Origin of the sequence: Paenibacillus sp. FSL R5-0766 (genome assembly GCF_037971845.1) — a bacterium.
In the GTDB taxonomy this organism is placed as follows: Bacteria; Bacillota; Bacilli; order Paenibacillales; family Paenibacillaceae; genus Paenibacillus.
The window spans coordinates 6,574,190-6,631,860 of record NZ_CP150227.1 but is presented as its reverse complement, the minus strand read 5'-3'; the positions used below and the strand labels follow the sequence as shown (position 1 = coordinate 6,631,860).

The 57,671-nt window shown below is 49.0% G+C and carries 52 protein-coding genes (2 of these 52 running past the window's edge); 41 read left to right on the top strand and 11 right to left on the bottom strand.

Features of this window, described 5'->3' with window-relative positions; genetic code table 11:
- Positions 1-2,358: the 3' portion of a DUF5704 domain-containing protein gene (locus tag MKY66_RS28660; RefSeq protein WP_339806533.1), read on the top strand. It extends 1,020 nt beyond the left edge of the window; 2,358 of the gene's 3,378 nt are visible here — the last part of the coding sequence; its start codon lies off the left edge, out of view; the stop codon is at positions 2,356-2,358.
- Between the two features lie 98 nt (positions 2,359-2,456).
- Here the strand turns inward: MKY66_RS28660 and MKY66_RS28655 are convergent, their stop codons facing one another.
- Both MKY66_RS28655 and MKY66_RS28650 read right to left on the bottom strand, forming a co-directional pair.
- Positions 2,457-3,035 carry an NAD(P)H-dependent oxidoreductase gene (locus MKY66_RS28655; RefSeq protein ID WP_076216817.1) on the bottom strand — a complete coding sequence of 193 codons (579 nt, stop codon included), beginning with the start codon at positions 3,033-3,035 and terminating at the stop codon, positions 2,457-2,459.
- Positions 3,036-3,346: 311 nt separating this feature from the next.
- Positions 3,347-3,937 (bottom strand): TetR/AcrR family transcriptional regulator, encoded by a 591-nt coding sequence (locus MKY66_RS28650; RefSeq protein ID WP_076216826.1) that lies wholly within the window; start codon positions 3,935-3,937, stop codon positions 3,347-3,349.
- A 172-nt stretch (positions 3,938-4,109) separates the two neighbouring features.
- On the opposite strand from MKY66_RS28650, the gene MKY66_RS28645 reads away from it, so the two are divergent.
- The 12 genes from MKY66_RS28645 (at position 4,110) to MKY66_RS28590 (ending at position 14,374) form a co-directional block, all read left to right on the top strand.
- On the top strand, positions 4,110-5,081 hold the full coding sequence (locus MKY66_RS28645; protein ID WP_179088594.1) for an aminoglycoside phosphotransferase family protein: 972 nt from the start codon (positions 4,110-4,112) through the stop codon (positions 5,079-5,081).
- An 18-nt stretch (positions 5,082-5,099) separates the two neighbouring features.
- Complete coding sequence (locus tag MKY66_RS28640; protein WP_076216815.1) at positions 5,100-6,098, top strand: glycosyltransferase; 999 nt, start codon at positions 5,100-5,102, stop codon at positions 6,096-6,098.
- A gap of 53 nt (positions 6,099-6,151) precedes the next feature.
- Positions 6,152-6,436, top strand: a complete 285-nt coding sequence (locus MKY66_RS28635) for a hypothetical protein (protein WP_076216814.1) — start codon at positions 6,152-6,154, stop codon at positions 6,434-6,436.
- 111 nt (positions 6,437-6,547) lie between these two features.
- Positions 6,548-6,709, top strand: a complete 162-nt coding sequence (locus MKY66_RS28630; RefSeq protein WP_017691697.1) for a hypothetical protein — start codon at positions 6,548-6,550, stop codon at positions 6,707-6,709.
- A gap of 98 nt (positions 6,710-6,807) precedes the next feature.
- Positions 6,808-8,889, top strand: coding sequence for an ABC-F family ATP-binding cassette domain-containing protein (locus tag MKY66_RS28625; protein WP_076216813.1), 2,082 nt, complete (start codon positions 6,808-6,810; stop codon positions 8,887-8,889).
- Positions 8,890-9,163: 274 nt separating this feature from the next.
- Positions 9,164-9,631: a hypothetical protein gene (locus MKY66_RS28620; protein ID WP_083657402.1), complete on the top strand. Its 468-nt coding sequence runs from the start codon at positions 9,164-9,166 to the stop codon at positions 9,629-9,631.
- Entirely contained in the window at positions 9,631-9,915 is a 285-nt protein-coding gene (locus tag MKY66_RS28615; protein WP_076216812.1) for a hypothetical protein, read from the top strand. The genes MKY66_RS28620 and MKY66_RS28615 overlap by 1 nt, the downstream gene beginning before the upstream one ends.
- A 4-nt stretch (positions 9,916-9,919) precedes the next feature.
- Positions 9,920-11,320, top strand: coding sequence for a glutathionylspermidine synthase family protein (locus MKY66_RS28610; RefSeq protein WP_076216811.1), 1,401 nt, complete (start codon positions 9,920-9,922; stop codon positions 11,318-11,320).
- Positions 11,302-11,706 (top strand): DUF350 domain-containing protein, encoded by a 405-nt coding sequence (locus tag MKY66_RS28605; protein WP_076216810.1) that lies wholly within the window; start codon positions 11,302-11,304, stop codon positions 11,704-11,706. The genes MKY66_RS28610 and MKY66_RS28605 overlap by 19 nt, the downstream gene beginning before the upstream one ends.
- 245 nt (positions 11,707-11,951) lie before the next feature.
- A complete protein-coding gene (locus MKY66_RS28600) occupies positions 11,952-12,899 on the top strand; it encodes a nucleoside hydrolase (protein WP_036671600.1) in 948 nt (315 codons plus the stop codon).
- Positions 12,900-13,060: 161 nt separating this feature from the next.
- A complete protein-coding gene (locus tag MKY66_RS28595) occupies positions 13,061-13,390 on the top strand; it encodes a PadR family transcriptional regulator (RefSeq protein ID WP_017691704.1) in 330 nt (109 codons plus the stop codon).
- 6 nt (positions 13,391-13,396) lie between these two features.
- Positions 13,397-14,374 (top strand): permease prefix domain 1-containing protein, encoded by a 978-nt coding sequence (locus tag MKY66_RS28590; protein ID WP_076216809.1) that lies wholly within the window; start codon positions 13,397-13,399, stop codon positions 14,372-14,374.
- 69 nt (positions 14,375-14,443) lie between these two features.
- Here MKY66_RS28590 and MKY66_RS28585 read toward each other — a convergent pair whose 3' ends face one another.
- Positions 14,444-14,971 carry a heme-degrading domain-containing protein gene (locus tag MKY66_RS28585; protein ID WP_083657401.1) on the bottom strand — a complete coding sequence of 176 codons (528 nt, stop codon included), beginning with the start codon at positions 14,969-14,971 and terminating at the stop codon, positions 14,444-14,446.
- Between the two features lie 178 nt (positions 14,972-15,149).
- Between MKY66_RS28585 and lspA the strand changes: the two genes are divergently transcribed.
- From lspA to MKY66_RS28510, 15 genes are all read left to right on the top strand, one after another.
- The gene (gene lspA, locus MKY66_RS28580; RefSeq protein WP_076216808.1) at positions 15,150-15,641 is read left to right on the top strand and encodes a signal peptidase II; all 492 of its coding nucleotides are present in this window, start codon (positions 15,150-15,152) and stop codon (positions 15,639-15,641) included.
- A gap of 483 nt (positions 15,642-16,124) precedes the next feature.
- The gene (locus tag MKY66_RS28575) at positions 16,125-17,363 is read left to right on the top strand and encodes an extracellular solute-binding protein (RefSeq protein ID WP_256704376.1); all 1,239 of its coding nucleotides are present in this window, start codon (positions 16,125-16,127) and stop codon (positions 17,361-17,363) included.
- A gap of 24 nt (positions 17,364-17,387) precedes the next feature.
- The gene (locus tag MKY66_RS28570) at positions 17,388-18,254 is read left to right on the top strand and encodes a sugar ABC transporter permease (RefSeq protein WP_036606633.1); all 867 of its coding nucleotides are present in this window, start codon (positions 17,388-17,390) and stop codon (positions 18,252-18,254) included.
- Positions 18,254-19,081, top strand: coding sequence for a carbohydrate ABC transporter permease (locus MKY66_RS28565; protein WP_036606635.1), 828 nt, complete (start codon positions 18,254-18,256; stop codon positions 19,079-19,081). Before MKY66_RS28570 ends, MKY66_RS28565 begins: the two co-directional genes overlap by 1 nt.
- Before the next feature lie 339 nt (positions 19,082-19,420).
- Positions 19,421-21,184: a sensor histidine kinase gene (locus MKY66_RS28560; RefSeq protein ID WP_083657400.1), complete on the top strand. Its 1,764-nt coding sequence runs from the start codon at positions 19,421-19,423 to the stop codon at positions 21,182-21,184.
- Positions 21,174-21,968, top strand: coding sequence for a response regulator (locus tag MKY66_RS28555; protein WP_076216806.1), 795 nt, complete (start codon positions 21,174-21,176; stop codon positions 21,966-21,968). The genes MKY66_RS28560 and MKY66_RS28555 overlap by 11 nt, the downstream gene beginning before the upstream one ends.
- Positions 21,969-22,082: 114 nt before the next feature.
- Entirely contained in the window at positions 22,083-23,402 is a 1,320-nt protein-coding gene (locus MKY66_RS28550; protein ID WP_076216805.1) for an extracellular solute-binding protein, read from the top strand.
- Positions 23,403-23,432: 30 nt separating this feature from the next.
- On the top strand, positions 23,433-24,314 hold the full coding sequence (locus MKY66_RS28545; protein WP_036606643.1) for a sugar ABC transporter permease: 882 nt from the start codon (positions 23,433-23,435) through the stop codon (positions 24,312-24,314).
- 216 nt (positions 24,315-24,530) lie between these two features.
- A complete protein-coding gene (locus tag MKY66_RS28540) occupies positions 24,531-25,394 on the top strand; it encodes a carbohydrate ABC transporter permease (RefSeq protein ID WP_047841074.1) in 864 nt (287 codons plus the stop codon).
- A gap of 236 nt (positions 25,395-25,630) precedes the next feature.
- Positions 25,631-27,040 carry an MATE family efflux transporter gene (locus tag MKY66_RS28535; protein ID WP_076216804.1) on the top strand — a complete coding sequence of 470 codons (1,410 nt, stop codon included), beginning with the start codon at positions 25,631-25,633 and terminating at the stop codon, positions 27,038-27,040.
- Positions 27,041-27,234: 194 nt separating this feature from the next.
- Positions 27,235-28,113 carry an AraC family transcriptional regulator gene (locus tag MKY66_RS28530; RefSeq protein ID WP_076216823.1) on the top strand — a complete coding sequence of 293 codons (879 nt, stop codon included), beginning with the start codon at positions 27,235-27,237 and terminating at the stop codon, positions 28,111-28,113.
- An 85-nt stretch (positions 28,114-28,198) separates the two neighbouring features.
- Positions 28,199-29,050, top strand: a complete 852-nt coding sequence (locus MKY66_RS28525) for an Rpn family recombination-promoting nuclease/putative transposase (protein ID WP_076216803.1) — start codon at positions 28,199-28,201, stop codon at positions 29,048-29,050.
- 213 nt (positions 29,051-29,263) lie between these two features.
- Positions 29,264-29,974 (top strand): response regulator transcription factor, encoded by a 711-nt coding sequence (locus MKY66_RS28520; RefSeq protein WP_076216802.1) that lies wholly within the window; start codon positions 29,264-29,266, stop codon positions 29,972-29,974.
- Positions 29,971-31,476, top strand: coding sequence for a HAMP domain-containing sensor histidine kinase (locus MKY66_RS28515; RefSeq protein ID WP_076216801.1), 1,506 nt, complete (start codon positions 29,971-29,973; stop codon positions 31,474-31,476). The genes MKY66_RS28520 and MKY66_RS28515 overlap by 4 nt, the downstream gene beginning before the upstream one ends.
- A 60-nt stretch (positions 31,477-31,536) precedes the next feature.
- On the top strand, positions 31,537-32,643 hold the full coding sequence (locus MKY66_RS28510; protein WP_076216800.1) for a hypothetical protein: 1,107 nt from the start codon (positions 31,537-31,539) through the stop codon (positions 32,641-32,643).
- 51 nt (positions 32,644-32,694) lie between these two features.
- On the opposite strand, the gene MKY66_RS28505 is transcribed toward MKY66_RS28510, so the two are convergent.
- On the bottom strand, positions 32,695-35,700 hold the full coding sequence (locus tag MKY66_RS28505) for a tail fiber protein (RefSeq protein WP_076216799.1): 3,006 nt from the start codon (positions 35,698-35,700) through the stop codon (positions 32,695-32,697).
- A gap of 411 nt (positions 35,701-36,111) precedes the next feature.
- On the opposite strand from MKY66_RS28505, the gene MKY66_RS28500 reads away from it, so the two are divergent.
- The 8 genes from MKY66_RS28500 (at position 36,112) to MKY66_RS28465 (ending at position 44,110) form a co-directional block, all read left to right on the top strand.
- Positions 36,112-36,999: a rhodanese-related sulfurtransferase gene (locus MKY66_RS28500; RefSeq protein WP_076216798.1), complete on the top strand. Its 888-nt coding sequence runs from the start codon at positions 36,112-36,114 to the stop codon at positions 36,997-36,999.
- 12 nt (positions 37,000-37,011) lie between these two features.
- The gene (locus MKY66_RS28495) at positions 37,012-37,659 is read left to right on the top strand and encodes a winged helix-turn-helix transcriptional regulator (RefSeq protein WP_081745846.1); all 648 of its coding nucleotides are present in this window, start codon (positions 37,012-37,014) and stop codon (positions 37,657-37,659) included.
- 161 nt (positions 37,660-37,820) lie between these two features.
- Positions 37,821-38,105, top strand: a complete 285-nt coding sequence (locus MKY66_RS28490) for an Rpn family recombination-promoting nuclease/putative transposase (protein ID WP_256704375.1) — start codon at positions 37,821-37,823, stop codon at positions 38,103-38,105.
- A 326-nt stretch (positions 38,106-38,431) separates the two neighbouring features.
- Positions 38,432-39,481 carry an ABC transporter substrate-binding protein gene (locus MKY66_RS28485; protein WP_047840843.1) on the top strand — a complete coding sequence of 350 codons (1,050 nt, stop codon included), beginning with the start codon at positions 38,432-38,434 and terminating at the stop codon, positions 39,479-39,481.
- A 125-nt stretch (positions 39,482-39,606) separates the two neighbouring features.
- The gene (locus MKY66_RS28480; protein WP_036606658.1) at positions 39,607-40,527 is read left to right on the top strand and encodes an ABC transporter permease; all 921 of its coding nucleotides are present in this window, start codon (positions 39,607-39,609) and stop codon (positions 40,525-40,527) included.
- A gap of 2 nt (positions 40,528-40,529) precedes the next feature.
- Positions 40,530-41,324, top strand: coding sequence for an ATP-binding cassette domain-containing protein (locus tag MKY66_RS28475; protein WP_036606660.1), 795 nt, complete (start codon positions 40,530-40,532; stop codon positions 41,322-41,324).
- Positions 41,325-41,515: 191 nt separating this feature from the next.
- On the top strand, positions 41,516-42,694 hold the full coding sequence (locus MKY66_RS28470) for a winged helix-turn-helix domain-containing protein (protein ID WP_076216796.1): 1,179 nt from the start codon (positions 41,516-41,518) through the stop codon (positions 42,692-42,694).
- Positions 42,695-42,763: 69 nt separating this feature from the next.
- Complete coding sequence (locus MKY66_RS28465) at positions 42,764-44,110, top strand: MFS transporter (protein WP_083657398.1); 1,347 nt, start codon at positions 42,764-42,766, stop codon at positions 44,108-44,110.
- Positions 44,111-44,226: 116 nt separating this feature from the next.
- On the opposite strand, the gene MKY66_RS28460 is transcribed toward MKY66_RS28465, so the two are convergent.
- Together MKY66_RS28460 and MKY66_RS28455 are read right to left on the bottom strand one after the other, a co-directional pair.
- Entirely contained in the window at positions 44,227-44,808 is a 582-nt protein-coding gene (locus tag MKY66_RS28460; protein WP_076216795.1) for a hypothetical protein, read from the bottom strand.
- A 30-nt stretch (positions 44,809-44,838) separates the two neighbouring features.
- Positions 44,839-45,372, bottom strand: a complete 534-nt coding sequence (locus tag MKY66_RS28455) for a hypothetical protein (RefSeq protein ID WP_076216794.1) — start codon at positions 45,370-45,372, stop codon at positions 44,839-44,841.
- A 198-nt stretch (positions 45,373-45,570) separates the two neighbouring features.
- Here MKY66_RS28455 and MKY66_RS28450 point away from each other — a divergent pair, with 198 nt between their 5' ends.
- The 5 genes from MKY66_RS28450 to MKY66_RS28430 all read left to right on the top strand — a co-directional run bounded on the left by MKY66_RS28450 (position 45,571) and on the right by MKY66_RS28430 (position 53,809).
- On the top strand, positions 45,571-46,068 hold the full coding sequence (locus tag MKY66_RS28450; RefSeq protein ID WP_076216793.1) for a DUF6385 domain-containing protein: 498 nt from the start codon (positions 45,571-45,573) through the stop codon (positions 46,066-46,068).
- 45 nt (positions 46,069-46,113) lie between these two features.
- Complete coding sequence (locus MKY66_RS28445; protein ID WP_179088593.1) at positions 46,114-47,394, top strand: DUF6385 domain-containing protein; 1,281 nt, start codon at positions 46,114-46,116, stop codon at positions 47,392-47,394.
- Between the two features lie 105 nt (positions 47,395-47,499).
- Positions 47,500-49,755 carry a glycosyltransferase gene (locus MKY66_RS28440; protein WP_339806516.1) on the top strand — a complete coding sequence of 752 codons (2,256 nt, stop codon included), beginning with the start codon at positions 47,500-47,502 and terminating at the stop codon, positions 49,753-49,755.
- Positions 49,712-51,682, top strand: a complete 1,971-nt coding sequence (locus MKY66_RS28435) for a glycosyltransferase (RefSeq protein WP_179088592.1) — start codon at positions 49,712-49,714, stop codon at positions 51,680-51,682. The genes MKY66_RS28440 and MKY66_RS28435 overlap by 44 nt, the downstream gene beginning before the upstream one ends.
- A gap of 111 nt (positions 51,683-51,793) precedes the next feature.
- Entirely contained in the window at positions 51,794-53,809 is a 2,016-nt protein-coding gene (locus tag MKY66_RS28430) for a glycosyltransferase family 2 protein (RefSeq protein ID WP_179088591.1), read from the top strand.
- A 76-nt stretch (positions 53,810-53,885) separates the two neighbouring features.
- On the opposite strand, the gene MKY66_RS28425 is transcribed toward MKY66_RS28430, so the two are convergent.
- The 5 genes in view from MKY66_RS28425 to MKY66_RS28405 are tightly spaced (at most 6 nt apart) and all read right to left on the bottom strand, a layout consistent with a single transcriptional unit that may run on beyond the window.
- The gene (locus MKY66_RS28425; RefSeq protein ID WP_076216789.1) at positions 53,886-54,095 is read right to left on the bottom strand and encodes a hypothetical protein; all 210 of its coding nucleotides are present in this window, start codon (positions 54,093-54,095) and stop codon (positions 53,886-53,888) included.
- A gap of 6 nt (positions 54,096-54,101) precedes the next feature.
- The gene (locus tag MKY66_RS28420) at positions 54,102-54,773 is read right to left on the bottom strand and encodes a class I SAM-dependent methyltransferase (RefSeq protein ID WP_076216788.1); all 672 of its coding nucleotides are present in this window, start codon (positions 54,771-54,773) and stop codon (positions 54,102-54,104) included.
- On the bottom strand, positions 54,770-56,311 hold the full coding sequence (locus tag MKY66_RS28415; RefSeq protein ID WP_256704374.1) for a glycosyltransferase: 1,542 nt from the start codon (positions 56,309-56,311) through the stop codon (positions 54,770-54,772). Before MKY66_RS28415 ends, MKY66_RS28420 begins: the two co-directional genes overlap by 4 nt.
- A gap of 1 nt (position 56,312) precedes the next feature.
- Positions 56,313-57,308 carry a glycosyltransferase gene (locus MKY66_RS28410; RefSeq protein WP_256704373.1) on the bottom strand — a complete coding sequence of 332 codons (996 nt, stop codon included), beginning with the start codon at positions 57,306-57,308 and terminating at the stop codon, positions 56,313-56,315.
- Positions 57,305-57,671, bottom strand: partial view of a hypothetical protein gene (locus MKY66_RS28405; RefSeq protein WP_076216787.1) — the 3' end only. The gene runs 926 nt beyond the window's last position; 367 of the gene's 1,293 nt are visible here — the last part of the coding sequence; its start codon lies beyond the right edge, outside the window; it ends in the stop codon at positions 57,305-57,307. The genes MKY66_RS28410 and MKY66_RS28405 overlap by 4 nt, the downstream gene beginning before the upstream one ends.

The following is a 57,671-nucleotide window of genomic DNA, read 5'->3' as shown; positions in this document are numbered from 1 at the left end:
GACCCAGCTGTGACAGCTGTAATTAAGGCTGATCAGCGAGGTAGTGAACCGTTCGACGTGCTGAAAGGCATTCCGACATCGGAAAGTCTGTACGGGAATGTCTTTAGCCGAGATTACCAGTTCGAAAATAAATTCATACAGATGACAGGAACGTGTACATATACCGTCGAGGTGGAACAGACATGGACCTTAACTTGGACCGAAGAGGAGACTACAACGGGTGAGGATGAGGAATCTGAGACCGTTCGGACACCGATGAGGGATACCGAAGTGGTGCCCAGCTCATACACTGTGATCCGACCGTATGCGTATTGGACGATTAACAAACTTAGTGTCTACAACATCGAGGAAGCGACATTAGAAAACTATGCTTTTTACGGGGAGCAGATTACAATTACTCCTTCTGGATACACCCCGCCCGAGTTTCAGGCGGATACAACGGGAGACTTCTACCCGGCACCACCGCCTGACAAGCAGCAAGGGCCTGCTCGAAGCAAGGATGGCGGAACGAGCAGGCCGTCTCCAGATTCGGAGAATCTGCAGGATGTAGCGGAAGCTGCTGTTCCTGATGTGCAGGTTGAAAATGATTTTCTAGTGTTCCAGGGCCAGACCATCATGGATAAACAGCGTACGGACAGGGAAGGACCACAGCCTGGTCAAATTCCTGCACCGGTGGAAATCGGGAAAGATGTATTGTACAGTCCGTACAACTACATTCCGACCGAGAAGACAAATAAGAAAGATCAACCCAGCACAGGTCAGATCCGTTATGTTCTGGCCGATGGAAGTATTGATGCCGAAGAAGAAGAACTGGAGTACGAAATCTACGGGATTAACACAGTCACTGTTCATACGCCAGTCGTGAACTATTCCCTTGTTTCAGACGATCAACCTTATAATCAGAAAACGATACCGAATATGGAGCGATCTGCCCTTATTTTGGAGCGGCCGTTCACAGTCCGTATCCCCACGAGCGGACAGCATTTGGATGTCAACTCGTATCCGGGATATGGGGATCGGGATTATGCCAAATATTATCGAATCAAACAGGTGCGGTTTCCGTTTGACGTGTACAGTGCCGACCGGACACAGTTTTACCCGCGGAGTACGTGGATTGATATTCCGGTGTACGTGCTCGATACCACCTTTTATCTGCCTGTATGGGTAGACGAAGGAGATTACCAGGTGGAGTTCCGCAATATTGCAGAGAATGCACCTGCCGACTTTGAATCGATGTCCAGGAGCAATGCTCAACCCGATGCCAATACAGATCTAACCTATCATCTGGCCAGCGACGAAGTGTCCGTGGAGGTCATTGGGAGGTTATACGACTTTGAAATCACGGACATTGCAGACTACAACTGGGAGCTTGTTTTCCGGCGGTTTAAGGGTAGTATTGCCACAACCTGGATCAGTTATTGGACGGGAACGCAGGGCATCGACGGTGACAAGCGAGGGAACAAACCGCAGTTCACCGTACCGATTCGCCCAGGCAGTCATCCGCTGCAAGGGTATCAGAATGTGGCTGTGAAGACGGGATATCACTTTAAGTTTGATTTCAAAACCAAGGGCAATATGTTCGGGCCCAGAGACGGCATTCGCCTGACTCCGACCTTTGATTTTGTCAGCAAAGACGGGAAAACACGCGTTCCGGTAGATCTGTATTACTCGACGAACCAGCGAAGTTTTATTCGTATTGGTTCAGCAAAGGATCAAGTCAAGCGGTTTGTCATTCTCAATGATCGGTTACGTCAAGTACCTTCGGAACAGCTACGAGATACGGCGACCTACAAATATAATCGCTATGGCGAAATTCATCCAGGGATGATGAGTGAACGGACGTATCAGGAGTATTATCGGGATAAATTTACGAAGATGAAAACCCCTGTAGGCGGATACAGTCTATTGCTGATGCCAGAGCAACTGCGTACGTTTATCGGACCCAAAACGAATATTCCGACGAACGCAAGTGCGGATGTGCTTCGTGCGAATGCAGCTATTCAGCAGTGGTATGGAGAGTATAGTCTACCTGCCGAGCCTTACGTGGTTCAAGCAGGAACCAATCTGGCCGAGTATGGGCGTACCCATGGTGGTTTGGATGCAAAGTCACCGATCTTCCTGAAAAATGGTTATATCGTGGTCAACTTTAACTTGGAGTCCATCCAGGAAGGGAATCTGAAGGCTCCGCATCTGCAATATATCCATGCACCGCTGATGAACCAATGGTTGCTGGAAGGATTTCAGCGTCAAGTCGAAGATAGCTACGGCAACTCGTTCACTTTAAGGGACGGAGACGTGGTGTTCTACAATGCCGATCGTTCCAGCCGAGATGATTTCAGTGCACAGGTGCCGCACTAAGTAGTAGGAAGAGTACAATAACAAGAAGGCGATTCTTACTTTGGTAAGTATCGCCTTCTTGTTATTTAACCAAATTAACGTTGCAAAAAACTATCCAGTTACCCCATCTTCCGCCCAAGCTGCTCAATCTTATCAAGCCAATTCTTTCTCTGTTCATCTGACTTTTTACCAACTTGATCTACAGGTGTTATCCGCACAGGTTTGATGCCAGTCAGTGCAAATGTGGAGATCTTCATCATTTTATGTGCGGGCTCACCCTGGAACCATTTGAAATACCAGCTTGGGCCATCCATGGTAGTGATCATACGGGCGGTGCGGCCTTTGAGCAGTTGATCCGGGAATGGTTTTCCTTTCTGATACTTGAAGGCGTAACCTGGCATAAAGATTCGGTCAACGAAACCTTTTAGCAGGGCAGGTGGTCCTCCCCACCAGATTGGGAATACCCATACAAGATGCTCAGCCCACTTAATCGCTTCTTGGGCCTCCAGCAAATCTGGTTCAAGTGGAAGTTTATTACGATATCCTCCCTCCAGATTCATGTTGAACGCCAACTCGTTCAGGGTGATCATGCGGACGTCGGCACCCGCCTGCACCGCACCTTTACGGTAAGCTTCGGCTAGTGCGCCGTTGTAACTGGGGGAGACGGGATTGCCTTGAATAATTAATATTTTTTTCATGGAAGATGACACGTCCTGACTATTTTAGTTAATGAACACTAACCTCATGTGCAAAAAGAAAAGGTCACGTGTGACCCGGTAATCCATTCGTATATCCTAATGGTATGCTGACGATTCTCTTTTAGAAGTTGTTCAAAAGTCCGCTTTTGATTACAAATCATGCCTAGCGGCATCATCAGCATCGAAGATGGGATTCAGCTGAAATAAGCGGAAACTTACGAAGGTTGTTTCCTTTCGGAAACAATGTAGTTGCTCACGTCGTTTTCCCTACGCTCCGCTAATCCATTTCTAGCTTCATCCCATCTCCATTGTTACTCCTGGGGTACCTGTCCTAACATCGATGCAAGTCTGTGAACCGTTTCCCCCGTATAAGGTACCAACAGCTCCGGTAGTTCACCTTGCATACTGGAGACCGCCATACGTGTAATTGCACCGATCACCAGCACGGCTGTAAGCCGTGAATCCTGCTGAGGCAGTTCACCCCTCATCATTCCCTGATCGATCAGATCCATTAACGCATCCAACGGCTGACGGTAATCCTCGCTGCTTCCAGCTTCAATGAATATTTCATGATTCTGTGAAATCAACAGCAGTCCGTAGGGATCTTCATCATGCAGATGGAGAACCTCGGTAACCAGTTGCTTGAAGCGTTCCAACACGGGACCTTCCCGGCGAACATACCCGTCAATCAGTGCAGTATAGTCGACACAGTATTGGGTGAAGGCTTCCAGGGCAACGGCATCTTTGTTTTTAAAATGTTTGTAGATCGCCGCGTCGGTTACTCCGGCGGCATCACCGATCTCTTTGACGGATATGCCGTCAACGCCTTTGGTTGCGAACAAGCGCATCGCCGCTTGTAGGATATCTTTCTTTTTGCTATCCACATGAGATTTGTTTTTCATGATTATATAGTAAGTGATTACTAACCAAAATGCAACAGGCACTTTTGAAACTCTGAATTGAGACACTGAATAAGCGCTTACGACGAAAGCTTGCAGGCTTGTGAGCGGCAACGTATGATGAATAGAAATCATAATCGGAGCGGTAGCGAGAACGAAATGGATGGTGGGTAGCGTGAATGAAGAGTTGGATGCATACAGCTGGGTGACGCCCGAAGGAATGCTGAATGTTCAATATATAACAAGCCGCGAACAATTGTATAAAGGAATGAACGGAAGATATGTGGAGCGATTCACTGTTTCTTCCGGTGAAAGTTATATTTTCAAACCACTGACGAATCCTGCGCAGCATGGACGGGAACGATGGATGTACGAGCGTGTGATGTCTGGTCTACCTCCAATCTATCCGCAACTCATTGCAGCGTCGGATCTTACCATTGCTCCAGCAAAGAGCTGGATGATCTACGAGGATCTGGGGCAACTGGTGCATGATTCGCAAGAAGCGACGATGCTCGGTGTAGCGGTACAGATGGCGGCTTGGCATGCGCTACCTGTTACGAATTGGAGCGAACTGCCTCGCGTGGGGCAGAAACCGTCCATTCGCACAATGTTGGATGAGTTGCAAATGCATAGGCAATCTACCGATGAACTGTTATCCAGATTGGATATGCAGCTATCCGCATCCGTTTGGGACAAGATCACTAGATTGATCCTCACGGCAGAGGAAGAACTACCAACCGTTTTGTGTCACGGAGACCTGCATCCAGGTAACATGGCTGAGGTGGACGGCAGACTGGTCATCTTGGATTGGGAGCATGCCCATCTGAATACACCGCTGTGGGATATAGTTCACCTAGTTGATCTCTCGCATCCGCTGTTTCCCAGAACGGTTACGCCTGCATTGCGAGAGCGGGTCATGGATGTTTATTTGGACAAACTGGGGAGCCTGGGCATGCAGATTGAACGGGTTTCTTTTGCAGGATGGTACTATGCCTATGCTATTGTATTCTCACTCTGGATGCTGCGTTTGATTGATGGTGACCTGAGAAGTGAGGAATGTGTGTGGCCGAAGAAACAGTTGCGTAACCAGTGGTATGAGACGGCAGCGACGCTGGAACAGTGCATGAAGCACATGGGTGAGGAATAGAAATGAGGGGTGAGAAGCTTGCGTAAAGTCGGACTTGTTATGCGTAAAATTCAATTCACGGAAGCACAGGGGCCACGCGTATTTGCGGATCGGCTGAAGCAGATTGGTCTGGAGCTGGGCGTGGATATTGTGTTCATCTCGCCGGAACGTCATGTCAGCGGATACGACTGGTTGCCGGGTTATGAGCATGAGAAAGGTGACCTGGTGAACTACGATATCGTGCTGGATCAGATTCATAGTCAAAATATAGAGCATGTTATCTACACCGTATCCGGGTTTACGTTTTTGAAGATGTTCTTACCGAAGAGTGTATTGTTCCCGCACAGTTTCCCCGATCCCGCGCTGACGGGATATGAGATGATGAAGCCATTTTATACGATGGTGGATAAAGCAATTGTACAGACCGAGTTTTTGAAAACAGAACTGGGCCGCAATTTCGGTGTACATGACGTGAACGTCATTCCGATTGGCTTTAGTGAAGAGCTGGCGCACCGGCACTATGACCCGAGCCAGGTCGTGCATAATCGGGTGCTCTGGATCGGTAGGGATGAAGCGAACCGTCGACCGGATCTAGTTTTGGAATATGCTCGGCAGAACCCGGACAAGGAAATATATATGGTGTTTGGCGGTGTACGCTATAAGGAAACCATGAAGAAGTACGACATTCCTCCCAACGTGAAGCTTAAGTTTGCGCTCACGCAGGATGAGATATTTACGTTGATGAACTCATCCAAGGTGTATTGGAACTGTTCGGCCTTTGATACGTTTGCGATGCCTCTGACGGAAGCGATGGCGATGGGCAAAATGGTTGTGAAACCGGAGCATGCCTGCTACGGGCACATTCGATCCACGCATGCCTTTGCAGGCAACGAGGATAACTGGTTTGAACTGGTGAACATGGCTGCGGCTGCGCCGCGCAGTGTGTCAGAAGACAACCGGGAGTATGCGTTTGGTGCTTTTTCGCGCACGAAGATGAAAGAAGGGTACCGGAACTTTTTCTCGGATTGGTTGAAGTAACGTAAGGTATGTAACAAAGGGCTTAATCCATCCAGCAACAGGAGGGGAACCTTATGGAAGTACTGATCTTGTGGACATTGGGAATGTGGGCGGTGCAGCTGCTGATTGAATGGCTTATCTACCGGTTGCAAGGACGACGAATGACGTGGGTACAATATATATTGCCATGTGTGGCCTTGCTTGGCGGTGCCGTTGTAATCATGATCAGCATCGATATTGGCGGGTGGAACGGCATCGGATATGCCCTGCTCGGCGCATCACTGGGTACCTCGGGAATGTTAACACTTATTACGGTGGCGATCAGGGATGTAATGCTTCGGCGACGGGGCAGGGATTAATCAGAGCAGTAGCTACTGTGGAGTAAGGATGAATTGGGCGATGGGCTGGTTGCAGGGACACAGCCTTCTGTGATATATTGGCATTAATTATGACAAGGGAGGTGAAGACAGGTGAATCACGAGATGCTTAACAACCGTATTAGCCAGCTGCCGATTGCTATGGCTGGCATTGTTCATACTTTTCTGACCAACGGGAGAAGTCTGTCCAATTTTGAATATACGGAAGTTAACATTTGCGAGAAGATGCCTGCCTTGACCTCATTCGGACGATAAGCGATAGTGCTTGAATTCTGAAGGGCCGTGGAGCTAACCTCCTGCGGCTCTTTTTGTGTTGCGGTCAGGATCTTCCATACCATAGGAGGAACCTTATTATGATGATGATTAGCGCGCAACAACTGACTCAATACCACGGAGCACATCTGGTGCTGGACGGCATTACGTTTGAAATTATGGAAGGTGACAAGGTCGCCCTGATTGGCCGCAACGGAAGCGGCAAGACCACACTTATGCGCCTGATGGCAAGACTGAACAAGCCGGATGAAGGGCAATTGATGATCAAGAAAGATACACGAATGGGATATGTGGCTCAGGTTCCAGAAGGATTGGATGACCATACCGTACTGGATGTACTAAGTCTTGGATTCAAGGAGCTTATGATATGTCGCACGCAAATGAAGGAAATGGAGCAGCAGATGTCCGATCCGGCATGTGCAGCAGACCCTGATCAATTGGAGCGCCTGTTGAAACGCTACGCGGCACTGCAAGACCAGTTCGAGCGTGAGGGTGGATACGAAATGGATGCCCGGATCGATCAGGTGGCGGACGGTTTGGATATCGCCAAGGCACACTATGGTTGGCGCTTTGGTTCCCTGTCCGGTGGGGAGCAGACTCGGGTGGTGCTGGCTTCACAGCTAATTGTAAGACCCGACCTGTTATTGCTGGATGAGCCGACAAACCATCTTGATCTGGAGCGGGTTGAGTGGCTGGAAGGATTTTTACGTGAATATCTCGGTACCATTGTCCTGATCTCGCATGATCGCTATTTTTTGGATCGGGTCGTGAATCGAACACTGGAGCTGGAGGATGGGGAAGCGGAAACGTCTGCTGGCGGTTATACGGAATATATGAAAGTAAAGGAACAACGGCTGTTGCAGCAATTCGAGGAGTTCAAGGAGCAGCAGAAGGTTATCAAGAAAATGAAGGAAACGATCCGCCAGTTAGAGGAGTGGGGCCGGGTTGGTGGGAATGAAAAGTTCTTCCGGCGGGCCGCTTCCATGCGCAAGGCGCTGGAGCGGATGGAACAGGTGAAGCGTCCTGTACTGGAGCGCCGCAATGCCGAGTTCGATGTGCGTCCTACGGATCGAACGGGAAAGCGGGTAGCAATATTGGAACAGGTCGAGAAGAGCTATGGCGAGCGTGAAATCCTGCGCGGAATCTCGGGTCTGCTGGAATATGGGGATAAAATTGCACTCATTGGCCGGAATGGTTCTGGCAAGACGACCCTGTTCAAGCTGTTGCTTGGTGACGAGCAACCCAATGCGGGCAAGCTGGAGTGGGGGGCGCGTGTGGATGTCGGATATCTGGCTCAACAGGAGGAACCCACGAATCCAAAGCTGAACGTACTTGAATACTTCCGTCTGGAAGCGGGTGTGGAGGAAGGCGAGGCTCGCGGGATTCTGGCCCGATATCTGTTCTATGGAGCGGATGTATTCCGCTCTGTTGGGCAATTATCTGGTGGGGAATGGACGCGTCTGCGGCTAGCTCTTCTGGTGCAACGTAAACCCAATGTACTGCTGCTCGATGAGCCAACCAACCATCTGGATATCGCATCGAGAGAAGCGCTGGAAGAGTCGCTGGTTGATTTTGAAGGGACCGTACTTGCCATCTCACATGATCGGTACTTCGTCAATCGCCTCGCTTCCCGTGTCTGGGAACTGGAGGACGGACAGATGACCGCTTATCTGGGAGACTATGAGGCGTATCGTGAGAAGAAGCTTGATTTGCAAGCTCGTGCGGCGGTGACAACTCAGGCTACAGCAGGCGTGGGCGTTTCTTCTCGTGGGAATGCCAAGTCAGAGATGAAGTCAGGGTTAACGTCCGCGCCCGGCGGGACTGCCAGATCAGGAAAGAAACCAGAAACAAACTCGACAATGAACGGTTCCACTGTTGCGGCTCCCGATGGAAGTCGTGATTATGAAGTTTCCACAGGATCAAGCAAGGCGTTGACCCCTTCGGCAACAGCTGCATCGAATCATAGAAGTGGCAATGGCAACAAACCGTCTGCGGAGAAGCTGGAACAGACGTTGGCTCGTCTTGAGGCACAGATTCAGGTGCTGGACCAACAGCTGGAAACGGTGGAGAACAATCCGCTTGAACTGGAACAAATCTGGAATGAACGTGAGCAATTGTCCAATGAATACAATGATGTATTGGCCCAGTGGGCTGAGTTATAAGTCAGAATAGTATAAGCATAAGATTAAACAAGTGCGGTCGGAGAGTCTTCTCCGGCCTTTTTGAACTGGATTGCGTACCAAAACAAAAGTAGAAAACAGTATGTTATTTCCTGCTTCGTTAATCGGAGAACGAAGGTAGCCAACATGTTCTTTATTACATGTCATGGTGAATAGTGTAACTTTTTTCCTTCTGATGCGTTAAATACGTTTGTATGAATTGAAACGGCTCACCTAAGAGCTCGCAAAAAGGGAGGTTATCGGTATCTATTATTCATTGACTTATCGGAGTTGGTCGGATGATCGACAGGCGGAGACGGGGGTGCTGGAACAGACTTCAGTCACACGAGATGAACTGTTCATGCGCAAACTGGTGGATGCTACCTTGGTGAAAAACAAACTCTGGGCGCATCTGTCCAATGAATGCCAAGATGGGCGGGAACATGCAGTATATGTGACGGCGTATGACCAACAGATGCCGGACGAGTACGGTGCAGCCATTGCGGATGCTGCGCTGGCGATGTGCAAAATGTCTTCCATGTATAGCGCAGAGTATATGCTGTGGAATGGAAGTTCATTTCAGGAGTTGGAACTCACAGCGTCATCCACTTATACAATGGAGCTTGCCGAGCAACTGCTGGACCATTACATGGTTCGCGGTGGCAAGACGTATGAGTTCCTGTATTCTGTGCTAGATGCGGATCGTAAGAAAGTATTGTTTTATATGAAAGAGGTGGATCTGTGATGAGTGACCAAGAGCGGGGGCAAGCATCCAAACCCGGATCGAAAGCAAAGCTGGTTGCTTTCTCCCTGATGCTGGCGGTTCCTGCCGTGTTATCCGGTTGTGGCAGCAACAATGATGAATGTGACCCGGAGTATGATACCGGATGTGAATATGATTCCAGCAGTGGGCACTATTACTACGGTGGGTCGTCGTATCGAAGCAACAAGGACAGTAACAGCTCCTATAGCAAACCCAAGTCCAAATCAAGCGGCTTCGGTAGCTTCTTCCGCAGCTCGGGAGGATAACCGGATGAGGCAAGTGGTTCAACTGCCGTTAAGTCACGAAGAGGTATTTCAGGGTGAAACGGAACAACAGATTCCATATCATCGAATGTATGGGAAACAATATTGTGTGCCTGCATTAACGGTTTATTCTCCCTCGGAGGTACAAGAGCTGCGTACCGCAGCCGAGGCGGTAGACGGCATTTACTGTAAAGTGATGCGATTTATCCAGCAATATATGCCGGATTCTTTTTTGGAGCATCAGCTGGGTATCCATCCGGGGCTTATTCCGGCAGCACGTATGGAGTTGGTAACTGGAGGCATTACCCGTCAGGACTGGATTATTGGAGAAGCTGGGCCGAAGTGTATTGAAAATAATACGGACACTCCAACGGGCATACCGGAGGCTGCTGCATTGGAAAATATCCTGGTCGGTCTTGCTGAGGATGCTGCGCTAACTGCACCATCTGCCGAGATGGATACACTTATTCGGGAGTGTTTCAGGATATGGCTGGAATTCTATGCAGAGCAGGGATTACAGGGTCCGGTGACATTCACTTCTTTTGGCGAACATGTCGAAGATCGAACAAATACGGAATACCTGATGAAACGTTGTCAGGAAGCTGGATACGAAGTCTTCTATGCTGCACTTGAGGAACTGGAGATTGTTCCAGGGGAGGCGCTTTACCATCAGGGTCGGGAGATTAACCTACTGTATCGCCTTTATCCACTGGAGTATCTGATTGATGATCGGGATGAGACGACAGGGGTGGAGATTGGTGCTGAACTGCTTGAACTTGTACGTGATGGACGACTGGGCCTGATGAATCCGGTTCAGCATGTACTGATGCAGAGTAAAGGCTTCATGGCGGCAATCTGGTCGCTCTACGAGCGGAACGAGCAAACTCCGGAATATTGCGGGTTTACCCTCTTTGATGAAGCAGAGATGGACGTGATTTCCCGATATCTGCTGCCCACCTATTTTTCTGCTGAGCCTTTCGAACTGAACGTCATACCATATGTAGCCAAAAGCTATTGGGGGCGCGAAGGTAGAGGAACGCTTTTACTGGATGGAGGAACGGACAATGCCCCTGGAAAGCAGGATACGGAGCATCCTCTTAACGAGGCGCTGGAATCCAATCTTGCATCTGGGGCAGCAGACGAGGATGAAGAAATTACAGCTTATTACGAAAACCAGCCCAAAATCTATCAGCAGCTGGTTCCGATGGAACAGGCCGTGATCGAGACAGAAGATGGAGCGTACAGTGGTTATCTGCTTACAGGGGTGTTTGTTATCGGTGGACGTTTGGCTGGGTTGCTGCCACGGGTCGGGGAGAAAGTAACTGGAGATATGGCCTATTATTGCGCGGCTACAGTTCGTGAACGGATGAATGATGAGGAGGAGAAGGAATGGAGAACTTGGGATTGAACTTGCTGAATGTTGCGGTGGGTATAGGCATTCTGCTGGTGGTATTGGTGTGTGGATATTTCGCTTTTAGCAAATTGACCCGGTATGACGATAGTGATGAAATTGCCAAAGGTAACGAAGCGGCAGGCATGTATATGGGCAGTAAATTGCTGGGACTGTGTATTATCGTAGGCATGGTGTCTTTCTCAACTCATTCGTGGCTGGATATGCTACTGTGGTCGGCGCTTGGAATTATTGTGTTGTGCCTGGTCTATATTATATTTGATTTCCTTACGCCTAAAATGCGAGTATGCGAAGAAATCGCACGAGGCAATATGGCAGTAGCACAGCTGCTGCGTTCGATTATCATTGGCGTTTCCATCGTCATCGGTACATTTTTGATGTAAAATAGGCCTAGAGATAAACGATAATTTAGAATCAATATAGTGTTTACACGAAAACGAAGAGGACAGAAAAAATCTGGAGAAGCGAAGCGTTCGCCTTTATCATCTGATTTTTACCTTTGAAAGAAGGTATATAAAAAAATCTGAGGGTAACAGCGATCTTAAGATTGTTCTGTTCGCAGAGTTATTAAGTGTAATGTTGTATTTTGTTCTAAATGAATATCAAACGGAAGAAGGAGCGCGGCATCATGAGAAGAGTCATCATCGATACAGATACAGCAGGAGACGATACGATTGCGATCCTGACGGCATTGCATCACTTTCAGGTGGAGGGCATTACGATTACGGGCGGTAACGTACAATTCGACCAGGAGGTTGAAAATGCCCTGTACACGGTACAGGTTGCTGGACATGGCGGCAAGGTGCCTGTGTATAAAGGTTGCGAGCGTCCGCTAATGGCCTACGGTAAAGCTCAGCACCGCACAGTGGAAGACGTACATGGCGATGATGGCATGGGCGGCGCGCATTTCCCGAAGGCGGATCAGCGTCCCGAGAGCGGGCATGCGGTTGATTTTATCATTGAGAAGGTGCATGCACATCCGGGCGAAATTGAACTTCTGGCTATTGCTCCACTGACTAACATTGCGATGGCAATTCAGAAAGACCCCACGATTATTCCAGAAATTGCTCACCTGTACATCATGGGTGGAACGAATAATGCACTGGGTAATATCACACCGGCGGCGGAGTATAACTTCTACGTGGACCCGGAAGCAGCGAAAATTGTACTTCATGCGGGCATTCCGATCACGATGGTTGGTTGGGAGATGTGTACTCAATATTCAGTGATGGACGATGACGATCATGCAGAGATTGCAGCTCTTGGTACATCCGGTGCTGACTTCTTCACCGCAATTAACAAAGTGGTCATGCAGTTCAACAAGTCGGTACATAAGCTGAATGGCACCACTCATCCGGATACGTTGCTGATGGCTGTAGCCGCGGATGAATCCATCATGACCAAGTCGGGTCAATATTATGTGGATGTGGAAGCGGCAGGAGAACTGACACGTGGATACAGCGTGGTCGATATCAACGGACGTTTTGGCAAAGAGCCCAATGTACGTGTATGTGAGGCCATTGATCGGCCAAAATTCAAATCCATGCTGCTGGATGTTCTCTCAGCGATCCAATAAACGCAAGAATTAAATTGCAGGAACAAGAAGAAAATCCGTGCCCTATCCCAGGTACGGATTTTTTATTGCCCATTTTTGGCATAACTACTTCACCTGTCGTAGTAAATTGTGCTATACTTTAACTACTACGACAGATGAAGTAATGAGGAGGAGTATCTTTTGTGATCAGCAGTGACGTTATACGTGGCTACAATGATACGCTGATCCTCTACATGCTGCTCGAAGGGGAGTCGTACGGCTACGAGATTTCCAAGAACATCAGGCAGCTGACAGAGGAAAAGTACGTCATGAAGGAGACGACATTATACTCGGCCTTCACCCGATTGGAGAAGAACGGTTATATTGAATCGTTTTACCTGGATGAGAATAGTTTGGGAAAGCGTCGTACCTATTACCGGATTACGCCGCCCGGCCTCGACTATTACAGAGAAAAGTGTGAGGAATGGAAGGTTACGCAGGAGGTTGTTAATCTATTTATCAGGGAGTTGTGACGGAACATGGAGACAATTATGGTGTATCTGGAGAACATGTTTGCTGGTCTGCCGAAGACACCCGAGGTGGAGCATCTGAAGCAGGAGCTCCTTTCGGGGATGGAAGATAAGTACCTGGAGTTGAAGCGGGAAGGCAAGTCGGAGAATGAAGCCATCGGTATTGTGATCTCAGAATTCGGTAATATCGAGGAGCTAACTGCAGAACTCGGTATTCAACCAGTCAGTGCGGAAGAGGCAGTACCTGTGCTGACGGAAGAAGAAGCCTACGCATATACCACTGCAAAAAGAAATGCCGGATTTTGGATCGGGCTGGGTGTTTTATTGTGCGCGTCGGGTGTGGCGTTTCTGATTTTCATGGATACTTTATTTGAGAACTATGCCACTTCAGCTGCAAACCGTTCGGTGGAAACGGGGGCTGTACTGGGCCTGATCGGCATGTTCGTGCTGATTGCCATTGCGGTAGGCATGTTCATTCACAGTGGCATGAAGCTTGAACGCTTCAGTCATATGGAGAAGGGTTTCCAGCTTCCTTATACACTTAAAATGAGTATTCAGCACAGTCGTGAGAGCTTCGCTCTGACTTATCGTATAGCCATCATTACGGGTGTCTGCCTGTGCATTCTGTCTCCTGTGTTTATTTTCGCAGCCTCCTCTATCAATGATAACTACGCCTCTTATGGTGTATCTGCCTTTATGGTTATGGCTGGGGTAGGAGCATTCCTGTTTGTATATTACGGTAATATTCAGGGGGCTTACACGAACTTGCTGGAGAAGCACCAGTTGACGGTAGAGAAGAAGCAAGAAGTAAAAATTGTGAGAGCCGTGGAAGCGATTGTATGGCCGCTGGCGACAGCCATCTTCTTGTTCACAGGCTTTGTATATCAACGGTGGGATATTAATTGGGCTATATTCCCGATTACAGGCATTCTCTCCGGCAGTTTTAGCAATGTGTACCATATTATGAAAAGTAAAAATCCGTCCTGAGCACCGCTTAAGCTAGTAAAGCCCACTTGATCTATATTAATCAGGTGGGCTTTTTTTGCTCCATTTAATCTAATCTTGCCGCAACAAAAACGAACGGATGCCAGTCGTAACCAGAACATGGTCTTCCTCATCAGGCAGACCCGATACTGTAATGGTACCGACCTGTCCCTCATTTTCCAGAATCAGCGGGAAAGCGCCACCAGCCAGTACATAGTCCGATGCAGGCAGATTGAGGTCTTGCTCAAGTGTCTGGTTTGCGCTTCTCAACCTCAGAGCTGTATGCCAAGAGCTGGAAGAGAAATGATTCACCACGTTGTTCTTGCGGCGAATCCAATCTTCGTTGTCGGGATGAGTGCCTTCCATGGCGTGCAAAAAGAGACGATGTCCCTTCAGGGTAATGTCGATGGTCACGGCTTGGGAACGACGCTTCGCTTCTTCAACTAGATGCAGGCCAAGGTTAAGCGCCGTTTCAGAATCAAATGTGCCAAATACCAAGTCCTTTTCTTCCTGTTGCATCTCCTTTAATTTCTCTGTCGTGGTCAGGTTCAAATTACAGGCAGCCCCTTTACGTATATGATTGATGTCTACATTCGACATGGATTGGTACAGTACCTTCCGAATGCAGACTGCACGATGTTAGTCGACGTGATAAGTTTGGTTGAAGATGACTTATTTGGAGACCGTACATCGGCTGTGTTAAAGTGAAGGGAACCTAATATACAAAACTCTTAAAGTTAAAATAAGTTATCGCTCAGTAGGCAGGAGGAGAAGCACGATGCTGTTTTATTTTGTAGCACTGCTGGTGACTTTGGTGGATCAGGGAACCAAAATTGCAGTGAGAATGTATATGGAAGTTGGCGACGTGATGAGACTGGGTGACTCTGGCATGCAGTTACAGCATTACGAGAACAGTGGAATGGCTGGTAGCATGTTTCAGGGGAATGCGCGTCTGTTCGGTGTGATTGCTGTTCTGTTCATAGCGGGTATGCTGTATTACCGGAGTAAAGGTGAGATTCGCGGTTTCTGGATGCAAGCTGGCGCGGGTTTTATGGTCGGTGGGGCTTTAGGAAATGCGATCGATCGATTTATCTATGCCCGGGTAACGGATTTCCTCGTGTTTCCGTCAGGGCGCGGGATTTTGAATCTCGCTGATGTCGCAATTAACATCGGTGTGGTCATGATCATCATTGGCATGTTGATTCGTGCATATCAGAGTTATCGAGCCAAGCGTTTACGTAATGCATTGCCGAAAGCAGAACGTTCGTAATAGGTTGGATAGAAGCGTTACAGTGACTGAACATAAGCTTAATAAATGAGGGACATTGGATACCATCCAGTGTCCTTTTTGTTATGTCCGATTCAGGTCATGGGAAGAACTGCCTTGATTCATTTTGATCGAAACCGTTTTAGAAATAACAAAGACTTATATCATCCATTCAGATTGAAGTCGGTTTGGAAGGATTAACCAAATGGTTATTTTACCATTTGAATGGGTAAATTTCTACGTATATAAAGTGAAACTAAGATATACACGAACACGGAGAGTGCAGAACCAATCTGAAGAAGCGCAGCTAAAAGCTTTCTGAAAGAAAGCTGCTTCGAAAGCATACGCTAAAATCGGATTTTCCCTTTGAGGAAAGGAATCAAAGGGAAAATCTGGGGATAACAACGATCGGAAGATGGTACTGCAATCGGAGTGACACTGTGTAAATCACATTAGTTCAATTTATAAAGCTGAGGGAGGTACAACATGAGAACAACGCTTACCAAGGCTCTCGGGACAATGTTGCTGTGTGGAATGATGGCTGTACTTTTATCTTCCTGTACCAGTGGAGATAGCGCGAATGGCAAAGTGCAGATTGAATTTTTCCAGAACAAGCCTGAAGCCAAAACAACCTTTGATGAATTGATCAAGACGTTCAACGCGCAGCATGACGATATCCAGGTGACCCAGGTGAATCCGCCCGATGCGGAGACAGTACTGAAGACGCGTGTCGTCAAAAATGATATACCGGATATTATGGCCATGGGTGCAACCGACACCTATTCCATTCTGGCTCAGAGTGATATTTTCACCGATCTGACGGACAGCTCATTACTCCAGACGATTGATCCGAACTACATACAAATGCTGAATGATCTCACAGGCATGGACGAAGTGACTGGTATTCCTTACGCGACTAATGCAAACGGCATCATGTACAACAAAACGCTGTTTAAGGAAATGGGATTGGACGTGCCCAAGACGTGGGATGAACTCATTGCAACCGCCCAAAAGATTAAGGATGCAGGTGAGACTCCATTTTACTTCACATACAAGGATGACTGGCAGACGAGCCTGCCGTTCAATGCACTAGCCTCCAATCTGGTTGGTATTGATTTCTACCAAGAGCGGCGCGATAACAAAGTGACGTTTAAGGAGAAATACCGCGAGGTAGCTGAGAAGCAACTGGAACTCATGAAATACGGTCACGGCGATAACTTTGGTAAAGCTTATTCGGACGGTAACCGCGCTTTTGCTAACGGTGAAGCTTTCATGTATATCCAGGGAACCTGGGCCATCTCGGAGATTCGCAAAGCGAACCCGAATGTTGACATTGGTTTCTTCCCATTCCCTACGGGCAACGATGCAAGCAAGATCAAGCTGGTGAACGGGATCGACTCCCTGTTTACCATTGCGGCGGACACGCCTAATCGCGAACAGGCAGAGACGTTTATTGCGTTTCTATTAGAGCCTGAAAATATCGGAAGATATATTGACGAACAGACGCTGTTCTCTGCGGTAGAAGGCGTGAAGCAGGATGATCCTGCCGTACAGGAATTGATGCCATATATCGAGCAGGGCAAAGTTATTGACTTTCCCGATCACTATATCCCGGCTGCCGTGCAGCTGAATTCCATCGTACAGTCCTTTTTGCAGAACCAAAACATCGACAACTATCTAGATACACTCGACAAAGAATGGGACAAGGTTGCTAATCGGCGCTAAGCCTTGTCAGAAGGAGGATGGAGTATGAACAAGCGTATCGCACCCTATTACTGGATGACGGTTCCGGCGGTTGTATTGTTCTTTGTATTTATGACGCTGCCGGCCCTCCAGGGCATCTATTATTCATTTACGAATTACAACGGATTCGGGAAAGAGTATGATTTTGTTGGCTTCAAAAACTATTTCAACCTGTTCCAAGATGACAATGTAGGCAACGCCTACTGGTTTACGTTCAAGTTCGCGATCGTGGTGACGATCCTGACCAATATCCTGAGCCTGCTCATTGCACTTGGGCTGAATGCCAAGATCAAGTTCCGTAACTTTTTCCGCGGCATCTACTTCCTGCCCAATATTCTGAGTGTACTGATCGTAGGTTACATATTTAACTACCTGTTCTCCAACGTATTCCCGATCTGGGGACAAAATCTGGGCATCAATGCGCTATCCACCAACATTCTCGGTAGCGAGAGTCTGGCTTGGATTGGTATCGTCATTGTTGCAGTATGGCAATCCGTGGCCCTGAATACGATTCTGTATTTGGCTGGTCTGCAAACGATACCAACAACACTGTACGAGGCATCCAACCTTGACGGCGCAGGCAAATGGCGTGAATTCTGGAGCATTACTTTCCCGCTTATTGCCCCGTTTTTCACCATTAATATGGTGCTGGCGATGAAAAATTCACTTATGGTCTTCGACCAAATCGTAGCCTTGACCAACGGTGGTCCCGGGCGGGCGACGCAGTCCATCTCCCACTTGATCTACACCGGCGGATTTGAAGGCGGCGAATATGCATATCAATCTGCGAACTCGGTTATTTACTTCATCGTTATTGCGGTGATTTCAATTCTGCAAATCCGGTTCCTGCAAAGAAGGGAGATGGATCTGTAATGAGAAGCCGTACACGAATTAATTGGCTCGTTATGCTGCTTGTTGTGCTGGGTACCCTGTTTATCCTGTTCCCATTGTATATGACCGTTACAATAGCTTTGAAAAATCCGGAACAGATGGCCCAATCGGTCTTTGCCATTCCGACGACACTTCACTGGGAGAATTTCGCGAGGGCCATCGACATGACAAACTTCTTCCAATCGTTCCGTAACAGTGCAATCGTTACCGCATCAACTGTGCTCTTGACGTTGCTCAGTAACTCGATGGTGGCCTATGCGATTGCACGGAATATGGAGAAACGCAAGTTTTTCAAAGGACTATATTATTACTTCGTCAGCGCGATGTTCATTCCATTCCCAATCATCATGCTGCCGATTGTTAAGCTGACCGCATCGCTGGAGATGACAAATCTGGTAGGTCTGATCCTGCTTCACACGGTATATGGTCTGGCATTCAACGTATTTGTGTATGTTGGATACATTCGGTCCATTCCGGTAGCGCTGGAGGAAGCGGCGTTTGTGGATGGGGCGACAACTTGGGGCACGTTCTGGAAAATCATTTTCCCGCTCATGGCGCCAATCAGTGCCACGGTTGGTATTCTGACTTGCCTGTCCACGTACAATGACTTCTTGCTGCCACTCATTATTATCAGTGATCCGGGACAGTACACGCTGCCGCTGGTACAGTATGTATTCCAAGGACAGTTCAATACCGAATTTAACCTTGCGTTTGCATCCTACCTGCTCGCGTTGCTGCCGATGATTATCATCTACCTGTTTGCACAGAAGTGGATCATCAACGGGGTTACACAAGGGTCTGTAAAATAACTGAAGATGTGTCACAGAAAAGAATATGTGTGAAGAGATATGAACAAAGAGAGGTGGACTTTAAAAGTCCCCTCTCTTTTTTTGATCCTTGTCATTTAACGTTTGGGAACTCTTCGGGAGGATTGATTAACCTGTAAAACTATGCTATTTTTTAGTCGTTAGTTTAATCGGTAAACAAAGACTAAGAGAGAAGAAGAGTAAGATTCATTTCTGCAAGCGCTTTAACGAGAAGAACTGAATACGTAGATAAATCCGGCATCGTTTGTACCCAGTCTTCAAGAGCACGGGCGTAAGGTGGTGGGTTCTTTTACATGCCAAAAAGAGAGGAGAATGGGGAAGTTGCACGGGAAAAAAGGACATTTTAACTCACTTCGGAATCAGATTTTCATTGGTTTTGTTATGGTGATGCTTGTTGTTCTGCTGCTCGCAGGTATATCGGCTTATGATCGGGTAGCTGACCTGCTGAAAAGCAATGCGGAGAAACATATTCACCAAACCGCCGTCCAAGCCAGTGGCAGATTGGATGCACTCATTGCACAAGTGAATTCGCTGACCGCCCAGGTGGCGGATGATTCATACGTGCAGCGTCTGCTCAGCGATGAGAAACAAGGCAACCCGGCGACCTTTAATCAGCGCCAAGCTCTCTTGCAGATTGCAGGCAGTTACCAGTCTTTCATTAATGGCGCGCAGAGTATGGAGATATACACTACGGGTTATAACCGCATCTTTCCGATGGATGACCGATCCCTCGATCTCAGAGTGGAGCGCAACTGGATCAACCTGGCGGATGAAGGAAAAGGCAGACTGGTATGGGCAGGCGCTGACCCTGAAGATCCGGGTGTGCTCCTGGCTATTCGGCGGATTAACCTACTGGATCATTCTTTCGAACACGGAGGTTATGTGGTGGTGCGGATGCAGCGTAGTTTTTTTCAACTCAATGATTCGAATGGGGCAGATGGTTCGCAGGACTCTATCATGCTCTTGGATGGGGCAGGCGAAGTGGTGACTTCTGATCTGGAGATTAATCTCGATCCCAAAGCCATATTGGACAGCGGATCAGTCGTGCAGAACGGGGAGGAATCCTATATCGTCGTCCGGCAAAAATCGGAGTTAACGGGCTGGACACTTGCTGTCCTGACCCCGCTGCGGGAGACAACGGAAGGTGTATCCATCCTGAGAACGGCGCTGCTCGTCTCGGGAATGATTGGTGTTGTTCTATTCCTTATCATGTCCTTCTTTCTTTCAACGATGATTACACGTCCGCTCATCCGCCTGATGCGGGCCATGCGTAGTGCACAGCCAGGAGCAATGAGACCTAATCTAATGGTCAGCTCTACGATGGAGATCAACGAACTCAACGACGTGTATAACCAGATGGTCTACAGGCAGAACGAATTGACCCGTGTGGTTCATGAGAAGGAAGTCATGCAGTCCCGGGCCGAGCTGAAGGCGTTGCAGTCTCAGATTAATCCCCATTTTCTATTCAACACCCTAGAAGCCTTCTATTGGTCCCTTGAGGAGAAGGGAGACGAGGAGATGGCACGTATGGTTGTGGCGATGTCCCGATTATTTCGCTACATCATCTCCAGTTCGCAGCAGGATGAATGGGTTACGATTGCTGACGAGCTGGAACACGCTGAGCGTTATCTTCAAATTATGCAGATGCGGTTGGGAGAGAGAATGCAATGGGAGATTCAGCTGAGTGATACGGTGCGTAAGGTCGCAATACCGAAACTTCTTATACAGCCCTTGGTCGAAAATGCGATTCTTCATGGGATTGAAAGTAAACTGGGACCGGGAAAAATAAGCATCCATGTGGATGCTTTGACCGAGAAAAATCTGGTTCGCATTAAGGTTCGGGATGATGGTCCCGGTATGGATGAATTACGGCTTCAATCTGTCATTCATACTTTACATGGCGGGCCGGCTGTGTCCAAGAAGGGGACAGGTGTAGGTCTAATCAACGTACATCGGCGACTGATGCTTTACTTTGGCAGCCAACTTGGTGAACGTTGTAAGCTTTCCATAACAAGTAAGGTTGAGGAAGGAACTGTCATTTGCTTTGAGATTCCCATGGGAACGGAGGGTGCATATGATTCATGACAAAACAATTCTTATCGTGGATGATGAGCCACGTACAAGAGAGGGTATTCGCAAAACACTGGAAGGATGGTCGGCAGGACGAAATCACATTCAGACTGCAGAAAGTGGCGTCGAGGCCGTGGAATGGCTCAAGAAAAAACCGGCAGATCTGTTAATAACGGATGTTCGCATGCCGGAATTCTCTGGCTTGTCTCTGATTGAAGCTATTCAGCACTTTTCGAACAAGCCTGTTGTCCTGATTATGTCGGGGCATGCCGATTTTCAGTACGCCCAGCAGGCCATTAAGCTGGGTGTTGTGGAGTATATGTTGAAACCGATTGATAAGGAACAGTTGCTGCAGACCGTCGAAAAAGCCCTAAAGTTCAGCGAACAACAGCGACGTATTCAAACGATGCAAGAAATGGTTGACCCCAAGCTGCTGGATGTTAAGGAGCGCGGAGAACAGAGGCTCAATAGCCAGATCAGTGAAGCTTTGACCTATGTGGATACTCATCTGGGTGAACATGTGACCATGCGTGAAATCGCTGATTTACTCCATCTCAACTCCAGTTACTTCAGCGTATTGTTTAAGGAACAGATCGGCATCAATTTTAGTGAATACCTTACCCGCAAACGCATTCAACGCGCGAAGGAGTTGCTTGTGCAGACAACGATGCCAATCTCGGAGATTGCGGAACAGGTGGGTTATCAGACGGATAAGTATTTTATCACGGTATTTAAAAGCCTTGAGGGGCTAAGTCCAAGCAAATATCGGCATTCCCTATCTGAGCGAGATAACAAATAACCTCAAAAAAGTGGAGTTTTTCCAAATTGTTCTGGTCTTATAGAGGCAATAGGCCCGTGCTACAATTTGGTTAAAGCGGTTACATTAACCGAAAAAACCAAGGGGGTTGGAATAATGAGAAAAAAGACGATGGCCATTCTTCTGTCATGGACGCTGGTTCTCGCCGTAATTTTATCCGGATGTAACAGTTCAAGTTCGGACGAAGAGGGTGAAACAGGCAGCAACGGCACAGATGGGAAAGTAACCCTCAAATTCATGCACCTCTGGCCAGCAGGCAGCTCCGCACAGCAAAACAAACTGGTCAACGATATCATCAAGCAGTATCAAACGGATCATCCGAATGTAACCATTAAGCAGGAAGTGCTGGAGAATGAACAATATAAGAACAAATTGAAAATCCTGTCGGCATCCAATGAACTTCCCGATGTTGGTGTAACTTGGGCTGCCGGATTTCTGGAGCCTTATGTGAAGGGGAACCTGTTTGCACCGGTCGATGATCTGCTGAGCGACTCGCTGGGCGAGAAATTCATAGCTGGAACAACAGAAGCTTATGCCATAGACGGCAAAACATATGCGCTACCAATCGAGTTGAATATCTCCCCCATTTATTATAACAAAGCCATTTTTGCAAAATATAACTTGCAGCCGCCAGCAACGTACGATGAATTCCTGAGTGTGCTGAAGACACTGACAGAGAACGGTGAGGTGCCGATCGCACTGGGCAATAAAGACCGCTGGACTGGCTCACTCTGGTATATGTATCTGGCGAATCGGTTAGGTGGAGATGCATTGGAAAAGGCCATCAATGGCTCTGGCAAGTTTGACGACCCTGCGCTGACTCAAGCTGCTGCTGAAGTACAAAAGCTGGTGGATATGAATGCTTTCAACAAAGGCTTCAACGGGTTGTCCAACGATGAGGGTAAATCCGAATTCATGAACGAAAAAGCTGCCATGTATCTGATGGGTACCTGGGAACTGCCAAACTTCACGACTAACCCGGACATCCCGCAGGAATTCAAAGACAAGATCGGATTTTTCAAATTCCCAACAATGGAAGATGGCAAGAGCGATATTAACAGCTGGGTAGGTGGTCCAGGCGTAGGGCTGTTCGTGGCCCAGAACTCCAAGGTGAAGGAAGAAGCGCAGAAGTTTGTGCAATACTTTGTGGAAAAATGGGGTGAAAGTTCGGTAACTGAAGCAGGCGTCATCCCGGCAACCAAAGTGGATACGGCGGCAGTACAGTTGCCACAGCTCTATATTGACCTGCTCAACGAATTGAATCAGGCCAGCAGCCTTACGCTTTTTGCAGACGTACAGATGAAACCGGCAGCCGCTCAGGCCCATCTTGACATGATTCAGGCATTGTTTGGCAAAGCGGTAACACCGGAGGACTTTGTGAAGAATCATCAGGCTGCAATTGATAAAGGCAATTGACGTACACACGCTTGAAGGGAGGATAATGTGATGGACAAAGTCATGTCCAACCGTCTCGTTGCTGCGTTGTACGTGCTTCCTGCACTGCTTCTGCTGCTGGTCTTGGTCTACATCCCGATCGTGCTCACCGGGTATTATGGGTTGATGCAATGGGACGGGATCGGTGCAATGACCTTTATTGGATTGGATAATTACGCCAGACTTCTTCAAGACGGAACATTCTGGCAGAGTGCGAATCATACCTTTTTGCTTGCTTTGTTCTCTGCGCTGAGTCTGATCGGTTATCTGATGATCGCTTTGGTGCTGTCAGGCAAGATCAAGGGGGCCAATCTGTTCCGTAAAATATATTTGATCCCGATGCTGCTGTCTTCGGTCGCGATCGCCCAGTTATGGCTGAAGATCTATCATCCCAGCAATGGTGTGCTAAACACCTTTCTGGAAGCGATCGGCTTCAGTAATCCGCCAGCCTGGCTGGCGGAGCCATCCCTGGTGTTGTATGCACTGTTCGTGCCGATTCTATGGCAGTATGCAGGCTTCTATATTTTGATCTATTATGCGGCCCTCAAAAATATTCCGGAATCTCTGGTGGAAGCAGCCCGGATTGATGGAGCAAGCCCTTGGCAGATCGCTTTTCGAATCAAGCTGCCCCTTATTACAGAAGTCATCAAGGTGACTGTGGTACTGGCAGTGGTGGGCTCACTCAAGTATTTTGACCTCATCTACGTGATGACCGATGGCGGACCAAATGGCTCCAGCGAAGTGATGGCCTCCTATATGTATCGTCAGGCGTTCCGTAGCTTCGACTTTGGTTACGGCAGTGCTGTAGGGTTCTTCCTGCTCTTGATCTGTCTGCTTGTTACCTGGCTGCTTCGTAAAGCGACAGCATCCAAAGATACGATCCAGTATTCCTGACGCTAGTTCGTGTCTGAAAACTCGCTGAAGTGCATCTTTTACCGCCTTTTCGCCCCCTGCTGCGTCACTTTCCCTTGACGTGCCCCGGCACGCCTGCGGAAAATTTCCTTGCTTGGAACGAAAATTCGGCAAAATCTGCCACCTTCGGAGTTTCCAGACACGCCCTAGTGAAATGAAAGGAGGTCCATCCCGGTGAAGACGGATACGACCGTTAGATTGCCAACTTACCCGGGGACAAGCCGAGGTTCGGCATGGTTAAGGAGATTTGGCTATATTCTGCTGTATTTCCTCTTGTCCCTGGTAGCTTTGCTGCAAATTTTACCTTTGGTATGGCTGCTGTTATTCTCGCTTAAAAATAATCAGGAAGTATTCGACATGGCGCCTTTTTCCCTTCCTGCGACTCCGCGTTGGGAAAACTATGTCAAGGTATGGACAGAGGGAAATATCAGCTTGTACTTCTTCAACAGTGTATGGATTACGGTGGTCTCGGTGGTGGTCACCGTGCTATTTGCTAGTCTGGTGACCTTTGCCATTACACGTATGCGCTGGAAGGGTCGTTCGCTGGTACTGGGACTATTCATGGTGGGTCTGATGATCCCTGTACACTCCACGTTGATCCCGCTGTTCAGCTTGTTCCTGAAGCTTCATCTCACAGATCATCCTTTGTCAGTCATCCTGTCTTATATTGCCTTTAATATGCCAATTACCATTATGATTCTACTTGGATTCTACTACGCGCTTCCCCGGGAAGTGGAAGAAGCCGCAGTGATGGATGGCTGCTCCGTGCATCGGATTTTCTTTCGTATTGTGCTGCCGATGACGTCTTCGGTCATTTCCACAACGGCGATCATCAACATGATTTATAACTGGAATGAATTCATTTTTGTTAATACGTTCATCAGTACAGATTCGTACAAAACCCTGACCGTTGGGGTACAGAACTTTATCGGTCAATATACAACGGATTGGGGAGCCATTGGTGCGACGCTGATGATTAGCATTATGCCAATCCTGATTGCTTTTCTCATCTTGAGTAATCGAATTGTGGAGGGCATTGCTGCGGGTTCTGTTAAAGGTTAAAAGGTTGAGGGTCCAAGGTCCTTCCATTACTTGCTTAAAAGCGAGTTGGGAGGGGCCTTTTTTGTCTTTTAAAACCTCTGGTAAGCGTACGGAAGATGGGCTATATGAAAGCAGTGAAAATACCTATTTATGGAATTACAAAAAACTTTCAACTATTTTCGCAAAACTACTGCATTTTCAAACCACCTGTGCTAACATACCCTAAGAATTAAAGCCCACATGGGAAAGGTGAGAAAATGACAGCAATATCTTCAACCAAAGAGTCCCTTCGTTCTGATGCCAAGGATCTGAATCTGATTCGACTGACATGGCCTATTTTCCTGGAACTCTTCTTATTTATGTTGATGGGGAGCGTGGATACGCTCATGCTCAGCTCGGTATCCGATAATGCGGTCTCCGGCGTTGGAGCAGCCAATCAGATTATTTCTATCGCTATCCTTGTATTGGAAGTCATTGGACATGGTGCTGCGATTGTAGTCGCACAATATATCGGATCGAAAAAGTTAAGTGAAGCAGCGCAGGTTACAGGTAATGCGATCACACTGAATCTTATCGTAGGTCTGGTCCTGAGCGGAATCTTCCTTCTGTTCGGAGGACAATTGCTAACACTTCTGAATATTCAAGGCGAAATTTACGATTTTGCCCGTTCGTATATAAATATCGTTGGTGGCGGGATCTTCCTCCAGGCACTCATTAATGCGCTGGCAGCGACGATCCGTACACATGGTTACACCAAAGAAACGATGTATGTTGCTGTATTCATGAACGTGATTCACGTTGTTGGTAACTATGCATTGATCTTTGGACACTTCGGCCTGCCGAAGCTTGGGGTGGAAGGGGCAGCGATCTCCACGGTGGGAAGCCGTTTTATCTGCCTTCTGATCTTCTTCTGGTTGTTGTATCGTGTGAGCGAGGTACGGGTGGATTTTGAATACTACATTAAGTTGTCCAAGGAATTTATTGGCAAAATTCTGCGGATTGGTATTCCGTCTGCGATGGAATCCATGGTATATCATTCCTGCCAGCTCGTGTTCACACTGTATGTGACCTATCTGGGCGCAGAAGCTATGGCAACCAAGCAGTATGCGGGTAATATCTCCAGCTATATCTACTTATTCAGCATGGCGATTGGTATGGGGACATCGATCATTGTAGGTCGGCTTGTGGGTGCGCGGCGCAAAGACGATGCGTACAAACGTGTTTTTGACAGTGTAAAATGGGCCCTTCTGGCCACAGTTATCATTGATGTAATCATCATTTTTTTCCGTGTGCCGCTGATGAGCATATTTACGGATAATCCGGAAATTATCAAGCTGGGGGCTCAAGTGATTCTACTCAGTCTTTTGCTCGAAACCGGGCGTACCTGCAATATTGTGATCATTGGTTCCCTGCGTGCGGCAGGGGATGCAAAGTTCCCGGTATACATGGGTCTGATCTCCATGGTCTGCATGAGTCTGCCACTGGGATACCTGCTCATATTCAAGCTTCATCTGGGGCTCGCTGGTGTGTGGCTTGCCATTGCGGCGGATGAGTGGACCCGCGCGGTTATTATGTACTTCCGCTGGAAGAGTAGAGCTTGGGAGCAACATGAACTGGTGGAGCATGATGACGAAGAGGTTGGTGCACAGCCGGTACCGGCTGTCTGACGAAGTGTTGTGCGGATAAACAAAAGGAGAGTCAATGACGGTAAGCATTCCATCCGTGATTGGCTCTTTTTTGCGTTCGGGATAGAGGCCAACCGAAGTGAAGATAGCAAAAATGATCAAAACGGCGGTTACACCATTCACGTATAGTAAGGATATGGAAGGGGGCTTTACCTCAGTTGAGCCGTTACCGTGCAATGATTCAGCAAAGTTTGTTTTATATTGAGACTCATCTGCATGAGCAGATTGGGCTGGAAGAAGTGGCATCCGAGGCATTGTTGTCGCCATATCACTACCATCGAATTTTCCGTAATGAGGTGGGCATGACCGTCGTGGATTATATCCGCAACCGCCGGATGAGTCTGGCGTCCACGACCCTCCGATCGACGGATGCGGGCATTTTGGACATCGCTCTGGCATGTGGTTTTGAGAGTCAGGAAGCCTTCACCCGAGCATTCCGCAAATTATATGGCATGCCACCAGGACGTTTTCGCAAATTGTTCGATCTGAAATTATTCGAAGGAAGAACCAGAGGAGGAGAATTACAGATGAATCAGACGTCAACAATTACAGGTTGGATGTTAACCGGGAGTCACCCGCAGAATTATGAGATGGGCATTGATCCGGCCGAAGTGCATCAGGGAAAAGCATCAGGATATTTGAAGGCCGTTACGCTGATGGAGCCTAACGAGTTTGCAACAATGATGCAACAGTTCAGAGCGGACAAGTATGTGGGTAAGCGGATGAGGTTATCGGGATTCGTGAAGACCGAGCATGTGGATGCGTTCTGCGGATTATGGATGCGTGTGGATAATAACGTGCATGATGTGCTCCAATTTGATAACATGCATGATCGGCCAATTACGGGTACGCAGCCATGGAATCAGTATAGTATTGTGCTTGATGTGCCGGAGGGCAGTGCGGTCATTTCATTCGGGGTTATTTTGAACGGTAAAGGAAAAGTGTGGGTCGACAGCTTCCGCTTCGAGGAGGTTGATCTGAACACCCCGCTGACACATATGGAGACAGAGTACGAGATCTCGGACGAGCCGCTGAACCTGTCCTTTGAGGAGTAAATGCAATATATGTGCAGATACATTATCAAGCTGAGGCTATATGGGAATTATGATATAATGCTGGTGAGAATGGAGCTGATGCTGAGTGACGGAATTACTCGATCCACGAGTAGATTTTGTGTTCAAACGCATTTTTGGAAGTGAGCAAAACAAAGATGTTTTGTTAGCTTTTCTGAACAGCACGTTTATAGAGACCGGCGAATCTCCTCTTACGGAGATCACTGTGGTTAACACGTATACAGATAAGGATAGTCCAGAGGATAAACAATCCATTCTGGATATTAAAGCAAAGACGATAGAAGGCAAACTAATTAACATTGAAATGCAGCTGTTTAACCCGTATAACATGGAGAAAAGGACGTTGTTTTATTGGAGTGAGATGTACTTTCATCAGATAAAAAAGGGTGAAAACTATAGTCTACTCAAAAAATGCGTGACTATTAATATACTCAACTACTCCTGTCTGGATAATGAGCGATATCACAATGTTTTTCATTTACGAGAAGATCATACAGGTATTGGTTTGACGGATGATATCGAAATACATGTGATGGAACTAACCAAATTGGATGAGTATTCTGTTCCGATGGAAAAAGGCGGACTCGTGAATTGGTTATTATTCCTGAAAGGAATAGATACATCAAACTGGGAGGTGCTGGCCATGAATGAACCGATGTTGAAAAAGGCGATGGATACGCTGGAATTTCTGAGTCAGGATGCGTCCACCAGAATGGCCTACGATGCTCGGATGAAAGCATTGAGTGACGAAAAATCAATGATTGAAGGCGCACGAGCTGAAGGTGCAGCCAAGGGTAAGTTGGAAGGCAAGAGAGAAATGGCCCGTGAATTACTTACACTTGGTGTAGATCTCTCTGCTATAGTTAAAGCATCAGGACTCTCCGAAGATGAAATTAAGAAGTTATTGCCTAAACAGTAACATGAAACGGGAATCTATAGATCAAGGGCTGATCCAATCACGGGTTGGCTCTTTTTGTTACCTTTAGGGTATAAAGAAAGTAGAGCCAAGTCCAAGCTGAGAGGATACAAGCTTCTCATACAAATTGCAAACTCATCGATAGCTAAATCGCACGGACCTTGCTAACATAGACCCATAAACCAACTCATGACATAGATAAAGAGGATGAATCCCATGAATAAAAAAGTGCTCGTGGTAGATGACGAATCAAGTATCGTCAGTGCCATTGCTTACGCGCTTCGGCGGGAAGGATATGAAGTAGATACAGCGAGTGACGGCGAAGAGGCCTTGGTCAAGGTCGCATCGTTTCACCCACAGGTCATGATTCTGGACGTCATGATGCCCAGGCTTGATGGATACGGCGTATGCCGCAGGCTGGAGGACCGCGAGGATATCGGCATTATTTTGCTGACGGTCAAAAATGATATCGTAGACAAAATCGTTGGCCTGGAAATGGGCGCCGATGATTACATGACCAAACCATTCGAGATCCGTGAATTGCTCGCAAGGGTAAAAGCACTGATGCGCCGTGTCGAGAAAAGCAGTCCACCACCTGACGATTCGAAGAATCAGGCCATCGTGAATGGCACACTGCGTATTCATGTTGCTCACCGCACAGTGACCGTGAATGAGGAGAAGCTGGATCTGACACCAAAAGAGTTCGACCTGCTGACCATTCTCATGTCCAATCCTGAGCGTGTGTACACACGAGACGATCTGCTAGATCGGGTGTGGGGCATGGAGTATGCGGGTGGTACACGAACCGTAGATATTCACATCCAGCGTTTGCGCAAAAAAATCGGAGATACGGATCAGCAAAAATTGCAGACGGTATATGGGATTGGCTACAAAGCCTCGGCACCTGAACCAGGCGGGGCCATATGAGAGTCAGCATCAAGCTGAAGTTCAGTGTTTTTCTGGCAGCCTTGCTTATCCTGACGGTGGTTGTACTTAGTTCACTGGTCCTGCGCGGTATTGAACGCAATCAGCAGTCACAGATTGAAGGTATTTTATCACAGCAGACAAGGCTGGTGAATCTGAATGTGCGACAGTCCTACTACACCGAGGCCGTCCATCTCGATCAGGACGTTTTTTTACAGCGAAATGGCCGCAGGCTGGCACAGGAACTGGCCAACTCTACCGGATTGCCTATAGCACTCTATAACATGACAGGCCAGCAGGTGGGAGCATCCTTCGCCTCCGGCGAGAGTGAACTTGTTCAGGAAACGCTAGACTATGCACTGCAAAATAAAATTGCCTATCATGAACAAGGGGACACCCTGCTCTACGCTGCACCATTGGACGGTCCGGATGGACAGATGGGTGCCGTGTGGATACAGTATCCGGTCCAGAGTTACCAAGATTTTTATGCCCGTATCCTTCAACTATTTATGTGGGCAGGGATTGCGGTTGTGGCGCTGAGCTTCATATTAGGTTATCTGTTCTACAATCGGTTTGCCGTTGCGATTACCCGGCTGAAAAAGTCCGCAGATTCCATTCGCGAAGGCAACTACATTATGGAGTCTCCGGTAAGAAGCAAGGATGAACTGGGAGAGCTGGGACAGGGCATTTATTATATGAGTACATCCATCCAGCAAAATATCACAGCCATGCATGCGGAGCAGCAGAAGCTGCAACTTGCGATTGAGAAACTTCAGGCGTTGGAACAGCAGCAGAAACAATATATCGGTAACATCAGCCATGAGTTCAAGACACCGCTGACATCGATCAAAGCTTATGTGGAGCTGCTCGACATGTATAAGGATGATCCGCAACTGCTTGATGATGCCACGAGTAACATTGGCAAAGAAACGGAGCGGCTGTACGAGATGGTCGAGAAAGTCTTACATTTATCTGCCCTGGAGAAGTATGACTTCGAGAACCAGGCCGAAGATGTAGAGGTCAGCGCTCTACTGAAGGATGCCTGTGGCCGGATGCGGGGGAAAGCGGAGAAGTTTGCGCTGAACATGGAACTGGATCTTGAACCGGCGGTGATCCGCAGCGATCGGGAAAGTCTTATGCATATTTTCATCAATATGCTGGATAATGCCATCAAATATAACGTTCCGGATGGTGTGATCCGGGTGAAGAATGAACTACGGATGCAGGAGCGTCAAGCGGTCATTCGCATCTATAACTCGGGTACTCCGATTCCGGCAGAGGCGCGGGAGAAGATTTTTGAACCCTTTTACACCGTGAACAAAGACAGAGCCAGAAAAACAGGTGGAACCGGACTGGGGCTATCTCTCGTGAAGCAGTTTGTTGAAAAACAGGGAGGTACAATCACCCTGCTACCGGGCGATCCAGAAGATGGGGAAGGTGTGACGTTCCAGCTCATGTTCCCTTTGGCTGATTCAAGTTTACAAGTTCGAAACAAGTCTGAATAACTTTGGAAGTATGCGATGTGTATGCTTGGTCTATAGCAAGAGAAACCAGGGGGGACCATCATGAATTGGAAACAAGCAGCTATGGGCACATTTGGAGCCATTGCCCTGTTAACGACAGCGGCATGCGGGGGGACAACGGAGCCGGGAGGCAACGCACAAGGTGGGAAAACGAGCACCGACATTACAGTAAAAGATAATACCAACACGTCCGTGTACCAGAGCTTCAAGCTGGAGAAAATTGATAAGCTGCCGAATATGCGCGGGATTACATGGCTAAGTGACGACTGGATTGTATCCGACAAGGAGAACAAGTCCTTGAAACCCATCACCGTTGAAGGCCAGGAAAGATACCCGCATAACTTATATATGTATGATCTGACTAAAGGTACAGACACGCCGCTCAAGGAAAGTGAAAGCAGTCTGGGTGCACCGCTGGTGTCACCGGATGGGCAGTACCTGTTCTACCGGGAGCCGGAGGAAAGTACAGGTAGAGGCTACATTCTGAACTTGCATAACGGGGAGACAACCCCTGCTGGTAAGGAGGATGGCTTCATCCAAGAGGGTGCATGGCTGGATAATGAACATGTCGTTTTCCCCAATATGAAGGGTGATCTGATCTCGGCAAGTGTGGACGGTACAACAAAGGTACTGGTGGAAACAGGTAATTTCAATGTACGGAGTATCAAGGTGTCAGGCAGTATGCTCTATTATATTACAGGGGAAGATGGCCAGTTGAATGCATACGATGCGAAGACGGGTGACGTGAAACAGGTGCTGAAAAGTGTGGAGTGGGTCATCCCATCTAATGATGGAACAAGGCTTGCGATTGTGAAAAGAACGGCGGATACCAAACGTGCGCTGGTGCTCACCGATCTGGAAGGCAATGAGAAGGCCACACTCGCCAGAGGCACACAGATTTTCGGCACAAGCTGGTCGGGTGATGATACCAAGATTGCATACACCATCAATTCCGAGAATGATAATGAGAAAGGGCTGTTTGTCTCCAACACGGAGTCGGCAGAACAGTTCCAGATCTCGGCGGATATGGACAATGCTTCTGACCCGCTCGCCTGGAGTCCGAAAGGCAATAAAATCCTGTTATCGCAGGCGGTATTGGAGAATGAATCGTATCACTTTGTAACCTCAGTCATTACGATCTCGGAATAAAACAATCAGAAAAGCCTGTTCCCGGAAGGAACAGGCTTTTAGATATATGCACTAATTTTTTGCGTTCAACAGTAGTTTGACGGCTTCTGCGCGCGTGGTTTTATCACTTGGAGCAAAGGTATTCAGCCCTTTACCGTGCAGCATCCCGGATTTTTGCATCCCAGCGACAGCTGCTTTGGCCCAAAGCGGAATCTGTGCGTCGTCTGCAAAGGTTGAGCTTGTGCCAGTTATCGCTTTTAATTGAAGCGCACCGGCTACCAGGACAGCCATCTCAGCACGGGTTACAGCATCATTGGGGCGGAAAGCTCCCTCAGTGTCTCCCTGAATAAACCCTGCTTGCACGGCACGAGCTACAGCAGACTGCGCCCAAGCTCCTATTTCTGCATGATCGGTAAAAGATGTTGCCGCTTCTGTGTATTCTGTATTCAGTGTATTCATTAGCATCACTGTAAATTCTGCACGTGTAATGGATGCATTAGGCTTGAAGGACCCATCGGAAAATCCACTCACGATACCTTCACGGACGGCTTCCTGAATGAAATCTTCCGCCCAGTGCCCGTTGACATCGCTAAATGCAATCTCTGCTGGCGCCTTGGGTTGTTCAATCGCAAAAACAGCAAATTTGGTGAAATGGTCTACGTCTACATTGACTTGATTGTCATGAATTGAAGCTTCTCCCGCAGAGATCCACAACTTGTTTTGTTCATCAAAGTAGAATAGTCCAGCCTGGTGATTGGTTGGCAAGCTTGATGTATCAAATGTCAGATTCAAAGTTACGTATTTATTGAAGTTCTGTTGAACATTCTTAAGTAACTCATATACCGGGCTGATTAGTTTAGTCTGATTAGTTAGCAAGTCCGAAGAATCTGTAATCTGGTCAATCGTGATCTTCATTTCTTGATTAGTTGCTCCAGCTGGGATGGTTACAGTGATGCCATCACCCAAACTCACTCGCCCAGCCTGCCCTGCAGCAAGTGTTAAACGTCCATTAGTAGACGGATTGGTTATGGTATTAGGCAGCGAAGGGGTACTGCTCGACCCGTTGTTATTCTGGTTACCAGAGCCTCCGCCGTTGCTGTTACCATCACTACCACCTGGTGGCGTGGAATTAACACTCCATTTGGCATATAAGGTCAGATCAGCTGTGATCTCTGTTTGAGCAAAGTTGAATGGAGTCTTCAACTCGGGGTCTGCATACCAGCCTGCAAACGTATAGCCGGAACGGCTTGGCGAAGCAGGTGCTGAAAGTTTCTGACCGTAATTGACTGAGTGATCTGCAACGGCTGTACCACCGTTAGGATCGAACGTAATGGTATAGGAATTGACCGTCCATTTCGCATACAGAGTGAGAGTAGTGGTTACAGTTGTACTGCTGAAATCAAAAGCCTGACTCAGATCTGAATCGGTAAACCATCCAGCAAAGGTGTATCCTGCTTTAGTTGGAACAGCTGGAACAATAACCTTGTCACCGTAAGACACCGTTTGTTCAGTTACCTCAGAACCGCCATTACTGTTAAACGTCAGAGTCCGTGGCGCATAAAAGCTGAAATGGATTGTTGTCGTATTGCCTGCCGCATCGGTAACGACCAGCACATGTCCACCTTCAACATTGAACGTCTCCCCGCTGAGGAATGGAGAACCATCAAGGGTGGCTGTTCCCTCATTAAAGGTGACGGTCGGGCTTGCATCGTATATTCCATCATTGATGACACCCGTTACAACAGGAGGGACCGTATCAATGGAAAAATGGACTGTTGTACTGCCAATGTGGTTGGTTACCACCAATGTGTAATCTCCATCTTCTGTAACCGGAGTGCCACTAGTGAATGCAGAACCATTCAGGAGTGCTGTACCGCTATTAAATGTAGGCGTGACTGTTTGTTTATATATACCCTCGTCTGTTACCCCGCTGACGATCGGCACCAAGTCCTGCTCAACTGTTATGGTAACTAACGCAGGATTACTCGTACCCCATTGATTGGTGGCACTATAAGTAAAGCTGTCATTACCCACATAATTGTTATTCGGCGTGTATACAAACGAACCGTTAGCATTAAGGGTCAGAGTACCGTTCATGGGCGCACTTCTCAGTACGGCAGCAGAAGAATCACGATCATTTTCTAGTAGACCCGGAGAGTTGATGGTCAGCGGGGTGTTCTGCTTGGTTGTGTAACGATCCTCTACTGCATTGGGCAGGGGATTATTGCTAACCGAAGGGAATACGCCTGTCTTGGAAACGTAGTAGACCAATGGCGACTGGTCACTATTTAATTGAGGCAATTTAAAGTCGGTTAAACCATTGCCTCCAAATTTATTGCCTATTAGGCTAAACAAGGGTTGGTTATTGGTGGTGGCAAGTAAGGATCCATCCGCCAATGCCCAGTTGTCTAGTGGGATCTTTACCAATAAGGGAATGATTTCACCTATATATTCATAGTAGTCAGTTCCCCTATTCTCGGCATGGTAAGTCGGATCAACAGATATGGCATAATGGATGATATCACCCTTGATTTTGGGTAACGTGGGTAACCGGAATGTCTCCAGACCGTCTCCACCGAAGGTTGTACCAATCATCTGATACAAATCGTTGTATTGAGAGATAGGGAGATATTGACCATCGGCAGCCAACCAGCCGCTGGGGGTAAAGTAATACGGGAACAAGCGAACCTCACCAAGCACAGCATTTCCTGCACCGTACATACCCTTTTCACGGGAAGGGAACTTCTCTCCATTAATGGATATGTAATAGCCCATTCCCTCGGGTGCGGCATCTGTAAGGTCAGGTAGTGCAAATGTGCTTTTGCCGTCCCCGCCATAGTTGACGCCTAGCAACGAGAAAAGGGCCGTATTCTGAGTGATCGACATGTTCTGTCCGGCAGCATACATCCAACCGGAGGGAGCCCCATTGTAAGGGAATAACTGAATTTCACCAATATAGGGTTTTGCTCCTGCTGCATCGACCTTTTGGACAAGGTAGGAGTTGGTTCCCAACCCACTCAGTCCAATTAGAACGACCAGACATATCATGCTTACTTTTCTGAACAGTGTTAAACTCACGTTCTCATCCCCATTTTCCTCCTAATATGTTCACCGTATGCTCTCCCATCCACTTCCTTTGCTAGTCGGTGTGGGTAAGCCATATAATGATGAGCATAGTTTAATGGATATGAAAGCAAAAATGAATACGATTTTAGTTCAAATTCGAAATATTTTTTTGGATTTTCCAGAGATAAATCATTTATGGTTGAAATGTTCCATATCTTTCATCCCTTTCTATACATTTATATTGACTAAGCTATTCCGCTTCCGATAAACTAGAATGCAGGAATAAAAGTCGAATGTCAGGCAGCAGTTCGAGACGATGTTTCGGGCGGCTGTTTATTTTCTTTTTAACAGTAAGGGTGCAACGTAGTCGTCTTGCCGGATGATCCGGCTAATAACAACATGGAATAGGAACAGGTGATATACATGTGTAACAGCGCGTACCGCGTGCTTTTATATTATAAGTTCGTGAAGATTGAAGACCCCGAGACGTTTACACAAGAGCATCTGCAATACTGTAAGGACCTTGGTGTGAAAGGCCGTATTCTGATCGCATCCGAAGGCATTAACGGTACGGTATCCGGAACGCCAGAACAGACGGAACAGTACATGAAAGATATGCTGGCTAATCCGCTGTTCAGCGACATGGTGTTCAAGATTGATGATGTCGAGGAGCATGCGTTCAAAAAAATCTTTGTTCGTCACAAAGCAGAGCTGGTTACGTTCCGCGTGGACGAAGACCTTGATCCAAATGTGATTAGTGGCAAACGCCTTTCACCAAAAGAGTTCCATGAACATTTGCAACGTGATGACGTGATCGTTATCGATGGTCGCAATGATTATGAATACGAAATTGGTCACTTCCGCGGGGCCATTCGTCCAGATGTGGAGTCATTCCGTGAGTTTCCGGAGTGGATCCGCGAGAACCTGGGTGACATGAAGGACAAAACGATTATTACCTATTGCACGGGCGGCATTCGCTGCGAGAAGCTGACTGGGTTCATGATCAATGAAGGATTCCAGGACGTGGCTCAACTGGACGGTGGTATTGTCACGTACGGTAAAGATCCGGAAGTACAAGGCCATCTGTTTGATGGCAAATGTTACGTGTTTGACGAGCGAATCTCTGTACCGATTAACCGGACAGACGAGGATATTGTCATTGCCAGCTGTTATCACTGTGGAACGACACATGACCGATATATTAATTGTCCAACCTGCAACCTGCAGCATGTAAGCTGTGAGGATTGCGAAGAGACGCATAACCGCTTTTGCTCGGATGCCTGCCGGGAGGCAGCACCGGTACACGCATAAGCAGGAGAGCAGGTGCTGATCGTGAAGCGCGAAGAGGAACGAACGACGCGTGAACGGATTTTGTTCATGCTGAAGCAGCAAGGCACATTGACCGCGAGGGAAATGACAGCTGATCTGGGTCTGACCGGCATGGCCATTCGCCGTCATCTGACGGCACTGGAGCAGGACGGATGGATTGAGGTTAGGGAGGCCCGGGCTACGGCCGGACGTCCGTCCTCGGTGTACCAACTGACGGTACGCGGGGACAGCTTTTTTCCAAAATCCTATTCGTCCCTTACACTGGAACTCCTTGAAGAATTGTCTGACTCTGCCGGTAGCGGTGTGGTGGATGCATTGTTCGAGAGTCGCCGGGACAAGCTGCTTCGCAGCGGATTGCCACAGATGGAGGGCCAGGATCTGGCCGGACGGGTGGAGGAACTTGCGCGAATCCAGAATGCCAACGGTTATATGGCGGATGCGTCCAGAGAAGACGATGGAACTTACGTCATTACGGAAATGAACTGCCCAATTGTACAAGTCGCGAGTGTCTACAAGCAGGCTTGCCGCTGTGAACTGGAACTGTTTCGCTCGCTGCTTCAAGCTGAGGTAGAGCGTACTGAATGTTACGCCGATGGCGGCAAAAGGTGCAAGTATGAGATTCGCGAAGCGTCGGGGAATTAACTGGTTTATACACAAGAGATTGTTTCGATTCGTCGAAATAGTCTCTTTTTTTGAATGAAAATAACGTAAACACGTTATGTTTATGGTGAGATGCGTGATATAATTTGAAATAACACATCCAGATGTTTTATACATAACTCAATATTAGATGGGAGGCGTTAATGATGCACGAACCCGAACCGGCTTTGAAGAAGGCCATGAATCTATTGAAGGAACTGAGCGAGGATGAAGAGTTTCGCCAACAATATGAAGCACGTCAAAAGGTTTTACGGGATCAAGTATCTTTGATGGAAGGCGCACGAGAAAAAGGAATCGAAGAAGGTGAAGCTGAGAGCAAGCGGAAAATCGCATTGAATATGCTCAATTTAGGTCTTGATCAAGAGACCATTGTCAAAGCGACGGGACTAACCTCTGCTGAAGTGAAAGCAATCCAGCAAGAAAAATAACCTAGATATACTAGGCAACTCGCATAACTTGCGGGTTGCTTTTTTGCCGTTATGTAATGTTTTCTATCACAACCATACGATGAAACTAAATTGGAAGCGGTTCAACCATTGACGGATATCGGGACGCCCCTTAATATTAGGGGAACAATAAAACACCAACACGGGTCATGGACTTCAGTCGCATGAGAAAAGTCTATATTTGTCTGCTTTTGTCGATCAAAGCAACAATGCGTTGAAGCGTTCGTTTTGTCCCGCCCTATCGTGTCAATGGAATTCAGATCGATAAGGGTAACCACATTTTATAAGATGGAGAGGGGTTCTCACACATGAAAAAGAAATTTTGGATGTCACTGATGATGGTTGCTTCAATGATCGTTGCAGCAGGTTGTGGAAATAACAGCGGTACAGGCTCGGAATCCGAAGGATCAGGGACTACAACAGGTGGAGGAAGCGAGGAAAAATCATATCAGATTGCCATCTCGCAGATTGTTGAACATCCATCTCTGGATGCTACACGTGAAGGATTCATCGCAGCCCTGAAGGAAGCGGGCATTGAAGAGAACAAGAACCTCAAAATCGATTACAATAATGCGCAAGGTGATTCGACGAACAATCTGTCCATTGCACAGAAAATCTCGGGTGATTCCAAAAATGATCTTGTACTCGGCATCGCAACACCATCTGCGCTGGCTCTGGCTCAACAAGTGAAGGACAAGCCATTGCTGTTCGCAGCGGTAACGGACCCGTTGGGTGCCAAACTGGTGACCGATATGGATAAGCCGGGCGGCAATGTTACAGGTGCATCCGACACGAATCCGGAGGCTATCGTACAATTGGCTGACTTTATCGCCAAAAATCTGCCGGATGTGAAAACGGTAGGTCTGGTCATTAACGAAGGTGAACCAAATGCGGTGGTTATGGCAGATAACGCTGAAAAAGCGCTCGCAACACATAATATCAAGCTGGTGAAAGCACCAGTTACGAATACATCGGAAGTAAAACAGGCTACGGATTCTCTGGTTGGCAAAGTAGACGCTTTCTACATCACGCTTGATAACTCTGTCGTGAGTGCGGTTGATACGATCATCCAAACGGCAAACAGTAATAAAATTCCGTTTTTCTCCAGTGATCGGGATACCGTTGAAAAAGGAGCTTTCGCAACCGTTGGCTTCAAATATTATGACCATGGATATCAGGTTGGTGAGATGGCCGCGGACATTCTGAAAAATGGTACAAAACCTGGTGATATGAAAGTCACCGTTCCGGACAAACTGGATCTGATCCTGAACCTGAAAGCGGCTGAAGCCCAAGGTATCACGGTTACGGATGAGATGAAAGCGGAAGTTAAAGACCAGGAAAACAACATTATTCAATAGAATCAATATAATGAGTTATGAGATTGATTCAATAATCTGACTGGAATGCAATCCGGCAGTATGGATGCGAGGCGAACATGCAACGGGTTCGCCTCATTCTTTTCGATAGACAGGGAGGAAGTAGTGTGAGTATAAGCTGGAATTCAATTGAAGGGGCGATCGAGCTGGGGCTTTTATATGCACTGATGGCACTTGGTGTATATATTACGTTCCGCATACTCGATTTTCCTGACCTTACCGTAGACGGAAGTTTTACAACAGGAGGCGCAATCGCGGCGGTTATGATCTCCAATGACTTCTCTCCTTGGCTCGCCTGTTTGGCGGCAATGGCTGGCGGCATGGTGGCTGGGGCTTGTACAGGTCTGCTTCATACCAAAGGCAAAATCAACGGATTATTATCCGGGATTTTGATGATGATCGCGCTCTACTCCATTAATATGCGTATCCTTGGTGCACCGAATAAATCCATTATGGGTATGGATAATCCATTCTCAGGTGAGCATGTCATGGTGTTAATTATCATCGTGGTACTGGTGTTTAAAATCATGCTCGATCTGTTCATGAAAACAGATGTTGGACTGGCCCTTCGTGCGACAGGTGATAACAAACGCATGATTCGCAGTTTTGGTGCAAACACGGATGTGACTACGATTGTAGGGGTCAGCTTATCCAATGGATTGGTTGCCCTGTCTGGTGCATTCATTGCACAGCAATCAGGCTTTGCGGACATTACAATGGGCATTGGCATGATCGTTATCGGACTGGCTTCCGTGATTATCGGTGAAGCTATTCTTGGAGCAAGAACGGTATTCTGGGCTACACTTGCAGCGATCGTTGGTTCAATTATTTATCGGATTGTGGTCGCGCTTGCCCTTCAAGTGGAATGGTTTGATACATCTGATCTGAAGTTGATCACCGCGGTAATTGTTATTATTGCATTGGTCTTCCCTACTATGCAGCGCTCCATGAAGCAGCGTAGTCTGGCTCGCAAACGAACGGAAGAGTTGATGCGATCCGGTGGTCAACAGGCGAAGGGAGGTATGTGATCATGCTGGAGATTACGCAAGTAACCAAGCTGTTTAACCCAGGCACAACGGATGAGAAGACCGCGCTGGTTGGTGTGAATCTGACAATGAATCCGGGAGACTTTGTGACGGTGATTGGCAGTAACGGAGCGGGTAAATCCACGCTGATGAACATTATTTCGGGTGTGATGAAGCCGGATATGGGCGATGTGCTGATCAATGACCGCTCCATTAAAAACCTGCCGGAGCATAAACGCAGCAGCTGGATTGGCCGGGTGTTTCAGGACCCGATGGCAGGAACAGCACCACATATGTCCATTGAAGAAAATATGGCGATGGCATACAAACGTGGCAAAGGACGCGGACTGGGCTTCGGAGTTACCCGTGCCAGACGGGAGATTTTCAACACGCAACTGGAGAAGCTGGGAATTGGACTGGAAAAGCGGCCTAACGCGAAAGTCGGTTTATTGTCAGGCGGGGAGCGGCAGGCGCTCAGTCTGCTGATGGCGACGTTTACCCAGCCGCAAATTTTGCTATTGGATGAACATACGGCGGCCCTTGACCCTTCACGTGCCGAACTGATCACGGAACTAACGGAGACACTTGTGCGAGAGATGAGATTGACTACATTGATGGTAACGCACAATATGGAGCAGGCTATTCGTCTGGGTAACCGTCTGATCATGATGGACAAAGGCCGAATTATTCTGGATGTCAGCGAAGAGCGCAAGCGTACGTTGACTGTACCTGAGTTGCTTGGTGAATTCGAACGGATTAGCGGTAAAAAAATGGCAGATGATCGTGTCGTGCTGGGTTAAGGCAAGGTAACACTTGTTGGAAGAACAGATATACGTAGCGTGATCTGCAATCTAAGCCATCTATAAGATAGACTATAAAAACCTTTTGCGTTCTCGCAAAGGGTTTTTATGTTATGTTGAACACGTGAAAAAATGGAATGAATCTATACGATTTCGGATTAGCGAATTATACATAGTAGGAGGAACCAGGCATGTCTTTGCAATTGGATGAAGGAACATATACGGTCACGCGGCGTACAGAGTCCATTCGCCTGCTCGCCAAGGAATTTGCACTGCTGCATTTTTTGTATGAAAACAAGGAAAAAGCCTTCACTCGCAGCCAATTGCTGGATCGGGTATGGCCGCTCGAATATCCGGTTGAACGCACTGTAGACGATCATATCTATCGCCTGCGCAAGAAATTGAAGCGCTGGGATGAGATCCGTCTGGATACAGTACGGGGCTACGGATATCGGCTTGCTGTGCATGAGAATAAGTCCGCTCTACCCGCTAGCCCCTCTGCTCAGGACCCAGAAATGCAGGAGGTCATTCACGGATTACTTCGTAAATATCATGTGTTTGGGCAGGGAAACGCCATACAGACCCTGGTTCAACAACAGGAAGCACTTGGCATTCAGATTGTCCCGTATTATCAGTTGTATATCCGTTTTATACAGGGAGATCTGGAATGGCTGATTACAACGAAAGAAATTCCTTTTGAGGAGCGACTATATTGGCTACTGATTTTCGTGCACCCCCTGATCGAGCCAGCGGATAGTATTCAGTTGTATGAACAAGCGCTGAATTCATCGGCATTATCTGTCGATCAGCTTCGCGAACTCCGCATTCTGAACATCATCGAAGTCTATGTAGAGGTGGGCCAATATCAACGTGCGAAAGAGCAGCTGGAAGAAACATATCGTGTAATAGAGACAGACGAACTCAAGAATTTCAGACTGCCTGTAGCACTTGCAGCGTTATATGTGGAACTGTGGGGTGGCAGCGGTGAAGCTGTTGAGGCCCAGATGGCAGTCCTGCGGTCAGGATTGAAGGATGCACCCTATCTGCGAGAGATCGGACGTTTTCAGGTGATGGAGGGGTTATGGTTACTTCGGCAGGGACGGATTCGTGAGGCAGAGTTAAGAATGGATGATGGCCTGGATGTATTGAAGATGTCGCTGAACGCACCGCTATATCTGAATGCTGCATATCAGATTCTCCTATTCCTGGGTCATCATCGAATTGAAGGCAGACTTCGCAGCAAATATCGTCAAGTGTATGCAGAGATCGGTAAAAGTTACGGCGTCCCCGCATATGGATCACAAATTGTAGATAAAGTACGTCAATTTTTGTCTCCTGTATCCCCATCCTCTGATCTTCCTCTGATATAACTCCTTTATGATTACAGCCAAGGAACATACAGACCACAATTGGCTGTAATCAAGGGAGGAAGTACATGTATGACCGTCATTTCAAATGAACCCACATCCAATGAATCCATCGAATCACCCGCCTCATCTGCGCAATCTTTCAAAAGCTTATGGACCAACCTCCGGTTTGTCCGCATGTTTATCGCATACTCGCTGGCTACGTTTGGAGATTGGCTCGATGCGCTTGCCATCCAGGTGATGGTGGCCTACCGCTGGGGTGCTGATCCACTGATCATTGCACTTATTCCTGTATGTATGGCTGTCCCGGGCATACTGCTGGGCTCCTTTGCAGGTGCCCTGGCTGATCGTCTGCACAAAGTAAAGATCATGATCCTGTGTGACGTGATAACCGTGGGATTAACCGTTGCTATTTTATTCGCACCAAGCCCGGCTTGGTTGCTTCCACTGCTCGCCCTGCGTGCCATGATGGGAGTGTTCCATGTTCCGGCTCAGCAGGCGTTAACCCGCCAGGTGGTGGCAGAGGAGCATCTGTTTCAGGCATCGTCCCTAAACGGTTTTGTGAGCCAGTGTTCGAAAGTGGCGGGACCACTTCTGGGTGCAGTCATTTTGGCCTTTTTCTCACCACAAATCTGTATTGTCATTAATGCCTGTACCCGCCTGTTGTCGGGTGCGGTATTATGGCCCTTGCGGCGTTTGGTGGAGAAGTCGGAGTTCGTTGAATCAGACGGAAGTGCTGCAAGTGAGAAGGAGGGATCGGAATCTTTGTTCTCCCAGTGGAAGCAAGGTTGGCTTTTTATTCAGAGCAGTCGCACCGTGCTGAGTACGATTCTGTTCGGCTGTTTTGGACTCATGGCCATTCTTATGATTGATTATCAGTTTACGACCCTGTTTCGGGAGATCAAGCCAGGTAATGAATCACTGCTCGGCTGGTTGGGATCGTCTGCAGGAGCAGGGGCAGTTGTCATCATTTTGTTGTTAAATCGCTTGCCGAGAATTGGGTATGGTTGGGGACTGGGTGGAGGATATCTGTTCGTGGGTGCCGGAATTGCTGCGCTGGGGTGGGTCGGCCCACAAACACCTGAAATTTGGGTTATTATCTGGGGCCTCTGCATTGGGCTGGGTAATGGACTCTTTATGGTAACTCTGAATTATTTGCTGCAAAAGGAAACCCCTCCTGCCTATGTAGGGCGCGTCTTTGGCATTCAAAATTCACTGTCCAGTGTTGTACTGGTTGTAGCTCCACTTGCAGGTGGAGCGCTCATTCGAGTTGCGGGGCCGAGCCCCACCTTTCAATATATCGGTCTCGCTACGCTGGTAATTGGTCTTGCCGGCATTCTGCTACAGCGTATCTTGTGGGAAGGGAAGCAGCCTCTCGTGTCTGAAGCAAAAGAGATCATTCCACAGGAATCGGCCTGATAGCCTTTGCCTGGACATGTAATCATCCATCTACAATATAAAGAACAGCCGCTTTCGGTACTCATCCGAAGGCGGCTGTTTGCGCACATTGCCTTTGTAATACATCGTTGAACGAATCATACTTCCCACCAAGCAAAATAAGCAGTGGAGGCCATCAGTCCACCAACCGAAAGTGATCCGCTGACAGAGAGGTTAATGGCTTGACCCGGAGGAACCACGTAACGGCCATATTCATTGGATAGAAACGGCCCTGCTTGAAGGGGCATAGCCATCAATGGGGTCGTTCCTGAAGGCGCAGCAGCAGAGAATCGTACGATGGCTACGCTGGTATTGCTGCTGGAAAGATTGCTGTTCACCGATGTTAGTGTGCTGGGAGAGCTCAGCGTTCCATTCGCGGTCAGACTCATGGAACCGCTGAAGGAAGATAACAGATTGAGTGAGACCGTAATTCCACCAGAGAGCCGTGATACGTATAGGGTTTTCCCACTCCCTGCTGGATTGGCCAATTGTACGGTGGCGATAACCGTTCCTCCGAGCAATCCCAGTGTTGTGGAGTTGGTGGAACCTGCATTGTACAGATTGCCTGTACTGCCAGCATTATTCTCCGGAGGAGCAACAATGCCAGGAGAAATATACGTGTTGGTGTTGGACGTATAGATGGGCAGATTTAATGGATTAAATACATTATTGTTTGGCACAGTGTGCACCTCCTTTTATCAGGATCATGCTCAGAATTCCCACCAGAAGAGATTAATCGCGGCAGTCTGACTGCCAGTTCCTAAACTAATGGATAGTGATTGTCCAGGCGGAACAACAATGGAGCCATTCAGACCCAGTGAATACATCCCTGCGGTGAGCGGAATACTTGCAATGCTCGTGAAGGTTCCCCCCAGGGTACCTGTATTTTGTCTTGTGGTAACTACACTGGCGTTGGCATTTCCAAGTAACGTATTGACGGGCACTGGTGTGCTACCAGCAGTCACGGTTCCTCCTGAATAGATAACAAGAGTAGCTGCCGCTGTTGTGCCTCCTGTGAGGCTGGATATACGTATTGTTCGGCCGCTGCCTGCCGCATTCAGGATCTGTAGAAGAAGACTCTGGTTGGAAGGAATTAAGGTATTGTTGGTCGTCAGGGCAAAAAAACTGCCTGCAGCAGCTGCACCGCTGTCTGGTGACGCTTCAATGCCCGGGGCTGAGAAGGTATTGGTCAGTTGAGTAAACAGGGGACGATTAGATTGGTTGAATACATTATAGTTGGTCATCTCATCCACCTCCCATAGACCAGCTCATTTGAGCAACATTCCGATTGATTCTCATTTCATTGTACTTGCAGTGTATGTGAAAAGAAGCAAAATGGATTGGGGACTGAGCCGTATATCTGGAAATAACGGCGGTTGCCGTGCCCGTATAACCAATCCGGGCATACGATGCGTAAGCACATTTTTTAAGGGGAAATCGAGATGAGTCGAACAGCGAAGCAAAGCAAGAAGAGAACGAAGCAACCAACTAAATATGTCAGTCGCCGCCGCTCCCGTCATTCCTGCCGCGCTAAATTGCTGAAACCCCCTTGTTCCCGGATTACTCGTCCCCGGTTCAAGCGGGGTGCTTCCTCACGTACGAAACTCCCTGGTGCTATTCATTGTTTTACAGAGCATACGTATGTTGGAGCCGAAACCAGTAGCAGCATGGATTCACTCCCGGCACAAGACACCTCATCACTCAGCATTTATACCTATGGCGTTGTGAATCGGGGAAAACATCCGGCTCTTGTACAGATCCAGATCAGCCCCAATGCCGTGGATTATGCTGTGGACAGCCAGGAGGTGGTCGCGGGAGGACAGACCAAAGCGCTGGTACCCTTGCGTTTTTTGCATTATACCCGGCTTGCCATTCGATCCGTTGAACCGGATCAGCCGACCCGGCTCGATGTTTACTTTCAGGCACAGCGTATGCCGTAAGGGAGTATGATCTCACAGATTTGACCAGGGAGGAGGACGAGGAACATGCCTAACTTTACAACGTTTAATACGAATCCGGATAATCTGAGAACGTTGATTTTTGGTCAAGATAGTACAGGCACAGCCCAGCCTGTCAGAACGGATACGAGCGGGAACGTGGTTGGCATTATTTTGGACGGAACCATCAGTAACATCTCAGGTCTGACCACGGTTACAATTAACGCCGGAACCATTACCAACATTCTGAACGGAACGATCACGAGTGTGCTTGGAGCGACGATCACAGCAGGTACGATCAACAGTGTGCTCGGAGCCACAGTAACAGCAGGTACCTTGACTAATTTACTAAATGGTACAATCACGAGTGTATTGGGAGCAACGATCACGGCGGGAACGATTACAAGTGTACTCGGGGCAACTGTAACAGCAGGAACGCTGACAAACTTGTTGAATGGTACGATCACAAGTGTATTGGGAGCAACGATTACCGCCGGAACGATCACTAGTGTACTCGGGGCAACTGTAACAGCAGGAACGCTGACAAACTTGTTGAACGGTACAATCACGAGTGTGCTCGGAGCCACGGTGACCGCCGGAACACTCACAAACTTACTGAATGGTACGATCACAAGTGTATTGGGAGCAACGATTACCGCTGGAACGATCACTAGTGTGCTTGGAGCAACGATTACAGCGGGTACCATCACAAGTATACTCGGAGCGACCATTACAGCCGGAACAATCACGAGTGTGCTCGGGGCCACGGTGACAGCGGGAACGTTGACGAACTTGCTGAATGGTACGATCACGAGTGTATTGGGAGCAACGATTACCGCAGGAACACTGACAAACTTATTGAACGGAACCATTACAAGCGTACTTGGCGCAACGGTAACTGCGGGTACGTTGACAAACCTGCTAAATGGTACAATCACCAGCGTGCTGGGTGCTACAATTACCGCAGGAACACTTAGCAGTGTGACGTCGATTTCACAGAAGAGTTTTCAGGAGTCCCAACTCATAAGCACCCCGACCGCCAACACCTTCACAGCGCTCCCGGCGGTTACGACCAGTGTATTTGGCACGTATTCTTTTTTTGTATATAACCGGGGGCCGGGTGTAAACCGGGTAGATGCTCTTGTTGAGATTAGCGCCAACGGAACGAACTGGTACACGGATGTAACGACGGTAACGGGCATTTTGTCCGGGTCAGTCGATGTATTGGTACCGCAGCGTTTTCTCAAATACACGCGTCTTTCCTACCGCTCCAGCCTAATCGGCGCACCAAGCACGATTGATGTGTTCTTCAATGGACAAGGCACATAACCCATTTATTTGTCATATAGGTACATGGAGTTCCTTTGGTGGACTTCATGTACTTTTTTGTATTGGAGGTGGTTGGATCTGAAGAACCGTATACTTGGAATTCATATGATTGTGCAAAATGAAGAACATCACCTGCCCCGCTGTCTCGACAGCTTGAAGCATATCAGTACGGAATGTTTTATCACCGATACTGGCTCATCTGACCGTACACCAGAGATCGCCAGAACGTACGGAGCAACGGTGTTGCACGCCTGTTGGGAAGATGACTTTGCCCATGCACGAAATATCAGTCTGCCTCTGGCGAGCACGGAATGGGTCCTGTGTTTGGATGCGGATGAGTACGTTACGCAGGGATTGGAAGAACTGCTGAATTATTTACCTAAAGTCCATAAAAGTATTTCCAGATTACGTATTACCATAGAAAATCGATACGGTGAAGGGGTAGAAGAGAGTGTTATCTCTCAGCCAGTGAGGCTGTTCCGTGCTCATCAGGGATATCGATATGTGGGGCGCATCCATGAGCAGTTGGTTCGTTGTATGCCAAGCAAGCTTGTCCTGGATGAGGCTGCTGATATGAATAAGAGCGAGACCTATACAGATGAACAAAGCCAATTGATCGAGACTGAACCGCTTGCTCCACTATGTCTGGTTCATGATGGATATCTGGCCTCAACGATTGCGCAAGAGCATAAGCCAAGACGTAATTTGAAACTGATTGAGCGGGAACTCGCAGATGAGCCTGCACAGCCTTTTCACCTGTACAATCTGGGAGTAACGTATTGCCAGCTTGGTCAGGTCGAACAGGCAATTGAAGCGTTCCGTGAATCATTGCGCCTGACAGAGTCGCTCGCGCCATATCGTTCTACACTGGTTAGAGATTATGCAAAGACCCTTGTAGGATCGGAACATTACGACGAGGCGCATGCAATTCTGGCTGTGGAAAGACAGCGTTATCCATCCTATGCTGATCTGCATCTGTTGTATGGGGAGACGTTGGAGCAGCAAGGTTTGGAGGAGCGTGCATATCAATCGTATGCCCGAGCAACGAACTGCCGGGAGGGAATAGACCGTGTTGGACACAGTGATGGCGGTAGCGCTTTAGACGCGTTATATGTAACGGAAGCAGGTTCTGACAGTTACAGAGCCTATACCGCCATGGCAAGACTTGCACAGAAACGGGGATTCCTGAATGAATCCGCACATCTGTATGGGCTGGCATTGGACAGCATGTTCACATATGCTCCGGCATGGGCCGGGTTGGCAGACGTGCTGCAACAATCCGGTGAAACGGATGAGAACATAGCAGAAACATTACTTTCCAGAAGCAGAGAGATCGGAGAGTCAGATCACGGTGATTTGATTTGTGGTGAAATGCCCCAATCATATGCAGTGAAAAATGAGGATCATCTGGTGCAAATGATTCATGTTCTAACAGGCTGTGGAGCATATGAACAGGCATTGAAAATGCTGGATGCAGATGCGTGTACTGCTCGTATCCATGTAGCGGATCAAATACATTGGATGTTGTGTGCGAATAGGGTTTCCGAAGCACTGCAACTGGCAGAAGAACACTGGAGCGTGGGGTGTGTGCATGAAGTCAATCTGCTGGCTGAGCACAGAATGGATTGGGCACTGGCTTGTTGGGCCAACGGATTAAGATTATCCGAGGCGTTCCTCACAACTACGCTTCCACAAGAAAAGAACGTTTGGAAGGTCATGGATCGACTGCTGGATCAGCTATCGAAAGAGCCGCGAAGCATGGAACCTGCGTCACAAGAACAGAAGCTTATTCAATGGGGTCCGCAGGCAGAAATGGTAGCAGAGAAGGTTGTGCAGCAAGCCGTAAAGACAGGACAGCTCACACTTGCTGAGCAACTGCATGAGTTGCGAGCCATGATGATGTGTGATCATTGGGGAACGACTTTAACTCGAAGGCGAAAGTTTGCAAGTCTGCTGTATCGTCAGGGGTATACCATGGTAGCCGCGAACATCCTGATTCAGTGCATGACCGAGAGTGAGCTGGATGCCGAAGGGTTATTCTGGCTGGGTGAAACGCTGTATACCAAAGGCCACAATGATCAAGCGCTCTCTCTGTTCGAGCAGGCTCTGGAGCGGGAGCCTGATATGTGGCAGGCCCGAGTTGGAGCAGCTGTATGTTACATGCAATTGGCAATGGAGGCGATTCGGCAGGAATTGGTTCGTTCTCCGTCTTCAGGGGTAATCGCTGCACAACATAATGAACTGGAAAAAAGGCTGCGAACGACCGAAGGCATCCCGTGGCGTACGATTTTCCATGCAAAGGAAAGGAGGAATCAGCTTGCGAGCGGAACGAATTTCCCTATGCATGATCGTGAAGGATGAGGAAGAGTGGCTGCCTCATTGTCTTGCCAGTGTCCAGGGAGCGGTGGACGAAATTATTGTGGTGGACACCGGTTCATCGGATCGCAGCGCGGAGATTGCGCAGCAATATGGCGCGTTGGTTGTGCGATTTGAGTGGTGCGAAGATTTTGCCGCAGCACGGAATGCTGGCCTGGAGCGCGCTTCCGGCGACTGGATTCTCTTTCTTGATGCGGACGAGGCGCTCGATAGGGCTGCGCGGGAGCAGATCAGGAGCTGGACGGCGGTCAGCGGATGTGACGGATTGTTTTTAAACATTCATAACTATACAGGTACGGGTCAGCAGGGGGTTACCGTGAATCCGGTTTTGCGTCTCTTCCGTAATGCCCCGGAGCATCGGTTCGAAGGTCGAATTCATGAGCAGATTGCGGCGGCGATCTGTCGTGGGAATCCAGAGGCTGCATTTCATGTGACGGACATGGTCATCCATCATTATGGGTATCAGACGGCGATTGTGGAGCGCAAAGATAAGGTGAACCGCAATGTTCGCCTGCTGCAACAGGCAGTGGAGGAAGAACCGGATCAGCCGTTCCATCACTATAATCTGGGTGTCGAGTATCTGCGTGTGGGGGAAGCGGAGCGGGCATTGGAGACGTTTGGTGTGGCTCGGATGGGGATTGATCCTGTGGTGACCAGTTACGCGCATTTGCTGTTCAAATATGAAGTTCGTTGTCTCCAGCATCTGAATCGCTGGCAGGAGGCATTAGATCGCATTGATGCTGCACTTGAACTCTTTCCAGAGTACACGGATCTGATGCACCATCGCGGGGTGTGTGCAGACGCATTGGGCGATGCAGATCAGGCAGAATATTCGCTCCGTGAAGCTGTTCGCATGGGACCACCTCCACCCATATATCATACGGAAGAAGGCATCGGCACCTATCAGACGTGGTATACGTTAGGGCGGTTACTGGAAGGAAGGGCAGATCTGGAGGGTGCGGTGAATGCTTATGTGGAAGCGGTGCGTGCCAAATCGAGTCTGTTACCTCCGCTCTATCGGATATTCCGAATTATGCGAGTCTCCGGGCAGGAACATCAGATTCCAGAGCTGGTGAGGGAGCACTTTGCACTCAGTTCGGAAGAGGCTACACACAAAGTATTGGGCATTCTGGAGCAATCTCGTTGTTATGATGCGGCTCTGCAATTGTTATCGGGTATATCTTCACAACCTTCCGCAGAGATGAGGGAGCGTTTATCTGTGGCGGAGGCGATGCTCCAAATCCAACAGGGGAGATGGAACAAGGCACGTCTGAAATTGGAACCTGTGCAACGGAAAAAAGGGCTACTCGCGATCTCGTCTGCACGATGGCTCGAACGTTTGGAGTGGATAGAAGGTAAGGAAGTCAACGGAGATGATCCATTAACCTTGTGGTTGAAGCTTAGTTCGCAGGTGGGTGAAGGAACGAATGAAGAACCTGATGTGCAGACAGGACGAATTGCTGGTCTGAGAGCGACAAAGAAGAAGGACACGGACTCAGGTATGGACGGAACGGTTGCAGGAGCAGAGTATGATGGCTGGCAGGCGCTCGGACTGATGATGGAAGGATGTGTACAGTCAGGGAGATGGAAAGAGCTGCATAGCCTGATTCAGATGTGTCGACAGCAATTGGCGGGAGAAGGATTATCGGTGGGACAGAGCGTTCGAGTGGGAGAGAAGGAGAAAGAGATGGAAGGGAAAAAGGAAAAAGGGAAGGTGAATGAAATGGAGTCGTTCCCTGGGGCTTCGGATACCCTGACGGGAACAAGCTGGCTGGTGAAAGGATTGGTCAGTGCTGCGGATCATCATCTGGAGGTGCTCGCTCAGCATGCAGATGGACAGCGGCACCGTTGTTGGCCTGTCGTTCAGCATATTCGGCTGGAGTTGCCGGGAGCGAACGGGTTTGAGAGCTGAGAGGGATCAGGCAGGTCCGGGAGTTAAGGTGAAAGCAGATGGGTATTGGATGGGGCTGAACTCCGTTGGTGAGGGGTGGTGATGAATATGGGCATAGGGATTAGCTTGTGTATGATCGTGAAGGATGAAGCGGTGTCACTCCAGCGGTGCTTGAATGCAGTCAGGGATGTTGTGGATGAGATCATCGTTGTGGACACAGGCTCGGTAGACGATACAACTGAAATTGCGCGTCTCCATGGTGCCGTTGTAATTGGTACGGAATGGAACGGAGATTTCAGTGAAGCCCGTAATCTGTCACTGGCCGCTGCTACGAAACCGTGGATTCTGGTGCTTGATGCGGATGAAGTATGGGCACAGACTCCGCAGATGAAGGCAGAACTCGTGCAGTTGTTAGCGACAAGCAGGGACGACGTATGGGGATACTGGATACAGGTCACAAGTCTGCTGGGGGTGTCCGGTGAAGAGCGTGTGACGGATGCAGTATGTCGATTGTTCCGAAATGATCCCCGAATTGCCTTTCAGGGCAGAATTCATGAAGAGATTGCTTCTTCCATCATGGCTCTGGCTCCGCAAGGTGTGCTTCATTCTGGACTTGAAGTCATTCATTACGGATATCTGGAGCAGGTGATTACCGACAAAAATAAAGGCGCACGGAACATGCAGTTGATTCGTTCCGCGTTGAATCAGGAGGGAGATCAACCGGAGTTGTTATATGCTCTGGCCGCCGAATGGTTTCAGCAAGCGAAGTATGATGAAGCACTCCGGTTGTTACAGCCATTATTGGCACAGCTTATACCGGAGTGTGGATATCACTCGGATCTGGTGCTGAAAACGGCTTACGCCTGGCGAGAGATTGGCAGCCCGGACAGGGCGCTTGCTGTGGTGGAAGCATGGGCACCCGTGTATGAGGATTTCCCGGATTTGTTGGAGCTTGGTGCTGTACTAGAACTGGATCAAGGGAGAGAAGATGTGGCCTTGAACTGGTTAAAACAGGCTAAATCAGCTGCTTCTACAGCCGGCAGGTATACATCAGTCTCTGGTGCTGGAACCTACCGCAGCCTGACGCTGGAAGGCATGGCATATGAGCGGGCTGGCCGCTGGGCAGAGGCAGAAGCCGCATACACGGCGGCGCTGGGCATGCAACCCGGCAGCTTGCCTGCATGGCAGCGGCTGTTGTTGCTGGCCGCGGCCACAGGGCGGCCACATGCCATTGCCAGCGCAGCCGCTCGGGTAAGCTTGCCGCCTGCGGCATGGCAAGCGTTGATCCCGGCCGCGCTTGCCGCGCATCGGCCGGATTGGCTGCTGCGTCATGCGGCGGCGCTTGCTGGCCCGCTGCGGGCACAGCCGCTGGCCGCCGGGCTTGCACTGGCCCAGCTGGGCGAGGACGCCGCGGCTCGGGCGGCTTTGCAGCCCTGGGCGGCACATGCGCAGCACGGGCCAGAGGCGGCCCTGGCGCTGTGGGCGCTGGGCCACAAGCAGCCCGGCGGGCGCAACGCCCGAGCGGCGGCTCGCCATGCGGCAGCGCTGCCCGCTGCGGCCCACGCCGCTGAGGCGCTGCTGCTGCGCGGGGCCTTGGCCCGCATCAGCGCCTTGGCGTGCAGCAGCGGCAGCCCGCTCCGCGCCTCAACGCCCAGCGGCCCAGCCGCGCCCGCGCCGGGCGGCGTGCTCGCGGCTGCGCAAGCGCTCGCCGGCGTAGGCGCCTGGGCCGCATGGCTGCGCCTGCTGCAAGCCCTGCCGCCTCGCGGCGCGCTGGCGTTGCTTGCAGCGCTTCCGCCTGCGGCACGCTGCGGGTTGCTGCGCGCACCCGCGAGCGTCCGCGAAGGGCTGCTTGCGCTATGCGGCACGCCTGACGGCGCGCAGCAGCCCCACGCGGACGAAGTGCCCGCCTCGGAGCGCACCGCTCACGCGCTCCTCGCGGGCACGCTCGCGCTGCTCGCCGGGCGGCAGAACCTGGCGCGTGAATGGGCCGAATCGGCCCAACTCACTGCGCGGCAACCTGCCGCCACAGGTCGCCCGGCGACGACAATCCCGCCGGGCCTGCACACCCTGCTGCGCCTAACAGCACCTGGCGCAGCCTATGCCGAAGAGTACACCAACCAGTGCAACATGTTACTGGTACACCTATAATTTCCTTTAATCTTTAATCTTTAATCTTTAATCTTTAATCTTTAATCTTTAATCTTTAATCTTTAATCTTTAATCACTAATCACTAATCACTAGTCCCCAGTCCCCAACCTCCAACCCCTGTACATCCCCACATATTCCCGCACTTGCCCATCCGATTGAAAATGCAAAAGCAACGGAGCTACCGGTCATCGGAGCATTGCCCGAACCGTGTATTGTTCCGTTGCTAATGGGTCGAACTCTCAAGCCCTCAATTTTCCACTCTGCACTTAACTCAACGTAACCCAATTTGTCTCAACCTTTGCATATCACCGCTCGAAAACAGCGGATCGGGGTGCCGTACATATCAGACCAGATGGCATCGTCTGGCTCTTTCACATTCAGCTTATCTTCAATGGTTAATCCGGTGACAGCCATGATTGTCTCCAGCAGATCCGGCCGCATCTCGGGCACATCGAAGGTAGCGATCAACTGTCCGTTTGGTTTCAGCACCCGGGCGAATTCCCGAAACGCCCGCAGCATCGTGCCCGTATCCAGATGTTCCAGTACAGAGATACAGAACACCCGATCAAACTTACCCGACTCGTACGGAAGCTGCGCCAGATTGGCCTTTGCACGGTGCAATCGGACGAGAGTTGATTCCGGCAGATCCTGGGCGGCTTGCTCCCCAAAATCAGAAACGATATCCAGTCTTATCGCCTCTTCAGACAGAATACGTTCATCCCAGTCGCAGGCGTGAACCTCGCGGCAGTGTTCGGCAAGCCAGAATTTGAATGGATGGGAGATGCCGCAGGCTGCATCAAGGACGACATCATCTGGACGTGCAAATCGCCGGGCCCATTCATATTCATAAGGACGGCTCCACCATGCCGGATGCAGGGGGAAGACCAATGTGTCCGTTTTAGGGTCACTTTGCCGAATGTATCTTGATTCCATGAATTCCGTTGCCTTGGGCGTATCCATCATCCCCGAATTCCCTCCTTCAATCCTGTCTCTGCCAAAAAAGATTCCAACACCGTGCTCCACCGGCTCCGCCACCTGGCCAGATCATACGACAGTGCAGTCTCGCGCGCATAGATTCCCAGTCGTTCTCGCTCGGCCCGATCCTGTACAAGATGTACCAGTGCAGCGGTTAGTTCCTGCTCACCAGGAGGTACCAGCAGCCCATTAAAACCATCCTGAATCAAATCATTCAATCCGCCAACATTGGAGGCGATTACCGGAAGTCCACAGCTCATCGCTTCCAGACAGGCATAGGAGGTGCCTTCCGAGAACACAGTTGGAATCACAGCGATATCTGCCTGATGGTAGGCCTCCCGAATATCCCGGAAATCATACGTGCGCTGGTTAATTCGCTCCGCATGTGGATGAGTACGATGCCAGTAACGAAAGACTCTCCCGACCGTGCTGCCTTCGACCAGTTCCCCGGCAAATTCAATCTCCAGATCCGGAAAGGCTCCAAGTAGTTTATCCGCCGCCAGCATCATTGGAATAATACCTCGTTCCATGCTGATGCGGCGCGGATAGATAATGCGAATTGGGCGGGGAGAGGTCATCCGGGCATCTACAGTTTTCCTTTCAACCTGTCCCTGAATCGGACCATTAACCTGATGCTCAGCATCTGCTTCTACTAGAATCTCCGTAGCCCAATCCGTTGAATTCCGGTGGTTATGAGCAAACCTATACGTTTCGCCATCTGCTTCAGCTTCGTCCCGTTTCGATAACTGCAAATGGAGATCTACCATTCCTTTCTCCTTTCGTTCTTGATCGCTATCTGTATCCCTACCTCCGTCTCCGTTAGCCTTACCATTGTTCGCCCCATCACGACTCATTCCACCCTTACCTTCTACAGCTTGCACCCCTGATATAACTGCGCCAACATTCTCTTCATGACTCGCCAGATCATTCTTCCATGCGACAAGCCATTCGTCTTCCTGTTTCTGCTCGAAGGTCCGTGTTGGTGGGGCTGGTGTGAAATAGGACGTATCCACTGCATTGGGAATCAGGACAACCTGCCTTGGATCGGTATAGGTGCACGCAGCCCGGCAAAAGGTCTGGAAATGAGAATCCACGGATACAATGCGCACGAGTCCATCCAGAGCCAGTTGAATATGTTCCGCGACTTGTTGTTTGGTCTCCAGTGGCAGTCCGGGACGATCCCAGTTAATGCCGTGACAGATGCCAAGACTACCGGGTTTGTAGGTGATGGGTTGCCACAGACAGCTGGCATAGATCACTGGGCCGCGCGCTGCGGCTGCCATCCGGTCAAAGGCTTCCGGTACATTATCCATGTCGTACGAATAACCAAATACGTCAATCTGCTCCGTCCGAGTCTGGAATGCTTCAAAATAAGAGAGCTGATGAACTTCGGGAATATGCCCGAGTCCCCGGATGACACTGCACAGATCCAGAATGTAACGCTCCAGTCCACCCCCAAATACACGACCGAATTCCCGGTTGTACCCGTCGGTGAAACTATGCGTCAGAATACTCACCACGCCCATCTCACGTTCCCTCCTTCCAGGGAATCAGCCGAGGTTCCGGATCGAGAATAGACTCGTAATGTGCAAGATTACCCCACTCACCGCCAGGATCAATGCGTTTGTAACGCAAATATTTACGAACCCGGTCCTCCAGACTGCCTGCCCATCCGAGATGCTGAACCTTCAATTCCGTGCTGACCCCAGGCAATACCGTGCAGGACAAGGGAAGGCGGGGAACATGATGATTCTGTTGTGGATAAAAATAAGGATATCCAGGCATATACCGTACAAGTGAAGCGGTATGCCGTTTGTGCAGAGACCAGAGATCATCTTCCCGGTAGTGGGTCCGGCCGCCCCACATATCGTAGAAACGGAATGCAAACCAGTCTGCATACTCCTGATTAATCAGAGTGCGTATGGCTTTCTTCGCCTCTGAGCTGTACAACTCATCCGCATCGACCGAGAGCAACCAGTCGGGACGTGTTCCCGCCGCCGCTTGCCATAAGGTGTTGCGAAGTCGCCATTCCTCGGCGAATAACGGTTTCTCCAATACCTCCAGACGGACCACCTTTGGATAGGCTTTGCATATGTCCGGGGTGCCATCTGTGCTGGCATCGTCCACAATCACGATCTCATCCACGAACTCACTCAGATCATGCAATACTTCTTCAAGGTATCGGCCACGTTCATTGCGAACCTGGAGCATGGCGGTGAGCTTGTTGCCTTTGCTTTTGCGAACCCGACGAATGGAGAAGGGCTCTTTGAATACACTTGTTTCCTCTTGTGTTATAGCAGCATTCTGTTCTTCCTGACCTTGTGTGTCGCCCCAGTGATGCACTTGGCTTCGGATGTCCTGTGTTGGTTTTGCACGATCCGGCGTGTGATCGCCATTTCCCAATGCATCTGTATGTGTTCGATCCACTGTTTCGGTTGGCGCGAAAGTGGTTTCGGTTCGGATATCCCTGTGCACCATTGGCCCATTCAACTGTTGTCTACGCTTCTTCGGGTCCAGCATCATGGCACCTCCCCAAGCAATTGCTGTACAGCATGATCCAACAGCTCCAGCTCCACAATCCGGGCCAGTGCTTCTTCATCCTCCAATGCTGTCTCAAGGAAATGTCGGACGGCCCCGTGCCGTTCCCCTCGTAGTGCCAGCGCACTTCCCGATAATTGCTGATAATCCCGGCGACTGGCATCATCCTGAATATCGACTGCATGCACCAGAGCCAGTGCCTCTTCCACACGTCCAGTCTCCTGGAAGATGCGGAATTTCCAATGTCTCGCGGTTTCTCCGCCAAGTTCGTCCAGGATACGCAGGGCGTTTCCGTAATCATCGTTCATACGGAGTAGTTCCGCTCGTACAAGTTGATCTTCTCCCGCC

Excerpts from the sequence above, each read along its gene's own strand:
- MKY66_RS28650 (WP_076216826.1), bottom strand. The coding sequence starts at position 3,937 with ATGAAAAACAAATCTCATGTGGATAGCAAAAAGAAAGATATCCTACAA.
- MKY66_RS28605 (WP_076216810.1), top strand. The coding sequence starts at position 11,302 with ATGGAGAACTTGGGATTGAACTTGCTGAATGTTGCGGTGGGTATAGGC.
- MKY66_RS28420 (WP_076216788.1), bottom strand. The coding sequence starts at position 54,773 with ATGATGGATACGCCCAAGGCAACGGAATTCATGGAATCAAGATACATT.
- MKY66_RS28490 (WP_256704375.1), top strand. The coding sequence starts at position 37,821 with ATGATGCACGAACCCGAACCGGCTTTGAAGAAGGCCATGAATCTATTG.
- MKY66_RS28410 (WP_256704373.1), bottom strand. The coding sequence starts at position 57,308 with ATGATGCTGGACCCGAAGAAGCGTAGACAACAGTTGAATGGGCCAATG.
- MKY66_RS28590 (WP_076216809.1), top strand. The coding sequence starts at position 13,397 with ATGGAGACAATTATGGTGTATCTGGAGAACATGTTTGCTGGTCTGCCG.
- MKY66_RS28475 (WP_036606660.1), top strand. The coding sequence starts at position 40,530 with ATGCTGGAGATTACGCAAGTAACCAAGCTGTTTAACCCAGGCACAACG.
- MKY66_RS28565 (WP_036606635.1), top strand. The coding sequence starts at position 18,254 with ATGAGAAGCCGTACACGAATTAATTGGCTCGTTATGCTGCTTGTTGTG.
- MKY66_RS28515 (WP_076216801.1), top strand. The coding sequence starts at position 29,971 with ATGAGAGTCAGCATCAAGCTGAAGTTCAGTGTTTTTCTGGCAGCCTTG.
- MKY66_RS28530 (WP_076216823.1), top strand. The coding sequence starts at position 27,235 with ATGATTCAGCAAAGTTTGTTTTATATTGAGACTCATCTGCATGAGCAG.
- MKY66_RS28485 (WP_047840843.1), top strand. The coding sequence starts at position 38,432 with ATGAAAAAGAAATTTTGGATGTCACTGATGATGGTTGCTTCAATGATC.
- MKY66_RS28570 (WP_036606633.1), top strand. The coding sequence starts at position 17,388 with ATGAACAAGCGTATCGCACCCTATTACTGGATGACGGTTCCGGCGGTT.
- MKY66_RS28415 (WP_256704374.1), bottom strand. The coding sequence starts at position 56,311 with ATGGGCGTGGTGAGTATTCTGACGCATAGTTTCACCGACGGGTACAAC.
- MKY66_RS28610 (WP_076216811.1), top strand. The coding sequence starts at position 9,920 with ATGAGGCAAGTGGTTCAACTGCCGTTAAGTCACGAAGAGGTATTTCAG.
- MKY66_RS28655 (WP_076216817.1), bottom strand. The coding sequence starts at position 3,035 with ATGAAAAAAATATTAATTATTCAAGGCAATCCCGTCTCCCCCAGTTAC.
- MKY66_RS28470 (WP_076216796.1), top strand. The coding sequence starts at position 41,516 with ATGTCTTTGCAATTGGATGAAGGAACATATACGGTCACGCGGCGTACA.
- MKY66_RS28440 (WP_339806516.1), top strand. The coding sequence starts at position 47,500 with ATGATTGTGCAAAATGAAGAACATCACCTGCCCCGCTGTCTCGACAGC.
- MKY66_RS28585 (WP_083657401.1), bottom strand. The coding sequence starts at position 14,971 with ATGTCGAATGTAGACATCAATCATATACGTAAAGGGGCTGCCTGTAAT.
- MKY66_RS28510 (WP_076216800.1), top strand. The coding sequence starts at position 31,537 with ATGAATTGGAAACAAGCAGCTATGGGCACATTTGGAGCCATTGCCCTG.
- MKY66_RS28625 (WP_076216813.1), top strand. The coding sequence starts at position 6,808 with ATGATGATGATTAGCGCGCAACAACTGACTCAATACCACGGAGCACAT.
- MKY66_RS28550 (WP_076216805.1), top strand. The coding sequence starts at position 22,083 with ATGAGAAAAAAGACGATGGCCATTCTTCTGTCATGGACGCTGGTTCTC.
- MKY66_RS28455 (WP_076216794.1), bottom strand. The coding sequence starts at position 45,372 with ATGACCAACTATAATGTATTCAACCAATCTAATCGTCCCCTGTTTACT.
- MKY66_RS28600 (WP_036671600.1), top strand. The coding sequence starts at position 11,952 with ATGAGAAGAGTCATCATCGATACAGATACAGCAGGAGACGATACGATT.
- MKY66_RS28535 (WP_076216804.1), top strand. The coding sequence starts at position 25,631 with ATGACAGCAATATCTTCAACCAAAGAGTCCCTTCGTTCTGATGCCAAG.
- MKY66_RS28450 (WP_076216793.1), top strand. The coding sequence starts at position 45,571 with ATGAGTCGAACAGCGAAGCAAAGCAAGAAGAGAACGAAGCAACCAACT.
- MKY66_RS28520 (WP_076216802.1), top strand. The coding sequence starts at position 29,264 with ATGAATAAAAAAGTGCTCGTGGTAGATGACGAATCAAGTATCGTCAGT.
- MKY66_RS28575 (WP_256704376.1), top strand. The coding sequence starts at position 16,125 with ATGAGAACAACGCTTACCAAGGCTCTCGGGACAATGTTGCTGTGTGGA.
- MKY66_RS28615 (WP_076216812.1), top strand. The coding sequence starts at position 9,631 with ATGAGTGACCAAGAGCGGGGGCAAGCATCCAAACCCGGATCGAAAGCA.
- MKY66_RS28445 (WP_179088593.1), top strand. The coding sequence starts at position 46,114 with ATGCCTAACTTTACAACGTTTAATACGAATCCGGATAATCTGAGAACG.
- MKY66_RS28465 (WP_083657398.1), top strand. The coding sequence starts at position 42,764 with ATGACCGTCATTTCAAATGAACCCACATCCAATGAATCCATCGAATCA.
- MKY66_RS28500 (WP_076216798.1), top strand. The coding sequence starts at position 36,112 with ATGTGTAACAGCGCGTACCGCGTGCTTTTATATTATAAGTTCGTGAAG.
- MKY66_RS28545 (WP_036606643.1), top strand. The coding sequence starts at position 23,433 with ATGGACAAAGTCATGTCCAACCGTCTCGTTGCTGCGTTGTACGTGCTT.
- MKY66_RS28555 (WP_076216806.1), top strand. The coding sequence starts at position 21,174 with ATGATTCATGACAAAACAATTCTTATCGTGGATGATGAGCCACGTACA.
- MKY66_RS28430 (WP_179088591.1), top strand. The coding sequence starts at position 51,794 with ATGATCGTGAAGGATGAAGCGGTGTCACTCCAGCGGTGCTTGAATGCA.
- lspA (WP_076216808.1), top strand. The coding sequence starts at position 15,150 with ATGCTGTTTTATTTTGTAGCACTGCTGGTGACTTTGGTGGATCAGGGA.
- MKY66_RS28635 (WP_076216814.1), top strand. The coding sequence starts at position 6,152 with ATGGAAGTACTGATCTTGTGGACATTGGGAATGTGGGCGGTGCAGCTG.